Origin of the sequence: Brevibacillus sp. LEMMJ03 (assembly GCF_007197875.1) — a bacterium.
GTDB classification, from domain to species: Bacteria; Bacillota; Bacilli; order Brevibacillales; family Brevibacillaceae; genus Brevibacillus; species Brevibacillus thermoruber.
This window is the reverse complement of record NZ_VKJN01000003.1, coordinates 170,704-227,545: the sequence shown is the minus strand read 5'-3', so window position 1 is coordinate 227,545 and position 56,842 is coordinate 170,704. Positions and strand designations below refer to the sequence as shown.

The window sequence follows — 56,842 nt, the reverse complement described above, 5'->3', positions numbered from 1 at the left end:
AGGTTGATCATGCTTGTATTCCTGAGTATACGAGCGCCTTTTGCATTAGTAAAATGATGCTTTATAATAGGGAACATAAGTTTTTTCTAATGAAACGGAGTGAACGCGATGACGCTTGCGCAGCTGCAGGTCTTTGTCGCCGCTGCCGAGTCCGGCAGTTTTACCCGTGCCGCCGACGCCCTCGGCTACACGCAGTCTGCCGTTTCCCAGATGATCAACAACCTGGAAAAGGAGCTCGGCGTCCAACTGTTTCACCGCAGCCGCAGCGGCATCACACCGACCGGCATCGGGGAGCGGATGCTTTCCCACGCGCGGCACATCCTGCAGATCACGTCCTGCATGCAGCAGGAAGCGGCGTCGGCCCGCGGACTGGAGGTAGGCGTGCTGCGGATCGGCTCCATTCCCAGCGTGGCCGCCAAAGTGCTGCCGGGCTTGATCGGCTCCTTTCGCAGGCGGTTTCCCCAGGTGGACATCGTCCTGTTCGAGGGGGAGCACGAAGAGATCCACAACTGGATCACCAGCTCCGTCGTGGACATCGGCTTTACCACCATGCCCGACAAGGACCTGCAGACCATTCCGCTCTTGTGCGACGAGATGAAAGTGATCCTGCCCGATCAGCATCCGCTCAAGGACGAGCCCTTTCTCACCTTTGCCCAGATCCGCGACCGGTGCTTCATCATGCCGAAGGACACCTGCATCAAACGGCTGCTGAGCGCACACGGCATCACGCCCAACGTCACCTTCGAAGTCAGGGACGCGACCACCATCCTGTCCATGGTGCAGGAGTGGATCGGCGTCACGATCCTGCCGGAGCTGTACCTGCCGGAAGTGATGCCGAAAGTGGTGGCCGTTCCGCTTCAGCCGGCGATCCGGCGGGAGCTGGTGCTGGCCGTCCGCAGCCTGCAGTGCGTCTCCCCCATCACCGCCGAATTTATCGTTCACAGCCAGCGTTTCGCCGCAGCGGCACACCCCTGTTCGACTTCGGCGTAGTCCCGCTTTCGTGCGGCGCGGGTTTGTTCCCCCGAAACACGACGGCTCGCAGCAGCGCTCCCGGGACATACGGCTGTAAGTTATGCATCACACGCAGCAGCGACCAACCCATGGATGAAAAGGATGAAGCACGGTGGCATTTGGAATCACCAGAGAAGAGCTGAACAACTGGAAAGAGGCGGTCGCCAGGGGAGAGATTGCGTTTTTGACGCACTACTGGCTCGATCCGCGTTTTCCGGACGTCAAAACGGTAACCAAGGTGGGATGCCGAAACCTGGAGGTCTTGTCCCAATGGTGCACCGCCCATGGACTTGACCCCCGATATATCCACAACCGTCCGCCGTTCCCCCACTACGACCTGATCGGTCCGAAGCAGAAGGAAATCCTGCAGAAGGAACGCCTGTGGGACCATTTGCGGCGGTTCAAGCTGCTTTGAGAATCGCGGAAGTGCCCGTCGCAGAAACGTGCCCGATGAAGAGAAGGCCAACCGGCTCTGCCCGGCTGGCCTCTTTTCTTCATGCAAAAAGAGGCATGTCACGTGTTTCCACGTGTGCCATGCCTCCAATGTCACCATCTTCTCACGCCATGCTATTCCATCATCTGCACCAGCTTGCGGGAGAGCAGCAGGAGCAAGAGCCCCATCACGATCGCCAGCAAACCGATCAGGCCAAACACTTCCAGATAGCCGAGCGACTGCGTATAGGACGCCAGTTCGCCCGCCAGGATGTTGGCTACGCCCGAGCTGGCCAGCCAGACGCCCATCAGCAGGGAGGCCAGCTTGACGGGAGCGATCTTGCTCACCATCGACAGCCCCACCGGCGAGAGGAACAGTTCCCCCAGCGTGTGCATGAAGTACGTCAGCACGATGAACATGACGTTGGCTTTGTTCAGAATGTGGTTCTCGTCGCTTCCGGTCTGCATGACCGCGAGGAGCAGCACCATGTACCCCAGGCCGAGCATGATCATGCCGAGACCCATTTTGGTCGGGATCTTCAGGTCGCCCCGTCTGCTGGACGCCAGCTTCACCCACAAACCGGACAGGATCGGCGCCAGCAGCACGATGAACAGCGGGTTCAGCGACTGGAACCAGGAAGTCGGCACCTCGTAGCCAAACACCTGCTTGTCCACAAACTTGTCGGTGTACAGCGTCAGCGAGCTGCCCGCCTGTTCAAATCCGGCCCAGAAGAAGACCACAAAGCAGGTGATGATGATAATGACTGCGGTCCGCTGTTTGTCCTTTTTGGTCAGCGGAGCGTTGGCCGCGGCGGCCTTGGCCTTATCCTCCGATTTGCCCACGGGCTTCTTGCCGATGTCGCCGAGATAGCGATTGCCAAACACGTTGAAAATGAGCTGGCCGATAATCATGCCGATCGAGGCGGCCAGGAAGCCGTATTTGAAGCCGTATTGAACCACGCCGTTCACCGTGGTCTTGAAGAGGTCTTCCGCCAGATATCCGCAGACGAGCGGCGCGAAAAAGGCCCCGATATTGATCCCCATGTAGAAAATGGTGAACGCAGAGTCACGTCTGTTGTCGTTTTCCGGATACAGTTCGCCGACCAGCGTGGAAATGTTCGGCTTGAAGAAACCGTTCCCAATAATCAACAGACCCAGACCGAGATACAAGCCCAACAGGCTGTGTTCCGCAAACAGCACGAAGTTGCCGACCGCCATCGTGATCCCGCCGATGGTGATGGCCAGCCTTCTGCCCAGGTAGCGGTCGGAGAGGTATCCGCCGATCAGCGGCGTGAAGTAAACCGCTCCGGTAAAAAATCCGTAGATGCTCATGGCGACGCTTTTTTCAAACCCGAGCCCCCCGCTGATCAGCGCGGTGGTGAGATACAGGGTCAACAGCGCTCGCATGCCGTAGTAGCTGAACCGCTCCCACAGCTCCGTGAAAAACAGCAAGTACAAGCCAGGAGGATGTTTTGGTTTGCCTTGCTGCGTGTTCAAAGCTGCCTCCATATAAGTCCCTCCTAGATGTCTGACAACTAACGTTTTGTATCATATCACAGTTTTTGTGAATCTCCCCATATTAAAAATATTTTTTATTTAATTAGTATTGATAAACTTATACAGTTCCAGCATAAAAAATCCGCGTCACATCAGCATTTTTATGTGCAAACAAACATATTCTTGCTATACTATCTGTAAAAAAGTGGAGGTTTATGCACGTGGAGAAAAGGCTGCTCAAGACGGCCGTCTACAGCTTTCTGATCGGATTTGCCTTGACGGTCATATTCGTGCCCATCGGCCAGGAGCGGATCGGCTGGCTGGGCGATGTCAGCACGGCTGTGAGTTACCCTGACTATTTTTACATGGTCTTCCGTTACGCGTTGATGTTTACCGCCGTTTGCGTCCTCGTCGCGTTTCTGCGGGTGGCCAACAGGCAGACGGACGGGAAAATTCCGCTGGCGCGCTTTGTCGTCGAGTGGATCATCGAACCGCTCAAGTCCCTCTTCATCGGCTTTGCCTCCGTGACCATGATCGGGATTGTCCTGGTGCTGGCCGTCGCCGCCTTTCTGATACTGTTTTAGCCCCCTGAAAAAAAGACGCGGGCCCCCTCAGGGTACCCGCGTTTTCTGTTCTTCATGCCCCGCCGCCTTCAGCTCATCCGCCAATACCAGGTACATCGCGTGCGACCACAGAAGCGGCACCGCCGGCATCCCGGCCTGCTCCACCCACGGCTGGTAGCGGTCAGGCGCGAGCAGATGCTCCTGCACCTGCTCCGGCAGGCCGTCCGTCGTCCGGGTCGATTCGATCCAGCGGCAAATTGCCGCGGCCTCGCCGTGTCGGCCGTTTCGCGCGTAATACCAGCCCAGCCAGGCGGACAAAAGCGGCCACTGCCCGCCGCCGTAATAGGTGTCGCCCCGGTAGCGGTGAACGCCGAAGCCGGCCAGAAGCTCCCGCTCGATCCGCGTCACGGTCCGGACCATCAACGGGTCGTCTGCGTCCACCAGCCCGAACGGCAGGGACAGCCACAGCAGGCTGGCGTCTGCCGACGGATCGCCCAGCGACTTCACAAACGCGCCGTTCTCCGTTCCCCGCTCCAGCACGAAGCGGCGGACGGCATCGGCCAAGCCGTTCAGCTCCTCCGCCCGTTCCGGCAGACAGTCCGCCATCGCCCGCACGCCGCCGTATACGGCCGCCAGTGTCGCCGGGTGGATGCGGTCGCCGTGCTCCTCCCAGCAGTCAAAGTTGGGCATCTGCCAGCACGCCCCGAGGTAGTCCAGCGTCAGGTCGACGGAGGCGCGAAACCGCTCGATCAGGCTCCGCTCCCCGCTGCGGCGGACATGCTCCGCCAGCCCCCAGAGCCACGTCCCGTACCCGTCCAACTGAAAGCTGCCCCATTCTCCCGCCACTTCGTCTCCGTCGACGGTGAAGCGGGCGTGCAGGAAGCGCCTGTTGGCCTCCGCCGCGCTGCCTGCCCACCCCGCGCGAACGGCGGCGATCGCCGCTTTGGCCTTGCCGGCGTGTTTGTTCACCACGGAATCACACCAGGCGTAAAAGCGGCGGGAGCTCTCATGGCGGCCGAAGCGGTCCAGCGCATAGGCGACAAACGCCCCGTCCCGCAGCCAGGCGTACCGGTAATGGACGAACGCGGGCGATGCCAGATAGGCGCCCGTCTCCGCCTGGTGGCGCAGGATGATGTCGATGCTGTGGTCGATCAAGGACCTCGTCGTCACGGCACTCCCCTCCCGTCGCTTCACCCTTTTGTCCCGCCGGAGGACAAGCCGGTAATCAGATAGCGCTGCGCCAGCAAAAAGACGATCAGCACGGGCAGCGTGACGATGATCGCCCCGGCCGCCATGTAATGCCAGTCGGAATTGAACTGGTTGACAAACTGCTGCAAGCCGATCGGCAGCGTGTACATTCGCTGTTCGGACATAAAGGTGAGGGCGATCAAAAACTCATTCCACGCCGTGATGAAGGCGAAGAAGCCGGTCACGGCGATACCCGGCAGCGACAGCGGCAGCACGATCCGGCAAAACGCGCCGAAGTGGGACAAGCCGTCCACCCGCGCCGCTTCCTCCAGCTCGTAGGGAATCGTGTCAAAGTAGTTTTTCAGCATCATCACGCAAAACGGCACCGCTACCGTAGCATATGCGAGCACCAGGCCGAGGTAGCTGTTCAACAGCCCCAGCGCGTTGACAATCCGGTACAGCGGCACGATCAACAGCGCCCCCGGGAACATCTGGGTGAAAAAAATGCTGAAGGAGATCGCCCGTTTGCCGGCAAAGCGGAAGCGGGACATGGCGTAGGCCGCCGTGGTGGACAATGACAGCGCCACAAGCGCGGTCAAGAGCGCGACGAGGAAGCTGTTGGCCATCCACTGCAAAAAGACGCCGTCGGCACGGGTCAGCACGTGAACGTAATTGTCCCAGGTAAACGTCTGCGGAACGATGGACAGCTCGGTCGAAAACACTTCCGCCCGCGGTTTGAAGCTGGTGGCGAGAATCCACAGCACGGGAAAGACGGCAATCGCGGATGCAGCGATCAAGAGAAGGTGCACCCACCAGTTGGACGTGCGCATCTCAGTAGTACACCCCCTCGCCGCTGTTGGCTTTGATCAGCCGCCGGTACAGCACCGTAAAGGCGAGCAGAAAGCTGAAAATCACCACGCCGTAGGTGGCGGCCATGCCGAAGTTCCAGTTCATGAACGCCTCCCGGTAGGCGTAGGTGACGAGAATTTCCGTGGAGCGGACCGGCCCGCCGCGCGTCACCAGGAAAATGATGGTGAACATGTTGAACGTCCAGATCACGCCGAGCACAGTCGCCGTCGCCGCCACCGGCCTCAGGAGCGGCAGCGTGATGTTCCAGAACTGGCTCCACGGCGAAGCCCCGTCCACGCGGGCCGCCTCGTAGAGGGATGGCGGGATGCTTTGCAGGCCGCCCAACAGCGTGATCATCATGAACGGCACGCCCACCCAGACGTTGACCATGATCACCGAGACCATCGCCCAAAAGCTGTCGCTCAGCCAGGGAATCGGCGCGAAGCCCAGCTTTTGCAGGACGATGTTGAACAAGCCGTACGTCTGGTTGTACATCCACGTCCAGGAAAAGGCGGAGACAAACGACGGCACCGCCCACGGAACCATCAGCAGCATCCGGTAGATGCCGCGCCCGCTGATGTTGCGGTTCAGCAGAAGCGCCAGCCCCAGCCCGATGACGAAATGGAAAAAGACATTGACAAACGTCCAGACCAGCGTCTGCGCAATCACGTCGCGAAACACCGAATCGGGCTTGGCCATCGACGCAAACAGCCCGGCGTAGTTGTTCAGGCCGACAAACTTCCAACTGGGCGGGGCAAATTTGCTGCCCATGTTGTACTGGTTCATGTCGGTAAAGCTGTAGACGAATCCCTGCACCAGCGGATAAAACACCAGCAGCGCCATCACCACAAGCACAGGCGTGAGAAACAGCCAGGCGATCCACTTGTTGCTGCGTATTGTCACGCATCACGCCCCCTTTTTCCAGCAGCGTCCTTCGACAGCGCGAAGGGAAGAAAAGCCATCGGCCTTCCTCCCTCTCCCGCGCCTTTGCATCGGCCATTCGTTTTCATCCGCACTATTGTCCCAACAGCGCCTTCCACGCGCCCGCGACCGCGTCCAGTCCTTCCTGCGGCTTTTTCTCGCCCTTGTAGATCGCCTGGATCTCCGGATCGAACGACGCGAAAATCTGTCCCCCTTCCGGAATCACCGGCCGGTTCTTGGCGCTTTCCATCACCGCCTTGAAGTCGGAGATCAGCCGGTTCTCCTTGATCTCCGGCATGTCGTACGCCGACCTGCGCGTCGGCAGCGTGCCGTTTTTGCTCGCCAGTTTGGCCTGGCTCTCCCTGCTGGTCAGAAAGGCGATCAGCTTGTAGGCGGCCTCTTTTGACTTGGAGCCGGCGTAGATGGCCAGGCTGTGCCCGCCCACGGGAGAACCGGTCTGCCCGTCCGGTCCGGCCGGAATGGGGGCGATCCCCAGGTTGTTCGGATCGCGGAACTGTTCCCCGGCGAGGATGTCGGAGGTGGCCCAGGGGCCGTTGAAGATCATCGCCGCGTTCCCCTTTTTAAAGGCTTCGTTCATGTTCTGGTAGCTGTTGGCCGCATCCAGATCCTTCGGGTACGCGTGATCCTGATCGCGCAGTTTCAGGGCGAACTCGATGCCCTTCACCGCCCCCGGCGTGTTGATCAACACCTGCAGGTTGTCGTCGATCAGCCCCCCGCCAAACGACCAGACGAACGGCAGCGAGAAGTAGGCTTCCGTCTGGCGGTGGTAAAAGCCCCACCTGTCTTTGCCGTTGGAAAGCGCCTTGGCGGCTGCGGCAAATTCGTCCATCGTCCGGGGCGGCTCGTTGAACCCGGCCTCTTTCAGCATCCGTTTGTTGTACAGCAGGGCCAGTGCGTCGGTCACCTCCGGTACGCTCCAGACGTGTCCGTTCCACTTGCTGTAGGAGAGCGGCGCCTCCAGGAAGTCGTCCTGGTCTTTGAAGTAGCTGTCCAGCGGCTCCAACAGCCCCATTTTGGCAAACTCCGGCGTCCAGGCCACTTCGGAGCGGATCACGTCCGGTCCGTTGCCGGCCTGCGCCGCAGTACGAAACTTGTTCTGCGCCTCGCCGAACGGGATCAGCTCCAGGTTTACCTTGATCTCTTTGTTTTCCTGTTCAAACTGGCTGATCAGTTCCTTGAGCGCCACCGTCTCCGTTTCTCGCATCGTCGTCCAGAATGTCAGCGTGACCGGCCCGCCCGTCTGCTGCGCCTGCCCTCCCTGCTGGCCGCCGTTTTGCAAGCCGCCCGCCTCGCTGGAGCCGCCGCAGCCGGCCAACAGCGAACCAACCAACGCCATCGCGGTAAAGATGCTGAAAAAGCGTTTCATCCACGTACCCCTCTCTCTTCCTGACATACAGGTTAATCTGCCGGACGTGTCGCCGCGGCCCCATTCCGGCGAAGCCCCCGTCGAGAGGGCGGCGCTTGGGGCACGGCCTGCGAACTGCCGCTGCTTTGACCAGCGTTGTGGGTCTGCGTACAAGCTGATGCAAACGATTGCACCAGACCGTGACAGAGACTGCCCCGAATGGAACACGCGGCAGAACCGCCTTGCGTGTACTACCATCCTACACGAAACAATCCGGCCGAGAAAACGCTTGCAAACAGCCAAATTTGGTCGTTTTCCCTTTTTATGTAAGAAAATCACCGCGATTCTGCCGATCTTTTTCGCATGCGCCGTTTTTCTGTCAATTCGATACATTCCCTATTTTCTCTCTTCGGTGGTTTACAAGCGGCTGCTTTTCCGGTACGATGATGAAAAACAAACGTTTGCACAAAAACCGGGAGGATTGTATGTCCGTTACGATCAAGGATGTGGCCCGCGCGGCGGGAGTCTCCCCTTCCACCGTGTCCCGGGTCCTGTCCCAGCATCCGAAAATCAGTCCGGCGACGGCGCGGAAAGTCCGGGAGGCGATGGAGGCGCTCGGCTACCACCCCAACATCATGGCCAAAAGCCTCGTTTCCAAAAGCACGCAAACGATCGGGCTCGTCCTGCCCCGTTCCGTCGAGGAGTTTGTCAATCCTTTTTTTTCCGAAGTGCTGCGCGGCATGCTGGCCTGCGCCCATTCAGCCCGTTACGACGTGCTGATGTCGTCGGCCAACAGCCGCCCGGAAGAGCTGGAGTCGGTCAACCGGATGATCCTCGGCCGCCGCGTGGACGGCATCATCCTGATGGCCCCCCGCAAGGCGGACCCGCTGGTGGATCTCTTGCTGGAGCACGACTTTCCCTTCGTCCTGCTGGGCCGCTCTCTGGAGCGGAGCGACCTCTTGTGCGTCAACAACAACAACGTGCAGGCCGCGTTTGACGCCACCCGCCACCTGATCGCCCAGGGGCACGAGCGGATCGGTTTTGTCAGCGGGCCGCCGGACATGGTCGTCTCGGAGGATCGGCTGGAGGGCTACAAGCGGGCGCTCGCGGAATCGAGGCTCCCGTTTCGCCAGGAGTGGGTGATGACGGCGGAAATGCTTCAGGCCGGCGGCTTTCACGCCACGTCCCTGATGATGAGCCAGCCGGAGCGGCCGACCGCTTTCGTCGTCATCGACGACGTGATCGCGTTCGGGTTTATCCGCCAACTGTACGAAGCGGGGCTGCGTGTCCCCGACGACGTCTCGGTGGTCAGCTTCAACAACATCATGCTGTCCGAACTGAGCAATCCGCCGATCAGCACCGTGGACATCGGCATCTATCACCTCGGCTACACGACGGTCCAACTGCTGATTCGCAAGCTGGCCGGCGAGACGATCGCCCAGCCGCAGATCGTGCTGCCCCACCGGCTGATCGTCCGCGGCTCATCGGCCAAACAGCCGGACGCGTAATCGGGGCAGACACCTCACGGGAAGGAGAACCGCACGATGAATCCTGTCACGGGAAAACCGTATGTCAACGACGCCGTCATCGGCAACGCGTCGATGCTGGCCGCTCTGGGGCGCAGCGGGGAGCTGTACCGCCTCTGGTGGCCGCATGTCGACTTCCCGCAGCACGTGGAGCGGATGCGCGCCGGCGTCTTTGTGGAGGAAGAAAGCGAGGAGACCGTCTGGACGGACGACCCGGCGGAGTGGCGGTGGGAGCAGGCGTACCTGCCGCGGACCAACGTGCTGCGCACGGAGGGGACGGCCCGCAGTCTGCCTCTGCGCTGGGAAACCGTCGATTTCGCCGTGCCCGGCGAGCCGCTGCTGGTTCGCTTGTACAAGTGGACCAACACGGGGCGCAAACCGATCCGGCTCCGCTTTTTCTGCGCCGCTTCGCTCACCATCGGGGAAAACCGCCTGTACAACTGCGTCACCTATGACCCCCACATCGACGGACTGGTGTACTTTCGTCATCAATACGCGTTTGCGCTGGCCAGTCCGCTGGGGTGCGCCCAGTACACCTGCGCCGACGCCTGGAAGCATGCGTCCCGGGGGTATTTGCCGGGCACCAGGGTGGCGATGGCGCCGGACGGGGCGCTCGGCTGGACGTTCCCGCTGGAACCGGGGGAGACGGCCGCCATTCCTGTCTATCTCACGGCGGGAAGTCGGGTGGACGAGGCGGTGAACGCCATGCGCCGGGCGTTTGTCGTTCCGGCCGAGGACCATCTGGAGCGGACCGTGCGCTACTGGCACGACTACCTGGACGTACAGCCCGCCCTCCCTGCCGGCTGCGACGAGCGGACTCGCCGCGTCTACGAGCGCTCCCTGCTCGTCTTCCGGCTGATGGCGGACAAACAGACAGGCTGCGTGATCGCCGCGCCGGAGTTTGACGAGGCCTTCACCCGCTGCGGCGGTTACGGCTACTGCTGGGGACGGGACGCGGCGTACATCACGACCGCCTTTGACCGGGCCGGTCTGAGCGGCATGTCCCGGATGTTCTACCGCTGGACGCTGACGGCCCAGGATCCGGACGGCTCGTTTCAGCAGCGCCACTATCACGACGGACGGCTGGCCCCTTCCTGGGGGCTGCAGATTGACGAGGGCGGTTCGATCCTCTGGGGGATGCACCAGCACTATGTGGCGACGCGGGACCGGGCATTTCTCGAAGAGGTGTGGCCGGCCGTGGAAAAAGGGACGGCCTTCCTGCTCTCCTACCTGGACCGCGACACCGGGCTGCCGCTGCCCAGCCGCGACCTCTGGGAGGAGCGCAGCGCGGAGCACACGTATTCCGCCGCCGCCGTACACGCCGGCGTAACCGCCGCGGCGGCAATGGCTCGGGAGCTGGGGAAAACCGGCCTGGCCCACCGCTGGGAGGAAGCCGCGAAGGCTTTGAAAGAGGCCATTTTGACGCGGGCCTACGACGAACGGCGGGGAACGTTTTACCGCGCGCTCAAGCTGCAGGTGGACCGCTCCGCCTACCAGCGCGCCGTTGAGTCCGGCCTCCCCGCTTTTGCGGAGACGGACGAGAAGGGATACGTCTCCTATTACGTCCAGCACGATCCGGTCTACGACATCAGTCTGCTCGGTCTCAGCGTGCCGTTTGGCCTGCTGGATGCGTCCGATCCGCGCATGGCCCGAACCGCCGACGCGATCGAACGCGCCTGCGCTGTCCCCGGCGTCGGCGGCATCCGCCGCTACGAAGACGACCGCTACATCGGCGGCAATCCGTGGATTCTCACCACCCTGTGGCTCGCCCAGTTCCGGATCGCCCAGGGCCGGTTTGACGAGGCCAAACGTCATCTGGCGTGGGCCGTCGCCCACGCCAGCCCGCTCGATCTGCTGCCGGAGCAGGTCGACAGGCAGACCGGCGAGCCCGCCTGGGTGGTGCCGCTCACCTGGTCCCATGCGATGTTTGTGCTGACGGTGCACATGCTGCTGGAGAAAGGACAGTTGTAGGAAACGTCACGATACGCTGTCCGGAAAAACCGAAAAACCACTGGACCGGTTTCCAGTGGTTTTTTGTCATGTCGCGCCATTGTCCGCCATATCGTTTTCCGTGAGGTTGAGGTAATGCTGCAGTTCTTCGTAAAACGCGGGATTGCAGGCCATCACGCTGCTTTTCCGGTCAAACGGCAGCGGGCTGCCGGTCATCGTCGTCACGCGTCCGCCCGCTTCTTCCACAATGATCCTGCCGGCGCCAAAATCCCAGGCGTTCAGCGACAGGCTGACGTATCCGTCCAGCCTTCCCGCGGCCACGTAGGCCATTTCCAGTGCCGCGCTGCCCAAGAGGCGCATCCCCCGCACCTTGCCGGCCAGTTTTTTCACGATCAGGTCAATGCCGATCTGCTCCGCCCGCTTGTTCCAGAAGACGCTCGTACACAGCAGCGCTTCTTCCAGCTTCACCTGCCGCTCCAGGCGCAGCGGCTGGTCGTTGAGGTACGCGCCTTCTCCTTTTGCCGCGTAAAACATCTCGTCGCGGGAAGGATCGTACACCACGCCGACCAGTCCCTCCCCCTTGTGGTAGACGGCGATGGAGACGGAAAAGTTGATCTGCTGGTGGACAAAGTTGGTGGTGCCGTCGATCGGATCGATCACCCACAGCGTGTCAAACTGGCGGGGATCGCCGGCAAACGTGCTCTCCTCCCCGAGAATGCCGTGGTCGGGAAAATGGCGCAAAATCGTCTCGACCACGTGTTTTTCCACTTCTTTGTCCACGGCGGTGACCAGGTCGGAGGCGGACGTCTTGTATTCGACGGTAAACGGCTGCTTCATTCGCGCGAGGCTCAGCTCACCCGCGCTTCGGGCGCAGTGAAGGGCCAGCTCTTTCAACGCCGTCAGAGTTGATGCTTGCACACGAATCGCCACCCACATCTTGACTTTGCCTATAGTGTACCATACTTTGCCTGCGGATACACCGTTCCGTCTGTCCCGGTTGTCGACGCGCCTGTCTGCCGCCGGACAGCCGGAAAGCGGCGGGAGGCCCGTCAGCCGGACCTCCCGTTTCCTCTTGTGTGCCAGCGGCCGCGCGCGTCTAACAGCAGCGCGTCACCCCGCCTTTTTCATACCGCTCCCGCAGCGCGTACATGTAGTACTCCCGCTCCGTCATCGGAAACATGCCCGGTTTGGCGTGGGTCGCGTACCAATGCTGCAGATAGCGGTCGTAGTCCGGCATGCCGAAGATGGTCTTGATGGTCGAACGTACCTTGCGCAGCGACTGGCGAATCGCTCTCCACCTGCGTCTCATGCCACGTGATGCCCTTTCCCGTCGTAGTAATTGTCCCCTTTGGACTGGACGTACGGAGACTCGTACAGCGGATACTGCCTGCCGCGCAGGATGTTGATCCACAGGCGAAGGCCGTCCAGAATGATGCCGATGGTGATCGCCATGAAGATGGCGCAGACAACGGCGTCAATCTGGTCGTTGAAAATCATCTTTTGCGCGGCTTCCACCGACTTGACGCCTTTGGGCAGGGTGCCGGCGTCAAGCGCCTTCTGGAACGCTTCGGCATGGGAGAGGAAGCCGATTTTCGGGTCGCTGTGGAACAGCTTTTGCCAGCCGGCCGTCAGCGTTGCGGCGGTCAGCCAGGCCATCGGCAACAGCGTGACCCAGGAGTACCGGGCCTTGCCCATCTTGAAGATGAGCGTCGTCCCGACGACAAAGGCGATCGCGGCCAGCATCTGGTTGGCGATGCCGAACAGCGGCCACAGCGTATAGATGCCGCCCAGGGGGTCCATCACGCCCTGCAGCAGGAAGTACCCCCATCCGGCCGAAATCAGGGCGGACCCGATCAGGTTGCCGGGCATCCAATCCACCCGCTTCATTTTCGGAAACACGTTGCCCAGGAGATCCTGCACCATGAAGCGGCCGACGCGGGTGCCGGCGTCAATCGTGGTCAGAATGAAAACGGCTTCAAACAGGATCGCAAAGTGGTACCAGAAGGCCATCAACGCCTTGCCGCCGAGGATGCCGGAGAAGATGGTCGCCATCCCGATCGCCAGCGACGGCGCTCCGCCGGTCCGGGAGAGGATCGTGTTCTCCTTGATGTCGTTCGCCATCGCGGTAATCTGGTCCGGTGTAATGGTAAAGCCCCAACTGTTGATCGTCTGCGCCGCGGCGGCGGCGTCGACGCCGATCACGGCAGCCGGCGAGTTGATCGCAAAGTACATGCCCGGTGTCAGCACGCAGGCGGCGATCATCGCCATGATGGCGACGGCCGACTCCATCAGCATCCCGCCGTAGCCGATCAGCGGCGCGTGCGATTCCTTGGCGATCATCTTCGGCGTCGTCCCTGACGACACCAGCGCGTGGAAGCCGGAGACCGCGCCGCAGGCGATGGTGATGAACAGGAACGGGAACAGATTGCCCGCAAACACGGGGCCCGTGCCGTCGATAAACTTGGTCAGCGCCGGCATCTGCAGCGGCGGCAGCGTCAGCAGGATGCCGACCGCCAGCACGGCAATCGTGCCGACTTTCAAAAACGAGCTCAGGTAGTCACGCGGCGCCAGCAGCAGCCAGACCGGCAGGACGGACGCGATGAACCCGTAGATGATGATCATCCAGGCGAGCTGCACCTTGCTGAACGTAAAGGCCGGTCCCCAGGTGGGCGAAGCGGCCACCGCCTGCCCCCACCAGAGCGACAGGAACAAGAGCGCCAGACCGATCAGCGAGCCTTCCAGCACCCGTCCCGGACGGATGTAGCGCATGTACAGGCCCATCAGCAGGGCAATCGGCAGCGTCATGAAAATGGTGAACGTCGCCCACGGCGATTCCGCGAGAGCGTTTACAACAACCATCGCCAAAACGGCAATCAGGATCACCATGATCGCCAGGATGCCCACCAGCGCCAGCGCGCCGCCGAAGGGCCCGATCTCTTCCTTGGCGATCTGGCCGAGCGTCTTGCCGTTGCGGCGCATCGACCCGAACAGGATGACGAAGTCCTGGACGGCGCCGCCCAGCACCACCCCGACGATAATCCAGATGGTCCCCGGCAGGTAGCCCATCTGCGCGGCCAGCGTCGGACCGACGAGCGGGCCGGCCCCGGCGATCGCCGCAAAGTGGTGGCCGAACAGCACCCATTTGTTCGTAGGCACAAAGTCCTTGCCGTCGTTGTTCACTTCCGCCGGCGTGGCCCGGTTGTCGTCCAGGCCCATGATTTTTTTCGCGATGAAGCGGCTGTAGAACCGGTACGCGACGGCATACGTACAGATCGCGGCCGTCAGAAGCCAGAACGAGTTGACGTGTTCGCCCCGGGAGAGCGCCAAAAAGCCGAATCCGATCGCGCCCAAGGCGGCAATCCCGCCCCAGATCAGGGCTGAGAGCAGCCATTTTTTCATTGGTCCTTCCCCCTTGCCTATGAATAAAGACATAAAACCTAACCATACCGTATCACGGAAGGGGGAGCGCGAAGAATGGAAATTGTCTGAACAGTACAAATGAAGACATGAACGGCGATAACGGCGCATGAACGAGCGGTACTTCCATTAGAACCCCAGCCGCTTTTTCAGTTCCTTCACCACGTTTCGGCTGACCGGCACTTCCGTCCGGCGCGCGTCCTGCATCACCAGGTGGACCGCTCCCTTGAACCATGGCACCAGTTCCGCCGTCTTCGACAGATTGACGATGTAGGCCCGGTGGGTGCGGAAAAACTGGTGCGGGGACAGCCTGCTCTCCAGCTCCTGCAGGGTAAACGAGGTGGCGTACTGGTCCGCTTCGGTGTAAATGGTGGCGTACCGGCCGTCCAGCGTGGCGAAGACGATGTCGTTCGGATCAATCAGCATGATCTTGCCGCTTTTCTCCACGGGGATGCGGCGCGGCTGCTGGTGGGCCAGGACGGACTGGAGCAGGGTGTTCAGCCGCTCCTCCAGATGGGGGGCGTGGGCCTGTGCCGCTTCGCTTTGCCGGCGCAGCCGGCGGACCCGGTTGATCGTCTTTTCCAGGCGGTGTTCGCTGAACGGCTTGACGATGTAGTCCACCGCGTCCGTCTCGAAGGCGCGCACGGCGTGAATCTCGTACGCGCTGGCAAAGATGATGACGGGCGGCTTCCCCATCGACTCGTACAGTTCCTGGCCGACATCCACGCCGTCACGGTCGTGCAGGTGGATGTCCAGAAAGACGGCGTCCGGTTCCGCCCCGGGGATGGATTCGATCGCTTCCTCGCCGCTCGCCGCCTCCCCGATCACCGTCACGTCCGGAAATTGTTCCAGCAGATAGCGAAGCTCGGCGCGGGCGGGCGCTTCGTCATCCACGATGAACGCTTTCAGCATGCGCTTTCACTCCTATCGGCAGTTGTATGACGCAGGTCGTTCCCTTCCCCTTTTCACTCTCGATCGCGATTCCGTACGGCTCGCCGTAGATCGACTGCAGCCGGCTGCGGACGTTGGACAGCCCGATCCCGGAGAGGCGGCGCTTGCCGTCCGGATGCGGCGGCGGCACGAACGGATCGCCGTCGATCCCGACGCCATTGTCCGCCACCGACAGCTCCAGCGTCTGCCGGTCCCGGCGGCGGGCGGCGATCCGCACGACGCCCCCTTCCCGCTTGGGCAGCAGGCCGTGCTTGACGGCGTTTTCCACCAGCGGCTGCAGCACCAGACCGGGCACCAGATAGCGGTCCACCCCCGGTTCGATGTCGTACTCCACCCGCAGTTTTTCCCCGAAGCGGGCCCGCTCGATCGCCAGGTAGGCCTCGATGTGCTCCAGCTCTTCCGCCAGCGTCACAAAGCCGCCGGAGTCGTGCAGGTTGCGGCGGAAGTATTCGCCCAGATGGATCAGCAGCTCCCGCGCCTGCTCCGGGCGAAAGCGGATAAACGACACGATCGTGTTGAGCGCGTTGAACAAAAAGTGCGGGTTGATCTGCGCGTGCAGGGCCTTGATCTCCGCATCGGCCAGAAGGCGCGCCTGCCGCTCCAGATCGGCCAGTTCCAGTTGGGTGGAGATCAGGTTGCCCAGTCCCCGCACCAGTTCCAGGTCGACCGCCGACAGCTTGCGGGAGCGGTCCTGGTAGAGCTTCAGCACGCCGGCCATCTCCCCCCGCTTCCGCATCAGCGGCACGAGAATGGCGCAGCGCAGCGAACAGTTGGGCTCCCGGCAGCCGATTTCCTCCTTGGTGCGGGCGATCTTCACCTCTTTGGTGGCCAGCACCTCGCGGGTCGCCTTGGTCGAAATCGCCTGGCCGACGACGTGATGGGACGAGCCCGCACCGACGTGGGCCAGCACCGTTTTCGTGTCGGTGATCGCCACCGCCGCCACCCGGGTCGTGCGCAAAATCTCTTCCGCCACCTTTTTCGCCGACTCGTAGGTCAGGCCCTGCCGCAGGTAGGAGAGCGTCTTGTCCGCCACCTGCAGCGTCCGCTGGGCCTGCAGGGCGCCGATCCGGTCTTCTTCCGTCTTGACGAGGTCGATGATGATGATCAGGATCGCGATGCCCAGCGCGTTGACCACCGACATCGGCACGCTGATCGCCTTGATCAGCGCCAGCGCGTCCGCGTACGGTCTGGCCACCAGCAGGATGATGCCCATCTGCATCCATTCGGCGATGAACCCCACGGCCAGCGCCGTCGTCCAGCGAATCTCCCGGGAGCGGCGGAACTGGTAGACGAGACCGGCCAGCAGCCCTTCGCTGATCGTGGAGATCGCGCAGGCGAGGTCGGTAAAGCCGCCGAGCGTGTACCGGTGGATGCCGGCCACCAGCCCGGTCAGCAGCCCCACCCACGGCCCGGCCAAAAGGCCCGCCACCACCGTGCCGATCACGCGCGAGTTGGCAATCGCGTCCAGGTACCAGATGCCGTTGTAGGTTCCGAGAATGGAGATGGCGGAAAAGATCAGCACCATCACCGCTTTATCCTTGAAAGTCGCCCGTTGGTTCAGCAAACTGCGGAACGCCTTGACGCGGGTAAACAGCAGCGCGGCCACCACCAGCACGGCGGTCCGCTCCGCCAGCGGCACCATCAGGGACAAATTCATCGGCGCCCCTCCTTTTTTCGGTCAAACTGATGCTTTCATTATCGCCAGCGGGCAGCCGCCCGGTCAATAGAATCGTCGCGCAAGACTGAAAATACCAAAAGCCCCCGGGAAGGTCCGGGGGCATGGCGTCAGGTCCATGCGGCTTACAGGTTGCCGCGCCGTTCCTGCTCGCGCTCCAGCGCCTCAAACAGCGCCTTGAAGTTGCCGTTGCCGAAGCCGCGCGCCCCTTTGCGCTGAATGATTTCCACAAACAGCGTCGGGCGGTCGACGATCGGCTTGCTGAAGAGCTGCAGCAGGTAGCCTTCGTCGTCGCGGTCCACCAGGATGCGAAGCTGGCGCAGCGTATCGACGTCCTCCTCGATTTCCCCGACCCGGTCTTTCAGCTCGTCGTAATACGTGTCGGGCACGTGGAGGAAGTCGACGCCGTTGGCCCGCAGCCTGGAAACCGTGTCGACGATGTCGTTGGTCAAGAGGGCGATGTGCTGCACGCCCGGTCCCCTGTAGAAGTCCAGGAATTCCTGAATCTGCGACTTGCGGCGCCCTTCCGCCGGTTCGTTGATGGGAAACTTGATCCGTCCGGTGCCGCTCTGCATCACTTTGGACATCAGCGCGGAGTACTCGGTGGAGATGTCTTCGTCACTGAAGTTTTGAACGGCGGTGAAGCCCATCACTTTCTGGTAGTACTGCACCCACTCGTCCATCACTTCCACGTTGCCGACGATGTGGTCGATGCCGATCAGGCCGGTGCCTTCCGCCTCCACCGGGGATTCGTAGGCGACGTAGCCGGGGAAGAACGGCCCGCTGTACTGTTTTCGCTCGATGAAGGAGTGGACGTTGTCCCCGTAAGTGGCGATGACCGCCTTTTTGATCGTGCCGTGCTCATCGCTGAACACCGTCGGCTCCATCACCGGCACGGCGCCGCGGGAGACGGCTTCACGAAACGCCTGCTCGCAGTCCTCGACGCGCAGCGCCACGTCCTTCACCCCGTCGCCGTGCAATTTCACAAACTCGCTGATCGGTCCGTCGGGAGTGAGGGCCCCCGTCACGACAAAGGTGAGGTGGTTTTGCTTCAGCACGTAGGACACCTTGTCGCGCAAACCCGTCTCCAGTCCGGCATACGCGCAGGCCCGAAAACCGAACGCCTTGGTCAAGTAGTGCATGGCCTGCTTGGCGTTGCCCACGTAAAACTCCACGTAGTCCCAGTCTTGAATCGGAAAGAAATCGGTGCTGCTCATCGCTTCCGCCCTCCTGTTTTTTCAAAATGTTACATCAATTGAGATGATTTTGTCGTTATCATGAGCGTACATGGAAAGCGTTTTCTCCCGCAAGAACACCGGATAACGCGCAGACGCGCGAACGCTTTCATTCAATAAAGTACGCGGCTGCAGCCGCTCCTGGTACAATGAAGAAGAAAGTTTGCCCGAAGTGAAGTTTTTCCGAAAAGCGATGGGAGACACGTCGATTGCGAAAGGGGTTGGAGATTGTCATGAGTCAATGGAGCGTCGAGGCGGCAAAACAGTGGAATCAATTTGCCGCCGACTGGCATGCGCGCAGCGGAGCCATGTGGGAAACGGGCAGCCGCCGCACCGTTTTGCCGATGTTTATGCGGCATGTCCGGCCGGAAGCGGGACCGATACTGGATGCCGGCTGCGGGGACGGCTACGCCAGCTTCAAACTGGCCGCAAACGGCTATCGGGTGGAAGGCGTGGACATTGCCGAGGAAATGATCCGGTTGGCAAACGAACGGGTACGCGGAAAGGATTGGCCCGTCCGGTTTCAGACCGGCGACGTCTCGTCGCTGCCGTTTGCCGACGCCAGCTTTGGCGGCATTCTCTGCATCAACGTGACCGAGTTCACGCCATCGCCGCTGGCCGCCCTGCGCGAGCTGCACCGTCTGCTCACCCCCGGCGGCGTGCTGCTCCTGGGCATACTCGGCCCCACGGCCGGCCCGCGGGCCCACAGCTACCGGCGCCTGTACGGCGAAGAGACGATCCAGAACACGATGATGCCGTGGGAAGCCAGGCAGTTGGCCGCCGAAAACGGCTTTCGGCTTCTGGAAGAGGTGCCGGTCTACAAGGACGGCGTGCCCGCCGAGCTGGCCGGCCGTCTTTCGGCGGAACTGCGGGAAGCCCTCAGTTTCATGACCCTGTTTGCGCTGGAGAAAACCCCTTGCTGAAAGAAAAACAAACAGAGGTGCCCGCGCGGCACCTCGCTGTCGCTCGCCTACTCCGGAAACGGATTGACCACCCCGTTGGCGTCCATCCACGCCCGCTTGCTGCGTATCAGCCGGTCGAGCTCCGGCTCTTCCCGGCCGTACACGGTCCAATACAGCCTCTGCGTCTCCCGCAGGTCATTGTAGGTCAGATAGGGATAGTCGGTACGGCCGAACGATCCGTCGGGGAATCGCGCATAGTAGAGGTCTCCGTTCGGCGCCACCCACTTGGGGCCCAGATTGACGACGCCGTTCAGCATGATCGCCGCCAGTTCCCTGTCGGTCGGATTGCCAAACTGCACGTACATGTTCAGCAGGAAGTTGATCTCCGCCAACTGGTGATTGAGCGAAACGTGGGTCTTTCGGTTCCCGCCGGGGTGGGCGTAATCGGCCACCAGCCACCCGACATTCACGCCGTCGACGACGAAGTGGTGGCGGGCCGCATAATCGCGGAAAAAGGCCGCGTACTTTTGCGCCGCCTGACAAAAGCGGGTGTCCCTGTACTGCCTGCAGCCCTCCAGCATCAGTTCGGCCGCGCCCGTGTTGAACCGGGTGTCAAAAAACCCGTCCGGGATGCCGTACTCCTGCCACAGCCATTCCGACAGCGGAAGCGTCTTCCAGTACCCCTCCGCTTCCTGATTCTGCACCGATGTATCCAGCATGACGTACGCCACGTCCTCGGCCGCCCGGCTTTGACCGGTGAACAGCAGGGAGCGCAGCACGTAGTTTTCGGGAATGCGCCAGTACGCGTCCGGGGAAGAGGGAACATAGGTGCTCGGCGATTGGTAGTAGTACCCGTCGTACAGCCACTTTGCCTTGCGCTGCAGATCGAGCGCCAGCCAGATGGAGGCGAACTGCTCCCTTTCCCAGGGAACCAGCGGATGGCTGGATTCCAGCGCCCACATCTCGCTGACCAATCCGGCTTGGACCGGCATCCGGATCTCCAGCGCAAAACCACCCGCCTGTTTGTGCACGGCTATCGGCAAAAAATGATCCCGCTTCTCTTCGATCGTCCCCCTGCCCAACGGCCGGTAGACGATCGGCGCACCAATCCAGACGTGACGGTCGGCCGTTTCGAGAAAGCCGGGCGCGTTGGGCAGTTGGGCCGTCTCCTCCAGGTTGACGACGCTCCAGACGGGCTTTTGCGGGTCGCCGTCCGCGTACCGGATGTACCGGAACGTCCCCGTCCGGCCCGGCAGGAACAGGGAAAACGTGTACGGCTGGTCGTGTGTGCCCGCTTCCAACCGTTTGACCCAGTAGCGGTCGCCGTTGGGAAACGCGTAGGTTTTTTCGTGCAGCGTCCCCCATGCCCGGGCCAGATTCGCCTCCGTCACCACCGGGATCCCCGGCTGGGGAGCGGAGGCCGCACGGGGAAGCAATGAGGTGATCAGCATGGTCGCCAACAACATCGCGAACAAAGAAAAGGACCTGATCATCGAATCCTCCTCGCGTCAGAAGTGGGGTAACCTGCCTTCATACTGCCGTCGGATGGCAGCAGCCGATGTACAAGCGAGACTGTTTCACCGTTTCCGCCGCCCTGGCGCTGGAGCCGGGGGCGGCGGAGAGCGGCGTGACGCTTCCGTACCCCCGGCCGAAGCGGGGGGTGAGGCGCCCGGCCCCCGGTACATGCCGGAACAGCCGCTCTCCACGGGATCACGCATCCTTCTGTTTGACGCAAAACGTCCCTTCCCCGTTTCGGCTTCCCGGGAAAGGGACGTTTCATCTGGGCAGGCGGCGAGGCTGCTCAGCCGTTTTCGTTTGCTTCCACTTCCAGGGCTCCTCCCGCCGGGAAGAAGCCGTTTTGCAGGCAACAGCCCATGCGAAAAAACGCTCTCCCGGTTCGGGAGAGCGTGTACTCGTTTGCTCTCTATGCTGGTTTCTCATCAGTTTCTCCGCCGCCGACCGCTACAGCGGATGAGCGTCGTCGCGGTGCGCAAACACGCGGGACTCCATCACACCGGGATGCTGTTTGGCCAGGACGAGCAGGTTTTCCAGGTAGTAGTAGTGGCTTTCCAACAGCTCCACGTCCTTGCGGGTAATCGTCTTGGCCTGCAGGTACTGCTGCATCTCCAGAACGCAGCGCTCCATCTTGTCGGCGAAGTCGTTCGCCCTCAGCATCTGCTCCACCTCGGGGTAGGCGGACTTCAGGCGGTTGATCTCCCCGTGCACCTTGGTCCCCTCCAGAATGATCTGGTACGCCGCCCGTTCGTGGGAGGCCGCGGTGGCCAGTTCTTCCTCCCGACGAGCCGCGCGCAAAGCGGACAAGTACGTGATAAAATGGTACACAGTTAAAAATAATGGCCCCAAAAATAAAATGATCCCCGCTTTGTAGACGTGTTGGTTGGACATGTTGCTGATCAGCAGGAACAGGTGAAACAAAATCGCTCCCAGCCACGCGTAAATGATGACCTGATGATTCACCTTGCCCGCTTCCTGCTGGCGGGAAAAGACGAACGTCAGGCCCAGCAGGTAAAAGGCGAGCAGCGTAAAACTGGCGCTAAACAGCGCCATCTCCATATCCTGCAGCCAGGCTGCATCGGCGGGAATGTCGATCAGAAACTCAAAGGCGAGCACCAGCAGTGAGAAGAGCAGGCCCATGATCCAGAACCGGCTCACTTCCGAGTCGTTGCGCCGGCGCGAGCGGTGCCGTTCCGCGCGGGATTCTCTCAATTGTTCTCACCTCACATCCTGAAATGATTCGCCACGATTCTCCCTTTTCCTCTCGGGGCCCGTCGAAATCTGACATCGGAGGCTGACCATGAGATCACTGCCCACCGCTTTTGTCGAGCGGATGAAAACGCTGTTGAAAGACGAGTACGACGCTTTTGCCGCCGGCTTTGACCGGCCGCCCAGCCAAGGGCTGCGGATCAATCCGCTGAAAATCGACAGGGAGCGCTTTTTGCAGCTCTCCCCGTTTGCCCTCGAACCGGTTCCCTGGTGTCCGGAGGGCTTTCGCTATGCCGAAGGGGAACGCCCCGGCAAACACCCGTACCACGCTGCAGGCCTGTACTACCTGCAGGAGCCCAGCGCCATGTCGCCGGCCGAAGCGCTGCAGGTGAAGCCGGGCGAGACCGTGCTCGACCTGTGCGCCGCACCAGGCGGAAAAACGACCCAACTCGCCGCCGCGCTGCGCGGTCAGGGGCTGTTGGTCGCCAATGAAATTCATCCCGTCCGGGCCAAGGCGCTCTCGGAAAACGTGGAGCGGCTCGGCATCGCCAACGCCATTGTCACCAACGAGACGCCGGAACGGTTGGCCGAGCGGTTTCCCCGCTTCTTTGACCGCATCCTGGTAGACGCTCCCTGCTCCGGCGAAGGAATGTTTCGCAAGCTGCCGGAAGCGATTGACGACTGGTCGCCGGAAAAGGTGGCGGAGTGTCACCGCATCCAGCAGGAGATTCTGGACGCCGCGGCGGCCATGCTGAAACCGGGCGGGACGCTGGTCTATTCCACCTGCACGTTCGCACCGCTGGAAAACGAACAGTCGATCGCGTCCTTTCTCGCCCGCAACCCGGGGTTTGCCCTGACCTCTCTGCCCCACCCCGAGTGGTTCGCGCCCGGTGTACCCGAGTGGGCGGAGCCGCCGCTGCCGGAACTTGCCCGCTCGGCGCGGCTCTGGCCGCACCGCCTCGACGGGGAAGGCCACTACCTGGCCAAACTATGCAAAGAGACGGACGACGAGGGGGACGCCCCCTCCAGGCGGCGCAGGGAAAAGCGCGGGAAAACGGCGGCAGCCGGACGGAAGGAAGCGATTGCCGCGTGGCGCACGTTCGCGGCCCAGTCCCTGCCCGGCGTGGCGGAACGATTTGCCGACGACGCCGCCTTCCTGCTGTTTGGCGACCAGTTGTATGTCACCCCGGCGCCTGACCTTGATCTGGACGGTTTGAAAGTGGTGCGGGCTGGTCTTCACCTCGGCACCGTGAAAAAGAACCGGCTGGAACCGGCCCACGCGCTGGCGCTGGCCGTCCCCCAAGTGGCCGCCGTACGTACGGCTGCGTTTGCGGCGGATGACCCCGAGCTGCTGCGCTACTTGAAGGGAGAGGCGTTGGCCCGCGACGGCGAAAACGGCTGGACGCTGGTCACCGTGGACGGGTTTCCGCTCGGCTGGGGCAAGCAGGCGGACGGACAGTTGAAAAACCATTATCCCAAAGGGCTGCGCTGGCTGTGATCCCACAGATGCCCGTCGGGAGGACGAAGACGGCCCGCAAACGGAAAACGGCCCACCGCTGGCGAGCAGGCACTCGCGCGGTGGGCTGCCGCTTTTTTTGCCGCTTACCGGCCCGGCCGGCGGCGGTCGTTGTCCACCATCGTCAGCGAGCCGCTTTTGATGTAGCGCAAAATGTTGGAGATGGAGATGCCGGTCGCGTTGGCAATCTGCATGGCGTTGGAGTTGGGGTGGCTGCGCAGGTAGTTCCGTACGATCCGGTATTCGTCGAGCTCGCACTGCATGCAGGTTGGACCGGACGATTCGTGAAGCGGTATCGGATGGCCGCATTGGCTGCAAATTTGACTCATCGTGTTTCTCCTCACACCTTGTGTTGACCCGTCTTGGGCTGGCAGGCCCGGGCCACATCCCTCCCGTTTATTGTACCTGTTTCAAGCCGTCAGGAAAAGCTTGGGCGAAAAGGCTGCCTCCTCCTGCGGACATTTGGCCGGCCCACGCAAAAAAGCAGTCCATCCCAAATGGACTGCTTTCCTCGCGGTGGTTTCCCGCCTGCGGTTATCCCCTGCCGCGCGTTTTTTTGCCGGCCGCCTTCCCCGCCTTGCGGGCTGCCTTTGCCTCTTGGCGACGGCGGTTTTTCTCGTACAGGGTCTTCAGCTCTTCCAGTTCCCGCGCCAGCTTTTTCTTGTAGCCCGGCTTCACCTTGAGCTTCTTTTTCAGGGCCTCGCGGACGGGGGCAAGCTGCTTTTCCTTTTCCTTCAACTGCTCTTTGGCTTTTTGCTCGCGCAGTTGGGCAAAGTACGCTTCCCGCTCCTCGGCCCGCTTGCGGCGGCCGGCGTCCAGATGGCGGCCCGCCACCAGCAGTTTTTCTTCGATCGGCGCCTTGGTCGCCTTGGCGAAGCGGGTCATGATGCCCTTTTGGCGGGGGGAGACGAGGGAGATGGCCGTTCCCTTCTGCCCCGCCCGTCCGGTGCGGCCGACGCGGTGGATGTAGCTCTCCACGTCATTGGGGACGTCGTAGTTGACGACGTGCGTCACCCCTTCCACGTCCAGACCGCGGGCGGCGATGTCGGTTGCCACCAGATACTGAAACTTGATTTCGCGGAACTGCTTCATCAGTTGTTCCCGCTTGTTCTGCGACAGGTCGCCGTACAGCGCTTCCGCCGCGAAGCCGTTCTCCTGCAGGCGGGCCGTCAACTGCTGGACGCGCGCCTGGGTGTTGGCAAAGACGATGCAGAGATACGGGTTCTCCCGCTCCAACAGGTCCACCAGCGCATCCATCTTGTCGCTCTGATTGACCACGTAGTAGATCTGCTCGATGCTCTCCACCGTCTTCTGCTTCGCCTCGATCCGGATGTGGGGCGGCTGCTTCATGAAGTACTGCGCCAGCTTTTTCACCGAATCCGGCATGGTGGCGGAAAACAGCAGCATTTGCCGCTGCTGCGGCGTCCCCTCGATGATCTCATGGACCTCCTCGAGAAAGCCCATCTCCATCATCTTGTCCGCCTCGTCCAGCACCAGCGTGGAGATGCGGCCGAAGTGAAGGGAGCCCCGCCTCATGTGGTCCAGCACCCGCCCCGGGGTGCCGACGACGATGTGGACGGTCTGCTTGAGCTTGCTCAACTGCCGCTCAATATCCGTCCCGCCGTGCAGCGACAGCACGTTGACGTCCAGGTATTTGCCCAGCTTCTCCACATCTTCGGCAATCTGGATCGACAGCTCGCGGGTCGGCGTGAGAATCAGCGCCTGAATGTCCCGTTTGCCCGGCTGCAGCCGCTCCAGGATCGGCAGCACAAACGCGGCGGTCTTGCCCGTCCCCGTCTGCGCCTGACCGATCACGTCCTTTCCTTCCAGGATGAGGGGGATCGCCTCCGCCTGAATCGGCGTCGGCTCTTTATAAAACAGGTCGTGAATGCCCTGCATCAGCTCCGGTCGAAAGCCAAACATCGCAAACGTTTTCGCCATGGTGATCACTTCCTTTCACATCCTTTAATAGTATGACAGTCTTGCCAAAAAAACAACAAAAGGCGGCCGGCTGCGGAATTTCCGCAACGTGCCGCCTGCGTAATCATTTCGCCAGTTCGTAAATGGCCTGGGCGTAGATCGCCGTCGCCTTGATCAGATCGTCCACCCGAATGTGCTCGTCCCGCTGGTGGGCGCTGTCCGGCCGGCCCGGGAACAGCGGCCCGAACGCCACCCCTACCTCCAGCGAACGGCCGTACGTAGCCCCGCCGATGGCGATGATCTCGGCCTCCTGCCCGGTCTGCTCCGTGTACACCCGCTGCAGCGTGGTGACCAGCGGATGCTGCGGGTCAACCCGATGAGGCTTCAGGTGCTCCACCACCTCCAGCGAAAAAGCCGCTTCCGCCAGCCGCTCCTCCAGAATCGCCCTCCACCGTTCAAACGGCTGGGAATGCGGATAGCGAATATTGACGCCAAACACGGCATCCCCGTCCGCTTCGTAGCGGATCACGCCGGTGTTGAGGGTGAGCGGTCCCATCTCCTCGTCGTCGTGGGCGATGCCGATCGCTTCCCCGTAGTGCTGCCGATGGAGATAGCGATCCGTAAAACGGGCGAACTGCCTGCCCCGTTCGTCCAGTGTCAGGCCGGCCAAAAAGTGAAGCAGTTCCGTGCCCGCGTTTACCCCCTTGCTCGGATCCATGGCGTGAACGGAAACGCCCTCCATGCGCAATAGCACCTGACCGCCGCGCACGTCCGCCTCTCCGCTCAGACCGGTATCCCGCAGGTACGCGCGATAGCGCTCCGCCAGTTCCTCGCCCGTCATGGCGAGCGGCTCCAGCGTCGCCTCCGCCTTGTCCGGCACCATGTTCATGCGAAGGCCGGCCGACAGCGCCAGCAGTTTGGCGTCCGGCCGGGCAGCGGGCGGACGCTGCTGCGCCGCATACGCGTCCGCAGTCTGCGTCAGCGTCAGGTCGGTCAGCCCTTTTTCCGCGTAGATCAGCGGAAAGTCGGCGTCCGGCGTAAAGCCCATCGTCGGCATTTCTTCCGTTTGGAAATAGGTTTTTACGCACTGCCAGTTGGACTCCTCATCCGTGCCGAAGATGAGCCGCACCCGTTTGGACAGCGGCAGCCCCAGTTCCTTGACGATTTTGGCGGCAAAGATGGCGGCCATGGCCGGCCCCTTGTCGTCGATCGCGCCGCGGGCCACGATCTTGCCGTCCACGATTTCGGCCGCATAGGGCGGCGAGCTCCAGCCGTCCCCTTCCGGCACCACGTCGACGTGACTGAGGATGCCGATCAGTTCCTCGCCCTCGCCAAACTCGGCATGGGCGGCGTATCCCCCGACATCCTTGACCGTCATGCCGGCGTCGGCGCACACCTTGAGCGCGTAGTCAAGCGCCCGGCGGATGCCTTCGCCGAACGGCGCGCCGTCCCGGGCGGTCGCCGGATCGAGCACGCTTTTGATTTGCAGAAATTCCCGCACGGCGGCAAGCAGTTCGTCTTTCCGCTTTTCCGTCTCTTCCAGCCAATTAACGCTCGTCATCCTTCGTTTTCGTCCCTTCTGTCGTCGTACTGTCGTCTTCTGCCGCCTGTGCCGCGTCCAGATCCAAATCCAGCTCCACCAGCGAAATGAGCGACTCCATCGGCACCTCCTGCGCGGTGAACTCCACCTGCGCCTCCTTGATCTCTTCGCGGATGTTGTTCATTTCGCTGTCCAGCTTGTAGGACGCTTTGGCCGCCTCGATCAGGCGCTGCCGGATGGCGGACGGGATGAGCCCCTCGTATTTGTAGTTGAGAGAGTGCTCGATGGTCGCCCAAAAGTTCATGCCCAGCGTACGGATCTGGATTTCCACCGGAATGGTGACCTGTCCGCGCGCCGTCATCAACGGATATTCCACAGCCAGGTGATACCCTCTGTACCCGCTTTCCTTCGGTTTGGAGACGTAATCTTTCTCCAGGTAGATGCGCATGTCGCTTCGCTGTCGTATCATTTCCACGACGGCCGGAATGTCATCGATAAACTGGCAGATGATCCGGATCCCCGCAATGTCCCTGAGCTCCCAGCAGATGTTCTCGTCGATGGGAAACTGCAGGCGGTTCGCCTTGTTGTAAATGCTCGGGATGGACTTGACCCGTCCCGTGACGAACTCGATGGGGGAGTGTTCCTTGCGTTTGCGCAGCTCGTTGCGGATGTTTTTCAGCTTGACCTTGATTTCTTCCACGGCTTGTTCGAACGGTAGCAGATATAGTTCCCAATCTAGTTTGTGCACGCTAGTTCCCTCCGGCCCGAAACTCCATCGTCCTTATGATTCAACATTTTGGGGGAGATATCCTCCCATAAAGAGAAAAGAGACCGCATCTCGGGTCTCTCAATCCAGGCACGGCGCGATTTTTGGGAAAGCGGCGAAGGAACCGGGGCCGTCCCTTCGCCAACCCGTTGCGGCCGTTCCCGCTATTCTTTTATGTCGTCCAGACGGAACGCCGTCAGCGAGCTGCTCAGCCGCTCCGCCAGCACGGCCAGTTGATCCGCGGAGGCCACGATCAACTCCATCGCCGCGTTCTGCTCCTCGACGGCGGCGGAGATGCCCTGCACCCCGGCGGCCGCCTCCCGGGAAGCGGCCGACACTTCCTGGGCGACCGCCACCACCTGCTGCGCGTCCGGAGCCATCCGGGCAAACGCCTGGCTGACGCCTTCCATTTCCGCGGAGACACGGCGGATATTTTGTTCGATCCGGCGAAACATCTCGTCCGACTGTCCGGCGGTCCGCCTGCCTTCCGCCACCGTGCGGGTGCCGTCGTCCATCTGCTCCACGATGGCGGCCGTACTTCTCTGGATCTCGTTGATCATCGCCACGATCTGCTGCGCCGCCGCGTTCGTCCCTTCGGCCAGCTTGCGCACTTCCCCCGCGACTACCGCAAACCCCTTGCCGTGTTCGCCGGCGCGTGCCGCCTCGATGCCCGCGTTGAGCGCGAGCAGGTTGGTCTGCCGGGCGATCTCCGTGATCACGGCGATAATCTGCGAGATGTCACGCGATCGCTGCTCCAGCCGGTGTACCGTCTGCGTGGTGGCCGTCACCGCCCGGTCGATCTCCTCCATGCTGGCGATGACCGCTTCCACCGCCTGCCGCCCCGCTTCGGCGTCGCCCTTCATCTCGCGCGACGAAAGCGTGACCTGCTCCACGTGGCTGGTCACGCTGTTGACGCTCGCGGTCAGCGCCTCCGCCAAATGCAGCGTATGCCCCATTTTGTCCACCTGCCTGTCAGCCGACGTCGACACGTCCTCCACGACCCGGGTGATCTGCTCGCTGGAGGAGGCGATTTCCGCGGTATTGCCGTGAATCTCGCGGACAGATTCCGTCACCGAAGCAGCCGCCTGCCGCACCTGCCGCAAAATGTCATGAAGCTGTTCCCGCATGGCGAGCAGGGAACGGGCCAGCTCCCCCAGTTCGTCCGAGCGCTTCAGGAGCTTCGCGGGAAAGGGAGCGGTAAAATCCCCCCGGCCGATCTGCCCGGCGATGGACAGCATGCCGGCGAACGAGCGGCGCAGACCGGCAGCAGCCCCCCAGGCGATGGCCGCCACCAGCACAAGCACAATGCCGTTAAACGCCACAATGGCGTTCCGAATCTGATTGGGCCCGGCCATGATCTCCGTCATGTCCATCTCCGCCAGGATGGCCCAGTTGAGCTTGCCCACCTGCACCCGGTCGTAGGCGACCAGCACCTCCTCCCCGCGATAGTCGACGGCTTGGGCCGTGCCCGCGGTACTGCCGGAAGACAGCGCCTGTTCGGCAATCGGCGTCTCCACTTTCTGGCGCAGCATCGTCTCCTGCCCGTTCCCCAATTCGGTTCGCATCAGCTTGTCCGCCCCGATCAGGTAGATTTTGCCCGTGTCACCCAACCCCTCGCGCCGGTTCAACTGGCGGGAGACATACTCCAGGGAGACCTCCGCCGCGAGCTGTCCGATCACCGTCCCGTGATCAAAGATCGGCGCGGCCATGAAGACGGCGGGCACGCCGCCGGACGGTTCGTAACGGCTGACGTCCGACAGTTCCAGACTGAGTCCCTTGGCCGCTTGTTTTACGGTCTGGCCCAGAGGGGTGCCGCTGTACGGGCCGCTGTACAGGTTGGTGCCGAAGTCGGCCTGCGGCTTCGTCTGGTACACCACGTCGCCGTTCTCGTTGAGCAGGTACGCGTTGGCAAATCCGTAGCGGGACACCTCCATCTTCAGTTCCTTGCCCCACGTCTGCTCCGCCTCCTGGTAGGCGGGAGCCTCCCTTCCCAGCTTCCACACGCCATCGAAGGCCGCCAGCGACTGCGCCACCGAACCGGACGCCGCCAGCGTCTCCAGGTTTTTGGATCGTTCGCGGAAGTAGTTTTCCACCTGCTCCTTGTTGCTGTTGCGGAGTGCCTCCAGCGTCGCCGCGCTGCCCTCCAGCAGTTCCCGCTTGGTCTCCGTGTAGGCAAACACCCCCGCCGCCGTCAGCGGCACAATGCCGGTCAGCAGCAGAGCGATCAATACCCGCGCCCCCAGTTTCATAACATGAGCCCCCTTGCAACGACCTGTTTCTTTTTTCAAAATTCTATGAATGGTACAAATATATTACCATAGACCTAGCAAAAAATATCCATTTTTGTCCGCTCGCGTCAGAAAAAAGGGCAAAAAAAAGACGCGCCCGCACGACGGCCGATACAGCCTGCCGCACACACGCGTCTTTTCTTGCCGGTCGGGGGGCGGTGCCCGCCTACGCCGTCGCCGTCTCCACGATCATCGCGATCTCGTCGCACATCGGCAGCTTGGAGCAGTTGATGCAGTCCTTCCATACCTTTTGCGGCAGCGTCTCCTTGGCCACCACGCGGAATCCGCACTTTTCAAAGAACGCCTTTTGGTAGGTGAGCGCCAGCACCCGATTGATTCCCAGCAGGCGGCACTGCTCCACGAGATGCAGCACCAACTGCTTGCCGACGCCCATGCCTTTGGCTTTCTCGGCGATGGCGAGCGAACGGATTTCCGCCAAATCTTCCCAGAGAATATGCAGGCCGGCCACTCCGATGACGCTTTCCCCGTCGTGGGCGACGATGAACGACTGCAGGTGTTCGCAGACGGAGAGTTTGGTCCGCGGCAGCATCAGCCCCTGCTGTGCATATTGATTAATAATGTCAAGCATCTGGTCGACGTCCCTCATGGTTGCCTGGCGCACGGTCAACGTCTTTGTGACACTCATTCTACACTCCCCCACTCCATCTCCTCAAAGCCTCGGTCCGAATAATAATTATTCATGATAATATATAAATATACATCCAGTCGAAAGAGAAGTCTATCCTTTTTTCCGTCATCCGGCTTGGACGGACAAACGCATTTCTTTTGAATGGAACAATTGTGCTATAATCACTGTAACAGAACGGAGGTGTTTCCCTTTGACGACACGCAGGGAGCGAAAAAAGCGGGAAACGCGCGACAAGATTTTCAACGCCGCGATCAAGCTGTTCAAGCAGTACGGCTTTGAAAACACGACGATTGACATGATTTCCGAAGAAGCGGACGTCGCCCGCGGCACCATCTTTCTTCACTTCACGTCAAAGGAAGCGATTCTCGCCAACTGGGGATACGAGCGGCTGCAGGAAATCGAGGAACGGCGGGAAGAGTGGGACTACGGAGACAGTTGCAAGCAGAAGGTCTTGCGGATCTATAAAATCATGAACGAGGTCAACATCCAGAATTACGATTTCATCAAGGTGCTGATCGAGTCCTCGATGAAGCACCGCAAGATCCTGGAAAACGAAAAGAACGTCTACTACGAGCTGCGGCAGCTGTTTGCGGACCTGATCGAAGAAGCGCAGGAAAAAGGGCGGCTGAAGGCGAAGTTCAATCCGCTCGTCGCTGCCAACATGCTGGAAAACATCTACTACAACGCCCTGTACGACTGGGTGCGCAGCGAAGGAGCCTGGGCCTTGGAGGAAATCATGGAGGAAAAGGTCTCCATCGTGTTTGAAGGGCTGGACGCATGAGCTCATCATGTGACCGGCCCTTCTGGCGTTTTGGATGCACTGATCGCTGGAAGATTTGCCTGCCCGCCTGCGGCCGATGTTTTCCTTGCGGAGACGGTGACATTTCCCTATGATGATGGAGAAGAGCTGTTCAACACGTTGGAGGTATTCACATACACATGCGAAACGGTATCAAGCGTGAAGATATTGAGCTTCTGGCTCCCGCCGGCAACTGGGAGTGTCTGCGCGCGGCCGTCGCCAACGGGGCAAACGCCGTCTACTTCGGCGTGGAAAAATTCAACGCCCGGGCCCGCGCCGAAAACTTCCAGATGTCCGAACTGCCGGACATCATGTCATTTTTGCACATGTACGGAGTCAAAGGGTTTCTTACCTTTAATATCCTCGTCTTTGAAAATGAATTGAAGGAAGCGCAGGAGCTGATCGAAGCCTGTATCGACGCCGGGGTGGATGCGGTCATCGTGCAGGACCTCGGCCTCGTCAAGCTGATCCGCGAAATTTCCCCCGACTTTCCCATTCACGGATCGACCCAGATGACGATCACCTCGCCGGAAGCGGTGGAGTTTACCAAGCCGTTTGCCCTGGAGCGGGTGGTGCTGGGGCGTGAAAACTCGCTGAAGGAAATCAAGGTAATCGGCGAAAAGGCCAAGCTGCCGATGGAGGTGTTCGTGCACGGCGCACTGTGCGTCTCCTACTCCGGCCAGTGCCTCACTTCGGAAATGTGGGGCGGCCGCTCGGCCAACCGCGGCGAATGCGCCCAGGCCTGCCGCCTCCCCTACGACCTGATCGTGGACGGGGTGCAGAAGGAGATGGGCAACGTCGCCTACCTGCTGTCGCCCAAAGACCTGGCGGCGATCGACCTGGTGCCGGAACTGATCGAGGCGGGCGTCACCTCCTTCAAGATCGAAGGCCGCCTGAAGTCGCCGGAGTACGTGGCCAACGTGGTCAGCAAATACCGCGCGGCGATCGACCGCTACTTCGCCGGCCAGGACGCGGCGCCGAGCGAGCAGGACATCCGCGAGCTGCAGCAGAGCTTTTCCCGCGGCTTTACGCACGGGTTCTTGAAAGGCACCAACAACAAGACGCTTCTGGACGGTACCTTCCCGAAAAGCCGCGGCGTCTTTCTCGGCACCGTGAAAAAGGTGCTGAAGCACGCGGTGCTGGTGGAGCTGAACGCTCCCCTGAAACGGGGCGACGGCATCGTCTTTGACGCCGGCGATCCGACGCAAAAAGAGGAAGGCGGGCGCGTCTACGACATCCTCACCCGCGGCAAAAAGGTGGAGGGCGAAGTCGAGAAGGGACTCTACGAAATCGTCATGGGGCGAAACGACGTCAACCTGCAGCGGGTCAACGTCGGCGACCGCGTCTGGAAGACGAACGACCCCGAGCTGGACAAACGGCTGCGCAAAACGTTTGAGACGGAAAAGCCGTACCGCACCTTCCCGCTCGCGGTGCACGTCGTCGGCCGGCTGGGCGAAAAGCTGTCCGTCACCTGGGTGGACAAAACGGCCGACCACGCGGTGACCGTCAAGTCCGAAATTCCCCTGGAAGCCGCGCTGAAACGGCCGCTGACTCCGGAGCTGCTGTACGAGCAGTTGAGCCGTCTGGGGGGCACCCTGTTTTATCTGAATGCACAGGACCTGACGACGGATCTGGACGGCGACCTGATCCTGCCCGTGAGCGAACTGAACCGGATGCGGCGGGAAGCGGTGGAGCAGCTTCTCTTCCTGCGGACGAAACCGCCGGTGTACCAGAAGCGGCGCGTGGACGTCTACGCCGATGTGCCTGCCAAGCAGCCGGTGGACAAACCGCTTTTGACAGCGCTCTGCCGCTCGCTGGAGCAGGTGGAGGCGGCCGCCCAGACGGACGTCGACTTTCTGTACGCCGATTTCGAGTTTGTCAAACAGTATCCGGATGCGGTCAAGCTGGCCCACCGGTACGGCAAACCCATCGGCATCGCCACGATGCGCATCCACATGCCGGATGAAAACGGCGTGCTGGCGCTGATCGCCAGAAGCAGGCCGGACGCCATCCTCGTCCGCAACACGGGCGCGCTGTACTACTACATGTCCCGCCGCGGCGAGCTGAACATTCCGCTGATCGGCGATTTCTCGCTCAACGCGGCCAACCACAAGGCCGTCGAGCTTTTCCTGGACTGCGGCCTGCAGCGGGTGACCGCCTCGTACGATCTGAACATCCAGCAAATGGTGGACCTGCTCGGCAGGACGGACGCGTCCAAAATCGAAGTGGTGATTCACCAGCACCTGCCGATGTTCCATACGGAGCACTGCGTCTACTGCACGTTTCTCAGCCCCGGAACGGACCATACCAACTGCGGCCAGCCGTGCGAAACGCACCGCGTCTCGCTGCGCGACCGCGTCGGATTCTCCCATCCGGTCCGCGTCGATACCGGCTGCCGCAACACGGTGTACAACGCCATCGACCAGTCGGGAGCGGAGTACCTGGCCGAATTTATCCAGTTGGGCGTGGGCAGCTACCGCGTCGAGTTTTTGGAGGAAGAGCCGGAGCGTGTCAAAGAGGTGATCGACCTCTACCGCCGGGCGCTGCGCGGCGAAGTGAGCGGCACCCATGTCTGGCGGACGCTGAAAGCGACCAACCAGTTGGGCGTCACCCGCGGCCAGCTCACCAAGTAGCCTGCCGCCGGACGACACAGTCCCGGCCTTACCCATACCCTGTGAGGAGGAGATTGAACATGGCGGACCTTTCCCAGCCCACGCCGGAAAACCTGGCGACGATTATCGAAGGCATCAAGTCCAAGCTGAACATGGCCAACACCGCCGTCATGCGGCCGGAGGATTTTGACCTGGTCCATTACGAAGACCTGCTGTACCTGTACAACATGGTGCAGAAAAAAGCGACCTTCAGCATCAACGAAATGACCGCCATCGTCGAAGAACTGGGCGGCATGCGGAAGCAGTCCTGACCTGGGAAAACCGCCCCGGCTGTCACTGACGCCGCGCCGGGCGGGCCCCAACGCTCTCACGCCGCTTCCTTGATTGAAAACACGCCGTACCCGCAGAGCGGTACGGCGTGTTCGTTTTGTATCCACAGGCACTCTTCACTCTGCCTTCTCATCTGTCGCCTCGCGGTGCCCCTTGTGCTTGTCCCCCCACTCCTTCATCATGCGAATGATCGGAACAAGCGTCATGCCCAATTCCGTCAACGAATACTCCACCTTGGGCGGCACCTGCTGATAAACCTTTCGGTGAATGATGCCGTCCCGCTCCAGTTCACGCAACTGCAGCGTCAGCATTCGATGGGTAATGTTGGGACACAATTTGCGAAACTCGTTGAAACGCTTCGTGCCCTCGATCAGATGATAGAGGAGCACGCCTTTCCACTTGCCGCCAATGACGTCCAGCGCATATTCGACAGGACACGCCTGGTCATCGGGACGAAGCCGTAGCAAAAACAAAGGAGGGAACCAACCTGTGACGAACGAACAACGGAAAGAACGCATTTTGGAGGCCTACCGCTTCAGACACGCATGCAAGGAGTTTGACGCGACCAAGTCCATTTCGAAGGAAGACTTCGACTTCATCCTGGAAACCGGCCGCCTGTCTCTGAGCTCGTTCGGCTTCGAGCCGTGGAAGTTCCTCGTCGTGCAAAACATGGACCTGCGCACCAAGCTGCTGCCCGTCACATGGGGGGCGCAGAAGCAGCTTCCAACCGCCAGCCATTTCGTCATCATTCTGGCTCGAACAAAGCCGAGCATGGTCGCCGATTCCGCATATATTCAGTACATGATGAAAGACGTCAGAAGCTCCCCACGGAGGTCGTGCAGAAAAAAGGAGAGGTGTACCACCGCTTCCTGGAATCCGATTTTGGCCTGCTGCACGACGAACGGGTGATGTTTGAATGGGCGTGCAGGCAAACGTACATCGCGCTCGGAAACATGATGACGGCCGCGGCGCAAATCGGCATTGATTCGTGTACGATCGAGGGATTCGACAAAGAAAAGGTGGAGGGGATCCTGAGAGATCCCCCAACACGTTCTCAGACCGTGCGGCACGGACCGGGTCCCCGGTTACCGACCGGATCGGGCCGCGCGTTTTTTCTCGCCGAGCAGGATCTGGTACTGCACGATGTACGTGTCCAGCTCCTGGCTTAACGCAAGAACGGAAGGGTGTGACAAGCCGTTCTCTTTGACCCGCTCGTGCAGCTTCCCGGTCAGCTCATCGATGATGCCTGCCAGCACGGCAATTGTGGAGGATGCGGCCGTCCTCCTGGTGCATGGCAGCATCGGCTTTCCCTTGGCAGCCGCCGCGAGAACCGTCTTGCACGGGGACTGCTGCCGCGAGAGGACCGGACCGGGGATCGCGTTCATCTTGGTGCCCCCCTTCTCACAGCGATATGTCTCTTTACTTTATCGGCTGTTTCCCTTTTTTTGAAACATGGAAATTTTGGGAAACAGCGCGTCCCTCCCGCTGAATTTGGGCGAACATCCCGATCCTTCGTGACATACGCATATCTTGTAGTCAAATTCCAATGGAAACGGGATGGAATGCACCATGACTTTGTATATGGATTACACGTCTCCTTCTGCTCAGTTCTTTGATGACGTCAACAATAACCTGCTCGTCCAAAAGGATCCCCGAAACTACATCAACGTCCTCTCCACCCAACAGTTGAATACGCTGGACAACGTGTCCCTGCTGGACATCTTCCTCAGTGCTGGCAACATCGTGGAGCCTCATTACCATCAAAATGCTGCGGAGCTGGTGTACTGCATTTCCGGAGCGGCGAATGTTTCCTTCATCAATCCATTTACGAATTGCGTTTTTCATTATCAGATTACGCCAGGCCAAGTCGTCAACGTCCCTCAGGCCTGGTGGCACTGGGAAATCGCAACCGCCGACAACACGCATCTGCTCGCCATCTTCAATGCCCCCATCCCCGAAGTCATCCTGGGATCCGATATCCTGAGATTGACGCCCAGTGAAATATGGGCGTACACATACTGCCTGAATGAGTCCAACGTCAGAAATACGCTGGCCCCCATACAGCGTTCGACCTTCATCGGCCCTCCCTTAGGCTGTCATCAAGGTCAGGGGCAGGGCTATCAACCGTATGCCCAGCCTCCCCATCCCTATCAGCAGCATTATTGGTAACTCGTCAGCGCTGTACCGGTCATGCGCATCGCTCGATCACGGGCGATTTTTTTGCATTCATGGCTATCCCCCGTTACCGCGTACTGTCAATGGATGGAATTTTTTCTTGACAAATGCACGAGATGCGCTATTTTACATACAGCGGATGATTTACTGCGAGAGCCGGCAAGAAAGATGATCTCATCCGTCTTCGTTTGATAAATTCAGACAGGAAGTGAGTGTGTCTTGAAGGGCCTGCCGCTCTCCCGCTTCACCGGAATGCTCGCGACCAACTCCTCATTGCGCAGCCTCTGGCTTGCCCGTGCCGTTTCCGCACTGGGCGATTATGGATACAGCGTCGCATTGATGTGGTTCGTCTACGAGCAGACACATTCCGCTCTGCAAACGGGTCTGCTGTTTATTCTCAAGTTTTTGCCCGAGCCTTTCGTGGGGCTCTATTTCGGCGTGTTGGCGGATCGCCTGAACCGAAAACGTCTCATGCAGATCGCCGACCTCATCCAGACGCTTGCCATGCTGCTGTTGGGCGTGCTGATCGCAAGCGGCTCGTTTCACATGTGGCATCTGTACGTCGTCACGATCTGCGCGTCGATGGCCGGAACGCTCTTTCGCATCGCGCAAACATCCCTGATTCCCGACCTGGTCGGCAGACATGAGCTGGTGAGCGCCAACGCCCTCCTGTCCGCAACCATGCAGGTGATGCGGATGGTCGGGGCGACGCTGGGCGGTATCCTGGTCGCGTTCGTCGGCGTGGCCGGGACCATCGAAATCAATGCGGCCTCCTTTCTGGTGTCGCTGGTTTTTGTTCAGCGGATTCGCAGCGCCCCGGCCCGGCCTGCGGCTTCTCCCACGTCCGGAACGAGCGTGATCAGCGAGATCAAGGAGGGGCTGGACTGGCTGGCGACCAACAAGATCGTGCTGCTTCTCCTGCTGTTGGGAACGCTCGCCAATGTTGCCCTCGCTCCTACCAATGTCCTGCCTTCCATGCTGATTCAACGCGATTTTCACGGAGACGCCCGGATGTTGGGCTGGTTTGAAACGTCCATTGCATTGGGGCTCTTGCTGGGCGGCGTGCTGGTCGGGACGCTCTCCCCCAAAAAAGTGGGGCGGTGGTTTATCGCCGGTTTGGGACTGGAAGCTGTCGGCATGCTGATCGTCGCCGTCACCCCGTTCGCATGGATGGCGTATGGGGGCAATTTTCTTCTGGGGATCGGGGTCATGGTCTGCAACATTCCGTTGAGCACGCTGATGCAGACGCTGATTCCCGACAGGATGCGGGGGCGGGTGAACAGCATGACGTCGATCTCGTTCAACATCTCGATCCCGATCACCTACGGCGGCATCGGCGCCCTGGCCGACGTGATCGGCGCGAAACCCAGCTATGGCTTGGGAGCGCTGCTGCTGTGCCTGTGTTCGGCAATGGGAGGAATGAATGCGGCGCTGCGATCGATCGACCTCGGTCAGGGGCAGGGAGCCGCTGAGGAAAAAGAGGACGCGGGACAGGCGGTTTGACGCAGGCACATGTGCAGCGCACGGGTCTATCCCTGCAAGCCGGTGTCCATGACCGAACCGCGCTTCGCGGCACGCTCCCCCGAGCAAACGGCATCGTCACCGATCATCTGTATCTTCATCAACGGATAATTGTCCTGCAGAGCCAGGCGCATGTCGTCCAGCAGGGAGCACAACACCGCTTCCTGAATCCGCTGGTCAAAGGTAACACGAATGTCGATGCTGTACGGCTGGTCGTTCGGCTGCTGTTTGGCGTCGGCGCTTCGCAAAGGCGTTCCCTCCCGCATGGTTTTTCTTAGCATACCATCCCTCTCTGTCCTTCATTCCGGCGGGATGTCCCCGCACCTGAATCCACTTCATGAGCACCATCCCGGTATCATGGCGGCAACTTCCCGTCACCGGCACTGAAAAAGCGCCGTCCACACGAACAAACGGGCCCTCCTGTTGGCATTGCCGCAAGGAGGACCCGTTTTTCAATCGCTTCCATCAGTGATTGACGATGCCCACACGCGCTTCCGTCTGCTCCGGCCGTTCCGCCTCCACGCAGCCTTCCTTCCAGAGCAGGTAGCGGATGCTGTCCACCAGCGCTTCCCAGCTCGCTTCGATCACATTGGTGGAGACTCCGACGGTGCTCCACTTTTCTCCGTCGCGGGCGGATTCGATCAGGACGCGCACTTTGGCCGCCGTCGCCCCGCTCTCGTCCAGCACCCGCACCTTGTAGTCGGTCAGGTGCATCTCCGCCAGACAGGGGAAGTGGTTCTCCAGCGCCTTGCGCAGCGCGTTGTCCAGCGCGTTGACGGGACCGTTGCCGTCCGCGGCGGTGTGGACGACTTGGCCGTTGACATTCAGCTTGACCATCGCTTCCGAGGAGATCGACTGGTCCGCTGTCTTTTCCATCAAAATCTTGAACGAGTCGAGCGTAAACAGTTGGCGCAGCTTGCCCGCCGCCTCCAGCAGCATGAGCGAGAGCGACGCCTCCGCTCCTTCGTATTGGTAGCCCTGGAATTCGCGCTCCTTGATCCGTTTGACGATCTCCCGCGCTTCCTGTCTGTCCAGCGCCACGTCGATCTCCAGCTCCTCCGCCTTGGCCAGCAGGTTGCTTTGGCCGGCCAGCTCGGAGACCAGCACGCGCCGTTTGTTGCCGATCAGCTCCGGCTCGATGTGTTCGTAGGTCTTGGGGTCTTTCAGCACGGCGCTGACGTGGATGCCGCCTTTGTGGGCAAACGCGCTGTTGCCGACAAACGGCTGGTTGTTGGGCATCGCCATGTTGGCGATCTCCGCCACGAAACGCGACAGTTTGGTCAACTGCTGCAGCTGCTCCGGCGCGACACAGGCGTATCCCAGTTTCAACTGCAGATTGGGAATGACCGAGACCAGGTTGACGTTGCCGCACCGTTCGCCGATCCCGTTGATCGTCCCCTGCACCTGCTGCGCGCCCGCCTGTACCGCCGCCAGCGCATTGGCCACGGCCAGTTCGCCGTCGTTGTGGGGATGGATGCCCAGCGGTGTCTGCACACTCGCCTTTACCGTGCGGACGGTCTCGAAAATCTCGTGCGGCAGGCTGCCGCCGTTGGTGTCGCAGAGAACGATCCAGTCGGCGCCGGCCTCCTCCGCCGCTTCCAGCACGCGCAGCGCGTAGACCGGATTGTGCTTGTAGCCGTCGAAAAAGTGTTCGGCCAAGAACAGGACGGTCAGCCCCCGCGATTTGAGAAAAGCGACGGAGTCGGCCACCATCCGCAGATTTTCGTCCAAGGTGGTTTTGAGCGCGTCGGTGACGTGCAGATCCCACGACTTGCCGAAAATGGCCGCCGCCTTGACGCCGCTCTCCAGCAGCGCCCGCAGGTTGTCGTCCTCCTCCGCTGCCACGTTGGGCCGACAGGTGCTGCCAAACGCGGTCACCACGGCGTGTTTCAGCGGAATCTCCCGCATCCGCTCAAAGAAGGCCATGTCCTTGGGATTGCTGCCGGGCCAGCCGCCTTCGATAAAGTCGATGCCAAACTGATCCAGCTTCAAGGCGATCTTCACCTTGTCCTCCACCGACAGGCTGACGCCCTCTCCCTGCGTGCCGTCCCGCAGCGTCGTATCGTACAGATACACCTTTTCTTTCATCTTCTCTCCACCCCATGTGCCTCTGTTATTTTCTGAATACTTTGTATTATTAATCTTATGACGCTATTCAGTATACCACAGCCCATGGGGAAAGAAAACGCGCGATTTCGCCGCTTTTGCTCATGTGCACCGGGCGTGGACAAAGGCGGCTGTCCGTTCGATCGCCTCTTCCAGTTGAGGGGAAGTGCCGGCGAACGGATGGCGGGTGTTGAAGGTGTGGTCGCCCGCTTCGATCCAGTGCAGTTCGCTCTCCCGCGCCGCCTCGTGCAGGCGCTCCGCTCCCTTCACCAGCCGGACGTAGTCCTCCCGCCCCTGGATGATGCAGAGCGGCTGCGGCATGCTCGCCACTTTTGCCAGGAGGTCGTACTTGTCCCGGTTCCGGTCCACGTCGTCGATGACCGCCTGGGTGATCGGCATCTGCTGTCCGGTCCGGGCATTGGCGATGTAGCCGACGCCCTGCTCCGCGATTTGACGGCGCAGCTTCTCGTCAAACAGATTGACGTCGGCCACCCCGTTCCAGGTGATGATCCCCTTGACGAGCGGGTTGCCCGCCCCGAACAGGATCGCGTCCGCCCCGCCTTTGCTGTGGCCCAGCACAAACAGCTTTTCCTTGTCAAACCGGGCGGAGAACACTCCGCCATCTTCCAGCAGCCACCTCGTCAGGATGGTCAAATCGTCCACTTCGCGCGCGTATGTATTGCGCCCGAACTTTTCCAGCTCGTCAAATTCCGTCAGGCTTTCCCCGACCCCGTTGCAGGAAAAATTGAAGCGGACGACGGCGATACCCCGCTCGGCCAACTGCTCGGCGACGTAGGGAAAGCTGCCCCAGTCCTTAAACCCTTTGAACCCGTGGCAGAAGATCACGAGCGGCTGGTCCGGCGACGCGCTCTTCGCGTGAAAATCGCCGCGGATCGTCAAATCCTCGCCGGCGGCAATGCGAAACGACTCCATCATGTCTCTTCACCTCTTTGGGGGTTTCTTCTTATCTTATTATGAAGGCAGCGGAGCCCAAAGGAAACCCGTCGGATCGGAGCCGGTGTTCACCGCTTCCTCGAGTGCGGACCCCGTACGGCAAAAGACCTCCCGCCGGCAGGAGGCCTCATCCGGTCCGGGAGGCGATGCGGTCGTTCGCCGCCAGATACAGGGCGTACTCCAGCGGTCTTCGCACGGCGAGGCGGTAGCGGTCCCACTGGCCCAGCTTGCGGAAAATGTCACGTCCCGGCTTGGGATTGATTTCGATGATCCACACCCGGCCGTTCGCATCGATGCCCAAATCAAAACCAAACTCCATCATCGATCCGAAATGTTTCTCGATCTTTTCCACCGTTTTCAGCGCCAGCTCCCGGCACTCGCGGAGGATCCGCTCCGCCTCCTGCACGCCGAAGCGGAAGGCCAGAAAACGGCCGGCCGGCACCGCGGTGCCGCCGCCGTGCAGATTGGACGTGGACGATCGCTTGGGACCGATCCGCATCCCCACGCCGGTCAGCCTCCACTTGCCGCTTCCATCCTTCTGGATCAACAGGCGCGCGTCCACCGTCCGCCCCGGCAGCAGGGCCAAATCCAGCCCCTGCTGCAGGAAGAACTGCTCCTCCCCGTATTTTTCCCGATTCGTCCAGCGCTCGATTTCGGTGGTGAGCGCCGACAGCGTCGGCAGGACGGCGTTCTTCCTCCCTTGATTCTTGGTCCGTCCGCGCAGCAGGTAGACCTTCCCTCTCCGCTCCACCCGCAGGATGCTGCGTCCGCCCGATCCATTGGTCGGCTTGACGTAGACGACGCCGTGCCGCTTCAGCATGTCTGCCAGCTCCTCCCGCCTGTAGAGCCGGGTCTCCGGCAGCCAGCGCTGCAGTTCTTCTTCCTGCATCAGCACCTGATGGACGCGAAACTTGTTGGCAAAGCGGCTGTTGGCGTAGCGGAACCAGTTCTTTTTGCGGAACGGCAGGTAGCTCTTGTGCTTTTCTATCGGATAGTAGCGGTACCGGTCGATCACGATGTCCGGCCAGGCGTACCAGCCGCTTTTCCAGCCGTCCGCTCCCGGCGTAAACCCCTTGATCCGGCGGGAGGCGGCGTTCACATCCTGCGGCGAAAAGACAAACACTTCCGCGCCCATTTCCTTTCCCTCCCGCACAAGCCGGCGCAAAAATCCTTGTTCGTTAAAACCCTTTTCCCCCCGATAGGTCAGAATGCCGATCCGTTTTTTCACGTGTCGTCCTCCCTCTCTGTGGATGACTTCTCCCCATCAGCTTATGGCCGAACGTGAAAAAAAGCGCCAGGGCCCACAAGGGTTAGGCGCTTCGTGGACGCTTTAGCGTCCGTGTTTGTCCAGATAGTCGAGAGCGGCGCGGCCAAGCACCTCGGCGGCGATCAGCATGGCGCTCTCGTCAATGTCAAAGCGCGGATGGTGGTGCGGATACCCGGCCCCTTTTTGCGGGTTGCCGGCGCCGACAAAGAGGAACGAGCCCGGCACTTTTTCCAGATAGTAGGCGAAGTCCTCCGCTCCCATCGTCGGCTCCATCCGTTCCACGTTGTCCCAGCCGACCGCCGCCGCGGCCGCCTGGCGGGCGATCTCCGTCTCTGCCTCGCTGTTGATGACGGCCGGATAGCCGCGCATGTAGGTCACCTCCGCGCTGCCTCCCATCAGCTCCGCCGTCCCCTTCGCGATCTCGATCAGCCGCTGTTCCGCCTTGTCCCGCACGTGCGGCAGGAACGAGCGGACCGTGCCCGTCAGGCGGCAGCGGTCGGCGATCACGTTGTAGTTGTCCCCGGCGTGAAAGGTTCCCACCGTGACGACCACGCTCTCCAGCGGACTGATGTTGCGGCTGGCGATCGTCTGCAGCGCCCCCACGATCTGGGAGCCGATCACGATGGCGTCGACGGTCTCCTGCGGGACGGCGCCGTGCCCCCCTTTTCCCTTGATCTCGATGATGAAGTCGTCGCAATTGGCCATCACCGGACCGGCGCTCACCCAGACCGTGCCGACCGGACACATCGACCAGAGGTGCGCGCCGAAAATGGCATCGACCCCCTGCAGCGCGCCGTCTTCCACCATCTGAATCGCGCCGCCCGGATTTTCCTCCTCGGCATGCTGGAACAGGAACGTGATCGTGCCCGGGATCTCGTCGCGGTGGCGGGCCAGCACCGTCGCCAGCCCCAGCAGCCCGGACGTATGGGCATCGTGGCCGCAGGCGTGCATCACGCCCGGCACTTTGGACTTGTACGCCACCTCTTTTTCGTCCTGGATCGGCAGGGCGTCAAAATCGGCGCGCAGGGCGACGGTGGCCCCAGGCTTTCCGCCATGCAGCACGCCGACGACGCCGCGTCCGCCCACGCCGGTCCGCACCTCGTCAAACTGCAGCTCGCGCAGGATGTCCGCAATCATGGCGGGCGTCTTCTCCTCCTGGAACGACAGCTCCGGATACTGGTGCAGATGGCGGCGCCACGCGACCATCTGCGGTTCCATCTCTTTCAGCAGCTCTTTCAGCTTCTCCTGCAACATGTCCATCCTCCCGCTTTTACTTCTGCTCTTTTTTCTCCATCATAGCAAAAGTGATACTTTATTCATAGATTTGCATAAATATCAAAACAGATCGACCTGCTCCCGCCGCCTCCGGTCAAACACGGCGATCGTGCGAAACCCGGCCCGCTTCAACAGTTCCCGCGCCTCGTCGAGGTGATGGCCGACCTGATCGGGAAAATGGGCGTCGGACGAGGTGGTGACGGCAACGCCGTGCTGGGCCAGTATCTCCAAAAAGCGCAGGCTGGGACACATCTCCCTGACCGGATAGCGGTACAGAAGACCCGTGTTGATCTCCGTGGCCGTGCCGGTCTCCTTCAGCGCCCGGGCAATCCGCTGGTAGTACGAGAGCAGCGCCGCCTCGTCCGGCCGGTAGCCGAACGCTTTCAGGCTGTCCGGGTGGGCGACGACGTCAAATAGGCGGCTGGATACGGCCTGCTCCACAAGCGAAAAAAAGCGGCCGTACAGCATGTACAGATCGGTCTGCTGAAAGCGCTCCCGCGTGTCGGGATTGTCAAACCCCCATCCCTGCAGGAAGTGAACGGAGCCGATGCAGTAGTCCCAGGGGTACGCGCCGGTCACGTCGGCCAGCACCGCCTCTCCGCCGGGAAAATAGTCCAGTTCGATGCCTACTTTCAGCTCGATCCCGTCCTCTGCCCAGCGCTGCTTCTGCCCCTCGACGAACGTCACGAAATCGTCCAGCGACGTCACGCACACCTGTTCCAGCCAGCGGCGCTGCAGTCCTCCCAACTGGTCGCCGGCGAGGTGCAGATGCGCCTCGTAATAGGCCTTGTACTCGCGGAACCGGTACAGGTGATCGACGACCCCGACTGCCGCAAGGCCCACCTGCTTGGCCCGCAGCCGGTACAAATCAAGCCACTCCGCCGAAAACGCCCCGTTCCGCAAGCGCTCCGCCAACTGCGAAAAAAAGGCGTCCAGCCACTCGCGGCTGTGCGTCTGTTTGGCCGTGCAAAAAAACGGACGCAGCGCTTCCGCCGTCCGGTTCAGCCAGCCAAGCGAATACGGCCCTTCCTCCAGATGTACGTGATAGTCCACTTTCACACCGATCGCCTCCCGCAGCCAGTGGGCTGCCAACCTGTCACTTTCGGCACGTGATCCGGGAAAACGGGCATGTTGGCCCCCGACCGCTGTGCTCCCCCGCGTCCGTCTGCCTGCTGCCTCAACGACTGCGCTCCAGCTGCGGCAGGTCCACACCCGCCGCTGGAAGGGCGGCGATCATTTTCCGGGAAATGATCGTGGATACGGCTCCCGTTTCCCGAATGTTCGCAATTGTCATCCTGTGCCTCTACTTTCTTTCTGTATGTAGGATTGTCTGAGGATATGTCCGTGCCATGACCAGGAACCCCACCCGTTTTCTGTCTGGCTTGCCGGTTCCTCCGCATACGGAAACAGCCGGACGGCCGCGATCCGCGCGGTGCCGCGCGTCGGGCGTCCGGCTTTGCCGTGTGGGCAGGGGGCAGGCTCATGCGCCGCTCCTGTTTTTTCGTTCATACAGATAAAACGTATGCGGGACCGGGTTTCGTTCGTCGACCGTTCCCTCCCGCTTCCACACCAGGGTAAACGCGTCCCGGTCCCACTCGGGGAAAAACGTGTCTCCCTCCGCCTCCATGTCGATTTCCGTAATGTACAGCCGATCGGCCACATCCATGAACTGGCGGTACAGTTCGGCGCCGCCGAAGATGATCACGTCGCCCAGCGCCAGCACCTCTTCCACGCTGTGCACGACGTCGACGCCCGGCGGGGCAAAGTCGCGGCGGCGGGTCAGCACCACGTTGCGCCGGTTGGGCAGCGGCCGACCCAGCGACTCAAACGTCTTGCGCCCCATGACGATCGTCTGGCCGGTGGTCACTTCCTTGACGTACTTCAAGTCGTTGGGCAGATGCCACGGCATCGCGCCGTCCCTGCCGATCACGCGGTTGCGGGCGTACGCCGCGATCATGCTGATCATACCGACACCTCCCCCTTGATGTGGGGATGGGCCTCGTAGCCCACGATCTCGATGTCGTCAAAGGTAAAGTCAAAGATGGACGTGACGGCCGGGTTCAGCCTGAGCTGCGGCAGCGGCAGCGGCTCCCGGGTCAACTGCAGTTTCACCTGCTCCACGTGGTTGAGGTAGAGGTGGGCGTCGCCGAGCGTATGCACGAATTCGCCCGGCTCAAGTCCGGTCACGTGGGCCACCATGTGCGTCAGAAGCGCGTAGCTGGCGATGTTGAACGGCACGCCGAGAAACGTGTCGCCGCTGCGCTGGTACAACTGGCAGGAGAGCCTGCCGTCCGCGACGTAAAACTGGAACAGCACGTGGCACGGCGGCAGCGCCATCTTGTCCAGCTCGGCCGGGTTCCAGGCGCTCACCACCAGCCGGCGCGAATCGGGGTTGCGCTTGATCTCGTCCACCACCCACTGGATTTGGTCCACCGTCTTCCCGTCCGGACCGGCAAACGAACGCCACTGCTTGCCGTACACCGGCCCCAGCTCGCCGTTTTCGTCCGCCCACTCGTTCCAGATCCGCACGCCGTTCTCCTGCAGATAGCGGACGTTGGTATCGCCTTTCAAAAACCACAGCAGTTCGTGGATGATCGATTTGGTATGCAGCTTTTTCGTCGTCAGCAGGGGAAAGCCTTCGCGCAGGTCAAACCGCATCTGGTGGCCAAAGACGCTGATCGTGCCCGTTCCCGTCCGGTCCTGTTTGACGGTCCCCTCCGCCAGAATCCGGCGGCACAGGTCCAGGTATTGTTTCATCATTCATCGCTCCCTTGCGTGCAGCAGTTGTCCCATCCTTTAATAGTAACCCAAACGGGACGGAAATGGGACAAGGCTTTTGACCGTTTTTCCGCTCACGCACTCACCCACTCGCTTTTGACCAGTTCCCGCTGAATCCGTTCAAAATCGGACGCACCGCCGCCGTACGTCCAGCGCCGGATGTGCCGCAAGCGGTCCACGAACAGGACGGAGCAGTCGGTGACGTCCCTGACCCCCGCCACTTCCGGGAGGAGAATCCCGAGCGACCGGCTTACTTCCCGGTTGGCGTCGCTGTGCAGGTGATACGGCAGGTGCAGCTTTTCCCGCAGCGCCTTCAGCGTAAACACGTTTTCCACGCTGAGCCCGACGACGCGGTAGTTCTTTTCCGCAAACTGGCTGTAGTGATCGCGGAACCAGGCCAGTGCCTGTTCGCTGGTCTCGGTGAAGGCAAACGGAAACGAGACGAGCACAAGGCCGTTCGCGTCCCGCAGCAGTTCGCCGCAGGAGACGCGGACGCCGTCGGTGGATGGCAGCGCGTACTTGTACAAGGCTTGAATGACCCGCATACTATCCCTCCTCACACGGAAGATCAGGGTGGATCAGAGGCCGGCTCAGCGCCGCCGGCCCGGATTCGCTCAGGGGGTTACTCGCCCGACGGCTGCGGGATATACCCGCTGATGTCGATGCCCAACCCCTCCGCTACGCGCATGCCGTACTCGGCGTCGGCGCGGAAGAAGTTGCAGATGGCCCGCAGTTGGATCTCCCGGTCGACCGATTTCAGGTCGTTCACCAGGTTTTTGATCAGGTTGTCCCGCTCCGTCTGGCTGAAAGAGCGGTAGCGTTCACCCGCCTGGGTAAAGTCATCGGTTTTTGCGATGCGCTGGCGGGTCGTGACCCCGTGCAGCGGCGCTTGGCTCTCCGCGTACTCAGGGGCCTGTTTCGGCGTTTCCGTGTAGCTGTTCGGCTCGTAGTTGATCCGCGATGCGTCCTGCTTGATGCGCATCGCCCCGTCCCGCTGGTAGTTGCGCACCGGCGCGTACGGGCAGTTGATCGGGATCTGCAGGTAGTTGGGCCCGAGACGGTGACGTTGGGTGTCCGGATAGGAAAACAGACGGCCCTGGAGCAGTTTGTCTTCGGACGGCTCAATGCCCGGCACCAGTGCGCTGGGGGCGAAGGCGGACTGCTCCACTTCGGCAAAGTAATTCTCCGGGTTGCGGTTGAGCGTCATGGTGCCCACCTTGACGAGCGGCAGCACGTCCTCCGGCCATACCTTCGTGGGATCGAGCGGGTCAAAGGAAAACGCGTCCATGTCTTTCGGATCGAGAATTTGCACGTACAGATCCCACTGCGGAAAGTTGCCGGCTTCGATCGCCTCGTACAAATCCCGGGTCGCGTGGTTGAAGTCGCGGCCGCCGATTTCCCGCGCCTCTTCCGCCGTCAGGTTTTTGACGCCCTGCAGCGGCTTCCAGTGGTATTTCACGTATACGACCTGGCCGTCCTTGTTCCCCCATTTGAAGGCGTGAACCCCGAACCCTTCCATCTGGCGGTAGTTGGCCGGCGTCCCGTAATCGGAGAACAGCCAGGTGAGCATGTGCGTGGGTTCAGGACTCAGCGTCATGAAATCCCAGTAGTGGTTGGGCGTCTGAATGTTGTTGTGCGGCGCCGGCTTCAGCGAGTGCACCATGTCGGGAAACTTGATCGCGTCGCGGATAAAGAAGACGGGCAGGTGGTTGCCCACCAGGTCGTAGTTGCCTTCGGCGGTGTAGAACTTGACGGCAAAACCGCGCGGATCGCGCAGCGTCTCCGGCGATGTGCCGCCGTGAATCACCGTGGAGAAGCGGACGAACACCGGCGTTTCCGTACCCGCTTCCTGCAAAAAGGCGGCCCGGGTGTATTCCGCCATGCTGGCCGTCGTCACAAACACGCCGTGCGCTCCCGCCCCCCGGGCGTGAACGACGCGCTCCGGAATCCGTTCGCGGTCGAAGTGCGCCAGCTTCTCAATCAGGTGGTAGTCTTCCAGCAGTGTCGGTCCGCGCTGACCGGCCGTTTTCGAGTTTTGGTTGTCCGCCACCGGCGCTCCCTGATTGGTCGTCAAAACATTACGGTTCTCCATGATCATGCCTCCCATGTAATTAGAATAACTATTATTTGAAAACCATTATCATTGTCACGCATTAACCATAACACAAGAACGATTATCTTTCAATAATTATTATTAAAAAGAAATATATATTATCATCTGAATCATGCGCGGAGCGGCAGCGATCCGTATTTTCGCGGTCACCGGACGGGCTGTGCTATAATAACGGCGACATGAAAGTATTGTGAGAAAGCCGGGGATGCTAAGGTGGATTGGAAACCGATCCGTCAGGGACATACACCTGTCTACAAACAAATTGCCGAATGGATGGAACAGCGGATCGCCAGCGGAGAGTTTCCGCCCGGGAGCCGTCTGCCGTCCGAACGTCTGCTCGCCAAGGAACTCCAGGTCAACCGTTCGACCGTCGTGACCGCCTTCGAGGAATTGCGGGCGGCCGGCTTGGTGGAGCGGAGACACGGCAGCGGAACCATTGTGAGCCGGGACATCTGGGGCTTGGCCCGGAATCGTACGCCCGACTGGAAGCGGATGGCAGAGGCGGGGTTGTTCCGTCCCAACCTGCCGCTGATCCGCCAGATACGCCGCGACACGCAGGACAGCGACATGCTTGACCTGGCGAGCGGCGAATTGTCTCCCGAACTGGTCCCGCACGAGCAGTTTCGGCGGCTGCTGGCTGCGGACGACTTCCCCTGTCACTTTGGCTACGAGCATCCGCAAGGAAACCCGGAACTGAGAGACACGCTGGTTGCCCACATGAAGACGTGGAAGGGCATCGATGCCGCTCCCTCGTCCATCCTGGTGACGGCGGGCGCCCAACAGGCCCTGCATCTCGTGGTCCAGTGCCTGCTCCAGCCGGGCGACGCCGTGGCGATCGAAGACCCGTCGTACTGCTACTCGCTGCCGCTGTTCCGGTCGGCGGGCGTGCGGCTTTTTCCGCTCCCTGTGGACAGCGAAGGCATCGATCCGGACGAACTGCTGGCGCTGCACGGCAAGCATCGGATCAAAATGGTCTTTCTCAACCCCAACTTTCAGAATCCGACGGGAACGTTCCTCTCCCTGCCCCGGCGGAAACGGCTGTTGGAGATTTCGGCTGAACACGGAATTCCCATCGTGGAGGACGACCCGTACAGCCTGACCGCCTTTTCGGGCGAACATGTTCCTACGTTGAAGTCCCTGGATCGACACGGCACCGTGCTGTACATCAGCTCGCTGACCAAGATTGTCGCCTCCGGGTTGAGGATCGGATGGGTTGTCGGGCCCCGAACGGTCATTGAGCGGCTGGCCGACGCCAAGCAGCAGATCGATTTTGGGCACAGCATTTTTCCCCAGTGGTTGGCGAACCGCTTTTTGTCCTCGGAGTGGTTTCCCGCCCATCTGGACATGCTGCGCAGGGAGCTGGCCGGCCGCAGCGAGCGGCTTGTTTGTTCGCTGCGCGAGTCGTTTGGCGGCAGCGCAGAGTTTGTGACGCCCGCAGGAGGAATCCATTTATGGTGCCGGTTGACGGGCGAGTGGAGCGAGAACCGGATGCTGGCCGAATCGGTCAAGCGCGGCGTCATCTTTGTCCCGGGCATGGTCTTCGGATCAAAAAAAGGGTTCGTCCGCTTCACCTTCGGACGCCCCCCAAAAGAGCGGATTCAGGACGCGATCAGCCGGCTGGCGGAGGCGTATCGCGCCGTTTGTCGCCAATGACCGCCCGCCGCTTTCTTCCTCCAGGGTCACGGCACCCGGGGAACGACGGTCGTTCAAGTGGATGGGCAAAAAAGTGGGCAAGTGGATGGTCCATTTCGGCGAACAACGGGATATGATCGTGTGGGACAAGCATGTGGCCCCATGTGTTCAGCTCCTCGCTGACGCATGGCAAAGACCGAAAGGAGTGTACCGATGTGAGCGTTTATCCCTTTATCATAGCCGTCTTCGTTCTATCCCTTGTCGGACTTGTCTGCACCATCCTGATCGGCCGCAACCCGGAAGAAAAGACGAACAGAAGTTTTGCGAAGCGGTCGAAAAACCTGCTCTCGATCTATCTGTTCCTCACGATTGTTTTGTTGATCGCCTTTTTCGTATTTTTGTCCCGTCAGTAAGACATGCGCAAAAAGACGCCGGCTGCTCCCGCGGGAGCAACGGCGTCTTGAACGTCTGCAGGACTGTTTGTCGAGGGGCATCCGGCTGGCGTCTGCTGCTCCGCCGGGCTGCCGGGCTGCCGGCCGGGTAAGCTGTCAGCCGTCGCTGTTCTTGCGGACCACGTTTGCCGCCTGCAGGCCGCGCTGGCCGTTGACGATGTCAAACGTGACCGGTTCTCCTTCCTCCAGATTGCGGTACCCCGTTCCGGTGATGGCCGAATAGTGGACAAACACGTCGGGGCCGCCCTCCCGTTCAATAAAGCCGTACCCTTTTTCCTTGCTGAACCATTTCACTTTCCCTTGAATCATTGCCCTTCCTCCCTGTCGTCAGTGCAGCTCGCTGGCTTATCACATCATATGCGGCTGCGGAGAAAGTGGAAACGCATCACAAAAGAATGTCGTACGCCGGCAGCGCGGCCGCGAACGCGTTTTGTCCGCTGCTGACGCAGTCGCCGTCCCCGCTCGTATGGTACAATACAGGGAGGCGTATTTCTCCATGCAGACAGAAGGGATAACCTGCGCCGAGAACCGTAACCGGGAGAAAGGAGAGAATCGATCATGCGCCAGGTACTTGTGATCGGCTGCGCGCTGCTCCTGGCTGCCTGCTCCGACGTGTCGGAAGGCGTGCAGACGGCGCAGCAGGCCGTGGAAGCGGGCAAGCAGGCGATCGAAACCGGTAAACAAGTGGTGGAAACGGGCAAACAGATTGCCGAATCGGAAATCGCCCAGCAGTTGAAAACCTACCTGCAGCAAAAATACGAGTCTTCGGAGCCGCTGCGCAAGGCGATGTTCAGCGGTGACGGCCAGTTGTTGACGGCGGAACTGCAGAAGACCGAGCTGGCCAACTTCAGCTTCTACAAATCCGACCTGTTGGGCGTCGAATTTACCGGCCAACTGACCGGGGACGGCACGTTCCGCGTGATGCGGCACAATCTGAACAACCCCGGGGAAGAGCCGACCGTCGTCAAGGAATTCAAGGTAACCCTCGACAGCAGCGGACAGATCCAGGTGCAGTAGGAGGCGCGGATGAACATCCCGATCGCGCCCTCCGCCCTGCAGCGGCATGTCCGTGCCAGCGTTTTTCCGGCCCTGTGGATCAACCGGAAAAAGTACCGCACGCAAGCCTGCACAGCCCGTGCAGGCTTTTTCGCTTGTTGTGCCGGACGTCTTTCCGGCATGCAACCCCTTACATGTTTTATTGTTCTGATTTTACCAGTAGATTTTAAAGCGCTTTCATGGTAGACTAGTTATCGTCACAATATGTTCAATATTGATAAAATTGTAAAGGAGAATAAAACGCTCATGGATATGCAACTGGCTGCTTCCATCACCGCCTATATGGTCGGCATGCTGCTGATCGGGTACTACGCGTACAAGCGCACTTCCAATCTCTCTGACTACATGCTGGGCGGGCGGACGCTCGGGCCGGCCGTGACGGCGCTCAGCGCAGGTGCCTCCGACATGAGCGGCTGGCTCATGATGGGACTGCCCGGCGCGATGTTTGCCCAAGGGCTCAGCGCCTCGTGGATTGCCATCGGCCTGACGCTCGGGGCGTACGCCAACTGGTTGTACGTGGCGCCGCGTTTGCGCACCTATACGGAAGTAGCCGACAACTCCATCACCATTCCCGCGTTTCTGGAAAACCGCTTCGGCGACACCAGCCGCTTGCTGCGCCTGGTTTCCGGCCTTGTCATCATGATCTTCTTTACGTTCTACGTCTCCTCCGGGATGGTGTCCGGCGGCGTGCTGTTCGAAAACACGTTTGGCCTCGACTACCACACCGGGCTGTGGATCGTGGCCGGAGTCACCATCGCTTACACGCTGTTCGGCGGTTTTCTCGCCGTGAGCTGGACCGACTTTGTGCAGGGGCTGATCATGTTTATCGCGCTGGTAATGGTGCCGCTGGTCACCATCCTGACCGTCGGCGGAATCGGGCCGACCTTCACGGAAATCCGGGCCGTCGATCCCACCCTGCTTGACATTTTCAAAGGCACCAGCCTGTTGGGCATCATCTCGCTGTTTGCCTGGGGGCTCGGCTACTTCGGCCAGCCGCACATCATCGTCCGCTTCATGGCCATCTCCTCCGTCAAGGAGATGAAAAAGGCACGCCGCATCGGCATGGGCTGGATGATCTTCTCCGTCGCCGGCGCAATGCTGACCGGCCTGATCGGCATCGCCTTGTACTCCAAACAGGGCTGGTCGATTGCCGATCCGGAGACGATCTTTATCGAACTGGGCAAAATTCTGTTCCACCCGCTGATCACCGGCTTCCTCCTGGCAGCCATTATGGCGGCGATCATGAGCACGATTTCCTCCCAACTGCTCGTCACCTCCAGCTCGCTGACCGAAGACGTCTACAAGACGTTCTTCCGCCGCTCGGCCACGGACAAGGAGCTGGTCCTGATCGGCCGGCTGTCCGTCCTGCTGGTGTCGCTGATCGCCGTGGTGCTCGCCTACAGCAAGAACGACACGATCCTGAGTCTGGTTGGCTACGCCTGGGCCGGGTTTGGCGCATCGTTTGGCCCCGTGGTGCTGCTGAGCCTCTACTGGAAACGGATGAACAAATGGGGCGCCCTCGCCGGGATGGTCGCCGGCGCCGCCACCGTCATCATCTGGACCCAGTTCGACGTGCTCAAGAATTTCCTCTACGAAATGGTGCCGGGCTTTGCCGCCAGCCTGCTGGCCATCGTGATCGTCAGCCTGCTGACGCAAAAGCCGTCGCAGCAGCTGCAGGAGCAATTTGACCGATACGAGCGATTGAGCAAGCAGTAAGCATTTGTGCCGCTCTTCCTGCTCCACGCATACACCCTGGCGCCCAATCGCCAGCCTGCTTCCGCAGTCACAGGGCAGACCGCCAATGCATAGGCGTTGGCGGTCTGCCCTTTTCACGCATGAGGGATGCCCGAACCCCCGCAAAAATCACGCACGGTTCCGTTCTCGCGGGGCCCTCCTCACGACGCGTTCTGCTCTCATCAATCGACAAAACGCCCCCTATCACCGGCAATCAGATGTCCGGCCGTCGTTACCAGCGCCCCCCGCCAAGAGATTCGACGAGGGATTTTGTGCGCCAGCACGTCCCCTTTCAAGCGGGTGACCTTCGTCCCTCTGCACGACAGATCCAGACAGAAACGCTCAGCATCGCCCAAACCACGCGTCGGCCAGCAGGCGGATGCCCTCCGGAATGTCTTCTTCCCTCACGCCGCCAAAGCCAACGATGATGCGCGGCCGCTCCTGTCCGCTGCGCGGCTCCAGCCAGTTGCGGCCGACCGGGTAGACGCGCACCCCCGCCTCTGCGGCCGTACGGATCAGCTCTTCTTCGCTGCGGTCGGTATTCACTTCCAACAGGATGTGCAGTCCCACGGAATGGCCCAGCACGGTCACGCACGGCGGCATGTGGTCGGCGATCGCCTGCAGCAGGATCGCATGCTTTTTCTGGTAGATCGTCCGCATCTTGCGGACGTGCTTTTCCCAGTACCCTTTTTGCATAAAGAGCTGCATCGCCCGCTGCTCAAGGCGCGGAACGGGCGACGGATACGCCTGGAAGCCCTCCAGATAGCGGCGCAATAGGACCGGCGGCAGCACCGTGTAATCCATCCGCAGCGCGGGGGAAAAGGCCTTGGAGAAATTGCCGATGTACACTACCGTTCCCGCCTGGTCCATGCCCTGCAGGGAGGGCGTCGGTTTGACGTTGTAGCGGAACTCGCCGTCGTAGTCGTTTTCGATGATGATCCCCCCGCACGCCTTGGCCCACTGCAGCAGGCGGAGCCGTTTGGCCACCGGCATGACCATGCCGTGCGGGTACTGGTGGGCGGGCGTCACGTAGACGACGGTGGCGCCGCTCTGCTCCAGCGCGTCCACGGACAGGCCGTCCTCCTCCAGCGGCACCGGCACGACGCGAAAGCCGTGATGTTCAAACACGACGCGGGCATCGGCGTAGCCCGGTTCCTCCATCGCCACGACCCGGTGATCGTCCCGCAGCATCAGGCAGAGAAAACTGAGCGCCTGCTGCAGCCCCGTGCCGATGACGATCTGCTCCGGCTCGCACACCAGCGTCCGCGCCCGTCTGAGGTAGCGGGCCAGCTCCACCCGCAGCTCCCACTCCCCCTGGTCGTCCCCGTAAAAGGCAAAATCGGCGGCGTACCGGTCCATCGCCTCCGTCAGACAGGCACGCCACAGCGCATACGGGAAGTGACGGGTGTCCACCACCGAGCCGTGAAAGTTGTACCGGTAGGAGAGATGCTCTCCTTTCCGCTTTTTCCATTCGGTGGGCAGCGGAGGCCGCTCGTCCGTGCGGCTGTCCGCCCAGGCCTCGATGTCGGCGGCAAAATACCCGCTGCGCTCCCGGCTGACGATGTAGCCTTCCGCCAGAAGCTGCTGATAGGCCGCTTCCACCGTGATCTTGCCCACCCCGGCGGACCGGGCGAGCTGGCGGATCGACGGAAGCCGGCTTCCCGCCGGTATGCGTCCGGCGGCAATCTCCCGGCTGATGGCGTGATACAGCTGAACGTACAGCGGTTCATCGCTGTCGGCGTGCAAGATCGGCGTCAGGTCCATTGGTCTCCCCTCTCTGTCCTTGTCAAATCTTTGCAAACTGTCACTGTCTACAGGTGCAGATGACATGTAGACTAAGTGTAACAGAAAAGCTCGAACCGCGATACGTGCGTACAAAGCCGGCCGGCCGCCAGCGGGAGCTTTTCCTGTCACCTGCCATGATCACAACATTACGACGCATAACCGGGAGGAACACGCATGAACATCTGTCTCAAAGGGGAAAAAGTGGTACTGCGCGACATCCGTCCGGAGGATCTGGACACGCTCTACTATTGGCATTACGAGGCGGAGGACCGGGAGCATCTCAACTGGAACGGCCCCTACAAGCCGTTGGAGCCGATGACGCTGGAAGAGTACCGGCAGCTTCCCAAACACCGGGAGGCGCTGGCTCTCGCAGGCACGGACAAGCCCCGCACGGAGCTGATCATCGAAATCGACGGAGAGCTGAAAGGAAGTGTGGGGCGCTACTGGGTGTCGGAGGTGACCAACTGGTTTGAGATCGGCATCGTCATCTACGATTCGCGCTACTGGTCCAACGGTTACGGCAGCGAAGCGTTTCAGATGTGGATCGACTATCTGTTTACCCACATGGACACGGTCCGGCTGGGAATCGGCACCTGGTCCGGCAACGAGCGGATGATCCGGCTGGCCGCCCGCTGCGGCATGATCGAAGAAGCGCGGGTGCGCAAGGCGCGCATCGTGCGCGGCGAATACTACGACGCGATCAAGATGGGAATTCTGCGCGAAGAGTGGGAGGCGCGCCGGGCCGTCAAACAAGGGGGATGAGTCCCCCTTGCGTTCCTTGCGGCCAGTGGCGCCGGCAAACGCAGAAAAGCGGCCCCGTGACGGGGCCGCTTTGTTCGTTTTGCTGCGCCGGTTCTCGTCTCGCCCGGTGTCGCTCAAGCCAGTTCGGCAGCCACGCGCTGCAGCTTGCCGGCCAGTTCGTCCAGATCCAGATTCATGTCCAGCGCGGCAAACACGCCAGTAAAGTACGATTCCACCTGCTCCGCCGCACGGTTCCGCTCGTCCGCCGCCACGGCCGCAAACAGGGCGGAAAACTGCTCGCCCAACTGCTCGCTGCCGGCCGCGACGTAAGCGGCGACAGGTTCCTGCAGCAGCTTTTCCAGTTGGTCGCGCAGTTTTGCCTTGCCGTCCTGTTCAAAAAAGTCCTTCGTGTTTTTGAACAGGGAAAGCGCCGGCTGCAGGGCTGACGCTTCCACCGGAAGCTCTTCGGCAAACGGAAGCGTCTCCGTCTGGCGCGGCTGGTACGGAGCCAGCGTCAGCCCGGCGGCGTGCCGCTGCACGTCCCGCTGCCACTGCTCCACCAGGGAGGCCCCCAGTTTGTTGACGAACTTTTCCAGCCGCAGCGTCGTGGCCCTCATCTCCTGCGC

The 56,842-nt window shown here is 61.1% G+C and carries 52 protein-coding genes and 1 pseudogene (1 of these 53 cut by a window edge); 19 read left to right on the top strand and 34 right to left on the bottom strand.

The features are described from left to right. The first annotated feature begins 108 nt into the window (after nucleotides 1-108). Together FOI68_RS05765 and FOI68_RS05760 are read left to right on the top strand one after the other, a co-directional pair. Complete coding sequence (locus FOI68_RS05765; RefSeq protein WP_143862592.1) at nucleotides 109-990, top strand: LysR family transcriptional regulator; 882 nt, start codon at nucleotides 109-111, stop codon at nucleotides 988-990. A 133-nt stretch (nucleotides 991-1,123) separates the two neighbouring features. After that, nucleotides 1,124-1,426 carry a hypothetical protein gene (locus tag FOI68_RS05760; protein WP_029098612.1) on the top strand — a complete coding sequence of 101 codons (303 nt, stop codon included), beginning with the start codon at nucleotides 1,124-1,126 and terminating at the stop codon, nucleotides 1,424-1,426. Between the two features lie 152 nt (nucleotides 1,427-1,578). Here FOI68_RS05760 and FOI68_RS05755 read toward each other — a convergent pair whose 3' ends face one another. Beyond that, nucleotides 1,579-2,952, bottom strand: coding sequence for a peptide MFS transporter (locus tag FOI68_RS05755; protein ID WP_029098611.1), 1,374 nt, complete (start codon nucleotides 2,950-2,952; stop codon nucleotides 1,579-1,581). A 209-nt stretch (nucleotides 2,953-3,161) separates the two neighbouring features. Here FOI68_RS05755 and FOI68_RS05750 point away from each other — a divergent pair, with 209 nt between their 5' ends. After that, on the top strand, nucleotides 3,162-3,524 hold the full coding sequence (locus FOI68_RS05750; protein ID WP_143862591.1) for a hypothetical protein: 363 nt from the start codon (nucleotides 3,162-3,164) through the stop codon (nucleotides 3,522-3,524). A 27-nt stretch (nucleotides 3,525-3,551) separates the two neighbouring features. Here the strand turns inward: FOI68_RS05750 and FOI68_RS05745 are convergent, their stop codons facing one another. From FOI68_RS05745 to FOI68_RS05730, 4 genes are all read right to left on the bottom strand, one after another. Beyond that, complete coding sequence (locus FOI68_RS05745; RefSeq protein WP_143862590.1) at nucleotides 3,552-4,673, bottom strand: glycoside hydrolase family 15 protein; 1,122 nt, start codon at nucleotides 4,671-4,673, stop codon at nucleotides 3,552-3,554. Between the two features lie 20 nt (nucleotides 4,674-4,693). Next, entirely contained in the window at nucleotides 4,694-5,521 is an 828-nt protein-coding gene (locus FOI68_RS05740; RefSeq protein ID WP_143862589.1) for a carbohydrate ABC transporter permease, read from the bottom strand. A 1-nt stretch (nucleotide 5,522) separates the two neighbouring features. After that, the gene (locus FOI68_RS05735) at nucleotides 5,523-6,443 is read right to left on the bottom strand and encodes a carbohydrate ABC transporter permease (protein WP_044897241.1); all 921 of its coding nucleotides are present in this window, start codon (nucleotides 6,441-6,443) and stop codon (nucleotides 5,523-5,525) included. Nucleotides 6,444-6,555: 112 nt separating this feature from the next. Next, nucleotides 6,556-7,848, bottom strand: coding sequence for an extracellular solute-binding protein (locus FOI68_RS05730; protein ID WP_185973879.1), 1,293 nt, complete (start codon nucleotides 7,846-7,848; stop codon nucleotides 6,556-6,558). Between the two features lie 464 nt (nucleotides 7,849-8,312). On the opposite strand from FOI68_RS05730, the gene FOI68_RS05725 reads away from it, so the two are divergent. Then, complete coding sequence (locus tag FOI68_RS05725; RefSeq protein WP_143862587.1) at nucleotides 8,313-9,335, top strand: LacI family DNA-binding transcriptional regulator; 1,023 nt, start codon at nucleotides 8,313-8,315, stop codon at nucleotides 9,333-9,335. Nucleotides 9,336-9,371: 36 nt separating this feature from the next. Beyond that, nucleotides 9,372-11,324 carry a glycoside hydrolase family 15 protein gene (locus FOI68_RS05720; protein WP_143862586.1) on the top strand — a complete coding sequence of 651 codons (1,953 nt, stop codon included), beginning with the start codon at nucleotides 9,372-9,374 and terminating at the stop codon, nucleotides 11,322-11,324. Between the two features lie 66 nt (nucleotides 11,325-11,390). On the opposite strand, the gene FOI68_RS05715 is transcribed toward FOI68_RS05720, so the two are convergent. From FOI68_RS05715 to hppD, 6 genes are all read right to left on the bottom strand, one after another. Then, on the bottom strand, nucleotides 11,391-12,221 hold the full coding sequence (locus tag FOI68_RS05715; RefSeq protein WP_044897244.1) for an inositol monophosphatase family protein: 831 nt from the start codon (nucleotides 12,219-12,221) through the stop codon (nucleotides 11,391-11,393). A 178-nt stretch (nucleotides 12,222-12,399) separates the two neighbouring features. After that, nucleotides 12,400-12,612, bottom strand: a complete 213-nt coding sequence (locus FOI68_RS05710; RefSeq protein ID WP_029098603.1) for a CstA-like transporter-associated (seleno)protein — start codon at nucleotides 12,610-12,612, stop codon at nucleotides 12,400-12,402. After that, nucleotides 12,609-14,702, bottom strand: coding sequence for a carbon starvation CstA family protein (locus FOI68_RS05705; protein ID WP_143862585.1), 2,094 nt, complete (start codon nucleotides 14,700-14,702; stop codon nucleotides 12,609-12,611). The genes FOI68_RS05710 and FOI68_RS05705 overlap by 4 nt, the downstream gene beginning before the upstream one ends. 147 nt (nucleotides 14,703-14,849) lie before the next feature. Further along, nucleotides 14,850-15,632, bottom strand: coding sequence for a LytR/AlgR family response regulator transcription factor (locus FOI68_RS05700; RefSeq protein ID WP_029098601.1), 783 nt, complete (start codon nucleotides 15,630-15,632; stop codon nucleotides 14,850-14,852). Further along, complete coding sequence (locus tag FOI68_RS05695) at nucleotides 15,607-17,328, bottom strand: sensor histidine kinase (RefSeq protein ID WP_143862584.1); 1,722 nt, start codon at nucleotides 17,326-17,328, stop codon at nucleotides 15,607-15,609. Before FOI68_RS05695 ends, FOI68_RS05700 begins: the two co-directional genes overlap by 26 nt. Nucleotides 17,329-17,471: 143 nt before the next feature. Continuing rightward, nucleotides 17,472-18,563, bottom strand: a complete 1,092-nt coding sequence (gene hppD / locus FOI68_RS05690) for a 4-hydroxyphenylpyruvate dioxygenase (RefSeq protein WP_029098599.1) — start codon at nucleotides 18,561-18,563, stop codon at nucleotides 17,472-17,474. Between the two features lie 251 nt (nucleotides 18,564-18,814). Here hppD and FOI68_RS05685 point away from each other — a divergent pair, with 251 nt between their 5' ends. After that, on the top strand, nucleotides 18,815-19,504 hold the full coding sequence (locus FOI68_RS05685) for a class I SAM-dependent methyltransferase (protein ID WP_029098598.1): 690 nt from the start codon (nucleotides 18,815-18,817) through the stop codon (nucleotides 19,502-19,504). A 47-nt stretch (nucleotides 19,505-19,551) separates the two neighbouring features. Here FOI68_RS05685 and FOI68_RS05680 read toward each other — a convergent pair whose 3' ends face one another. Both FOI68_RS05680 and FOI68_RS05675 read right to left on the bottom strand, forming a co-directional pair. Then, nucleotides 19,552-20,976 (bottom strand): hypothetical protein, encoded by a 1,425-nt coding sequence (locus FOI68_RS05680; protein ID WP_143862583.1) that lies wholly within the window; start codon nucleotides 20,974-20,976, stop codon nucleotides 19,552-19,554. A 469-nt stretch (nucleotides 20,977-21,445) separates the two neighbouring features. Further along, entirely contained in the window at nucleotides 21,446-22,210 is a 765-nt protein-coding gene (locus FOI68_RS05675) for a hypothetical protein (RefSeq protein ID WP_029098596.1), read from the bottom strand. Nucleotides 22,211-22,298: 88 nt separating this feature from the next. On the opposite strand from FOI68_RS05675, the gene FOI68_RS05670 reads away from it, so the two are divergent. Beyond that, nucleotides 22,299-23,705 carry an RsmB/NOP family class I SAM-dependent RNA methyltransferase gene (locus tag FOI68_RS05670; RefSeq protein ID WP_143862582.1) on the top strand — a complete coding sequence of 469 codons (1,407 nt, stop codon included), beginning with the start codon at nucleotides 22,299-22,301 and terminating at the stop codon, nucleotides 23,703-23,705. 104 nt (nucleotides 23,706-23,809) lie between these two features. Here FOI68_RS05670 and FOI68_RS05665 read toward each other — a convergent pair whose 3' ends face one another. From FOI68_RS05665 to FOI68_RS05640, 6 genes are all read right to left on the bottom strand, one after another. Next, on the bottom strand, nucleotides 23,810-24,052 hold the full coding sequence (locus FOI68_RS05665) for a hypothetical protein (protein ID WP_029098594.1): 243 nt from the start codon (nucleotides 24,050-24,052) through the stop codon (nucleotides 23,810-23,812). A 205-nt stretch (nucleotides 24,053-24,257) separates the two neighbouring features. Further along, entirely contained in the window at nucleotides 24,258-25,664 is a 1,407-nt protein-coding gene (locus FOI68_RS05660) for a DEAD/DEAH box helicase (RefSeq protein WP_044897250.1), read from the bottom strand. Nucleotides 25,665-25,767: 103 nt separating this feature from the next. Then, nucleotides 25,768-27,204, bottom strand: a complete 1,437-nt coding sequence (gene pepV, locus FOI68_RS05655) for a dipeptidase PepV (RefSeq protein WP_029098593.1) — start codon at nucleotides 27,202-27,204, stop codon at nucleotides 25,768-25,770. Further along, nucleotides 27,191-27,931 (bottom strand): GTP pyrophosphokinase, encoded by a 741-nt coding sequence (locus FOI68_RS05650; RefSeq protein WP_029098592.1) that lies wholly within the window; start codon nucleotides 27,929-27,931, stop codon nucleotides 27,191-27,193. The genes pepV and FOI68_RS05650 overlap by 14 nt, the downstream gene beginning before the upstream one ends. A gap of 182 nt (nucleotides 27,932-28,113) precedes the next feature. Continuing rightward, nucleotides 28,114-30,198, bottom strand: a complete 2,085-nt coding sequence (locus FOI68_RS05645; RefSeq protein ID WP_143862581.1) for a methyl-accepting chemotaxis protein — start codon at nucleotides 30,196-30,198, stop codon at nucleotides 28,114-28,116. Between the two features lie 205 nt (nucleotides 30,199-30,403). Continuing rightward, complete coding sequence (locus FOI68_RS05640) at nucleotides 30,404-30,883, bottom strand: N-acetyltransferase (protein ID WP_143862580.1); 480 nt, start codon at nucleotides 30,881-30,883, stop codon at nucleotides 30,404-30,406. Between the two features lie 193 nt (nucleotides 30,884-31,076). Between FOI68_RS05640 and FOI68_RS05635 the strand changes: the two genes are divergently transcribed. The 3 genes from FOI68_RS05635 (at nucleotide 31,077) to FOI68_RS05625 (ending at nucleotide 34,608) form a co-directional block, all read left to right on the top strand. Next, nucleotides 31,077-31,667 carry a TetR/AcrR family transcriptional regulator gene (locus FOI68_RS05635; RefSeq protein ID WP_029098589.1) on the top strand — a complete coding sequence of 197 codons (591 nt, stop codon included), beginning with the start codon at nucleotides 31,077-31,079 and terminating at the stop codon, nucleotides 31,665-31,667. A gap of 158 nt (nucleotides 31,668-31,825) precedes the next feature. Beyond that, nucleotides 31,826-34,318, top strand: coding sequence for a U32 family peptidase (locus FOI68_RS05630; protein WP_143862579.1), 2,493 nt, complete (start codon nucleotides 31,826-31,828; stop codon nucleotides 34,316-34,318). A gap of 59 nt (nucleotides 34,319-34,377) precedes the next feature. Further along, nucleotides 34,378-34,608, top strand: a complete 231-nt coding sequence (locus FOI68_RS05625; RefSeq protein ID WP_029098587.1) for a DUF1128 domain-containing protein — start codon at nucleotides 34,378-34,380, stop codon at nucleotides 34,606-34,608. 135 nt (nucleotides 34,609-34,743) lie between these two features. Here FOI68_RS05625 and FOI68_RS05620 read toward each other — a convergent pair whose 3' ends face one another. Beyond that, nucleotides 34,744-35,100, bottom strand: a complete 357-nt coding sequence (locus FOI68_RS05620; protein ID WP_304488786.1) for a winged helix-turn-helix transcriptional regulator — start codon at nucleotides 35,098-35,100, stop codon at nucleotides 34,744-34,746. 16 nt (nucleotides 35,101-35,116) lie between these two features. Between FOI68_RS05620 and FOI68_RS05615 the strand changes: the two are divergent. Continuing rightward, nucleotides 35,117-35,667 (top strand): annotated as a pseudogene (locus FOI68_RS05615) (NAD(P)H-dependent oxidoreductase); the annotation flags it as partial. A 45-nt stretch (nucleotides 35,668-35,712) separates the two neighbouring features. Here the strand turns inward: FOI68_RS05615 and FOI68_RS05610 are convergent. Beyond that, the gene (locus FOI68_RS05610; RefSeq protein WP_082059451.1) at nucleotides 35,713-36,012 is read right to left on the bottom strand and encodes an aspartyl-phosphate phosphatase Spo0E family protein; all 300 of its coding nucleotides are present in this window, start codon (nucleotides 36,010-36,012) and stop codon (nucleotides 35,713-35,715) included. A gap of 184 nt (nucleotides 36,013-36,196) precedes the next feature. On the opposite strand from FOI68_RS05610, the gene FOI68_RS05605 reads away from it, so the two are divergent. Then, a complete protein-coding gene (locus FOI68_RS05605) occupies nucleotides 36,197-36,796 on the top strand; it encodes a cupin domain-containing protein (protein ID WP_035299756.1) in 600 nt (199 codons plus the stop codon). A 225-nt stretch (nucleotides 36,797-37,021) separates the two neighbouring features. After that, entirely contained in the window at nucleotides 37,022-38,305 is a 1,284-nt protein-coding gene (locus FOI68_RS05600; RefSeq protein ID WP_044897253.1) for an MFS transporter, read from the top strand. Between the two features lie 26 nt (nucleotides 38,306-38,331). Here FOI68_RS05600 and FOI68_RS05595 read toward each other — a convergent pair whose 3' ends face one another. The 10 genes from FOI68_RS05595 to FOI68_RS05550 form a co-directional block, all read right to left on the bottom strand. After that, nucleotides 38,332-38,604 carry a hypothetical protein gene (locus tag FOI68_RS05595; RefSeq protein ID WP_143862577.1) on the bottom strand — a complete coding sequence of 91 codons (273 nt, stop codon included), beginning with the start codon at nucleotides 38,602-38,604 and terminating at the stop codon, nucleotides 38,332-38,334. 184 nt (nucleotides 38,605-38,788) lie between these two features. Then, nucleotides 38,789-40,411: a citramalate synthase gene (gene cimA / locus FOI68_RS05590; RefSeq protein ID WP_035299749.1), complete on the bottom strand. Its 1,623-nt coding sequence runs from the start codon at nucleotides 40,409-40,411 to the stop codon at nucleotides 38,789-38,791. Nucleotides 40,412-40,531: 120 nt separating this feature from the next. After that, a complete protein-coding gene (locus tag FOI68_RS05585; RefSeq protein WP_051968042.1) occupies nucleotides 40,532-41,365 on the bottom strand; it encodes an alpha/beta hydrolase family protein in 834 nt (277 codons plus the stop codon). A 145-nt stretch (nucleotides 41,366-41,510) separates the two neighbouring features. Continuing rightward, on the bottom strand, nucleotides 41,511-42,611 hold the full coding sequence (locus FOI68_RS05580; protein WP_143862576.1) for a YheC/YheD family endospore coat-associated protein: 1,101 nt from the start codon (nucleotides 42,609-42,611) through the stop codon (nucleotides 41,511-41,513). 102 nt (nucleotides 42,612-42,713) lie between these two features. Beyond that, the gene (locus tag FOI68_RS05575) at nucleotides 42,714-43,904 is read right to left on the bottom strand and encodes an amidohydrolase (protein WP_044897258.1); all 1,191 of its coding nucleotides are present in this window, start codon (nucleotides 43,902-43,904) and stop codon (nucleotides 42,714-42,716) included. Nucleotides 43,905-43,985: 81 nt separating this feature from the next. Beyond that, complete coding sequence (locus tag FOI68_RS05570; RefSeq protein ID WP_143862575.1) at nucleotides 43,986-44,984, bottom strand: histidinol phosphate phosphatase domain-containing protein; 999 nt, start codon at nucleotides 44,982-44,984, stop codon at nucleotides 43,986-43,988. A gap of 421 nt (nucleotides 44,985-45,405) precedes the next feature. Beyond that, nucleotides 45,406-45,891: a dihydrofolate reductase gene (locus FOI68_RS05565; RefSeq protein ID WP_143862574.1), complete on the bottom strand. Its 486-nt coding sequence runs from the start codon at nucleotides 45,889-45,891 to the stop codon at nucleotides 45,406-45,408. Then, nucleotides 45,888-46,682, bottom strand: a complete 795-nt coding sequence (locus tag FOI68_RS05560; RefSeq protein WP_035300000.1) for a thymidylate synthase — start codon at nucleotides 46,680-46,682, stop codon at nucleotides 45,888-45,890. The genes FOI68_RS05565 and FOI68_RS05560 overlap by 4 nt, the downstream gene beginning before the upstream one ends. 95 nt (nucleotides 46,683-46,777) lie before the next feature. Beyond that, complete coding sequence (locus tag FOI68_RS05555) at nucleotides 46,778-47,248, bottom strand: redoxin domain-containing protein (protein WP_143862573.1); 471 nt, start codon at nucleotides 47,246-47,248, stop codon at nucleotides 46,778-46,780. 77 nt (nucleotides 47,249-47,325) lie between these two features. Beyond that, a complete protein-coding gene (locus tag FOI68_RS05550) occupies nucleotides 47,326-48,795 on the bottom strand; it encodes a catalase (RefSeq protein WP_143862572.1) in 1,470 nt (489 codons plus the stop codon). Nucleotides 48,796-49,029: 234 nt separating this feature from the next. Between FOI68_RS05550 and pdxR (FOI68_RS05545) the strand changes: the two genes are divergently transcribed. Both pdxR (FOI68_RS05545) and FOI68_RS05540 read left to right on the top strand, forming a co-directional pair. Next, the gene (pdxR, locus tag FOI68_RS05545; protein ID WP_143862571.1) at nucleotides 49,030-50,469 is read left to right on the top strand and encodes a MocR-like pyridoxine biosynthesis transcription factor PdxR; all 1,440 of its coding nucleotides are present in this window, start codon (nucleotides 49,030-49,032) and stop codon (nucleotides 50,467-50,469) included. A 194-nt stretch (nucleotides 50,470-50,663) separates the two neighbouring features. Beyond that, entirely contained in the window at nucleotides 50,664-50,861 is a 198-nt protein-coding gene (locus tag FOI68_RS05540; RefSeq protein ID WP_029098573.1) for a hypothetical protein, read from the top strand. Between the two features lie 135 nt (nucleotides 50,862-50,996). Here the strand turns inward: FOI68_RS05540 and FOI68_RS05535 are convergent, their stop codons facing one another. Then, nucleotides 50,997-51,209 (bottom strand): cold-shock protein, encoded by a 213-nt coding sequence (locus FOI68_RS05535; RefSeq protein WP_029098572.1) that lies wholly within the window; start codon nucleotides 51,207-51,209, stop codon nucleotides 50,997-50,999. Nucleotides 51,210-51,458: 249 nt separating this feature from the next. On the opposite strand from FOI68_RS05535, the gene FOI68_RS05530 reads away from it, so the two are divergent. The 3 genes from FOI68_RS05530 to putP are packed head-to-tail and all read left to right on the top strand — an operon-like array spanning nucleotide 51,459 to nucleotide 53,672. Continuing rightward, a complete protein-coding gene (locus FOI68_RS05530) occupies nucleotides 51,459-51,917 on the top strand; it encodes a hypothetical protein (RefSeq protein WP_029098571.1) in 459 nt (152 codons plus the stop codon). Between the two features lie 9 nt (nucleotides 51,918-51,926). Continuing rightward, on the top strand, nucleotides 51,927-52,142 hold the full coding sequence (locus FOI68_RS05525; protein WP_143862570.1) for a hypothetical protein: 216 nt from the start codon (nucleotides 51,927-51,929) through the stop codon (nucleotides 52,140-52,142). A 60-nt stretch (nucleotides 52,143-52,202) separates the two neighbouring features. Beyond that, complete coding sequence (gene putP, locus FOI68_RS05520; RefSeq protein WP_143862569.1) at nucleotides 52,203-53,672, top strand: sodium/proline symporter PutP; 1,470 nt, start codon at nucleotides 52,203-52,205, stop codon at nucleotides 53,670-53,672. A gap of 360 nt (nucleotides 53,673-54,032) precedes the next feature. Here putP and pdxR (FOI68_RS05515) read toward each other — a convergent pair whose 3' ends face one another. Then, on the bottom strand, nucleotides 54,033-55,454 hold the full coding sequence (gene pdxR, locus FOI68_RS05515; protein WP_143862568.1) for a MocR-like pyridoxine biosynthesis transcription factor PdxR: 1,422 nt from the start codon (nucleotides 55,452-55,454) through the stop codon (nucleotides 54,033-54,035). A 195-nt stretch (nucleotides 55,455-55,649) separates the two neighbouring features. On the opposite strand from pdxR (FOI68_RS05515), the gene FOI68_RS05510 reads away from it, so the two are divergent. Beyond that, nucleotides 55,650-56,237, top strand: coding sequence for a GNAT family N-acetyltransferase (locus tag FOI68_RS05510; protein ID WP_035299736.1), 588 nt, complete (start codon nucleotides 55,650-55,652; stop codon nucleotides 56,235-56,237). Between the two features lie 113 nt (nucleotides 56,238-56,350). Here FOI68_RS05510 and FOI68_RS05505 read toward each other — a convergent pair whose 3' ends face one another. Further along, nucleotides 56,351-56,842: the end of a dynamin family protein gene (locus FOI68_RS05505; RefSeq protein ID WP_143862567.1), read on the bottom strand. 1,476 nt of this gene lie beyond the right edge of the window; 492 of the gene's 1,968 nt are visible here — the last part of the coding sequence; its start codon lies off the right edge, out of view — the gene reads right to left on this strand; it ends in the stop codon at nucleotides 56,351-56,353.

Bases quoted from the DNA above. Each gene is read 5' to 3' on its own strand.
- FOI68_RS05765 (WP_143862592.1), top strand. From the start codon at position 109: ATGACGCTTGCGCAGCTGCAGGTCTTTGTCGCCGCTGCCGAGTCCGGC.
- FOI68_RS05755 (WP_029098611.1), bottom strand. From the start codon at position 2,952: ATGGAGGCAGCTTTGAACACGCAGCAAGGCAAACCAAAACATCCTCCT.
- FOI68_RS05740 (WP_143862589.1), bottom strand. From the start codon at position 5,521: ATGCGCACGTCCAACTGGTGGGTGCACCTTCTCTTGATCGCTGCATCC.
- FOI68_RS05730 (WP_185973879.1), bottom strand. From the start codon at position 7,848: ATGAAACGCTTTTTCAGCATCTTTACCGCGATGGCGTTGGTTGGTTCG.
- FOI68_RS05725 (WP_143862587.1), top strand. From the start codon at position 8,313: ATGTCCGTTACGATCAAGGATGTGGCCCGCGCGGCGGGAGTCTCCCCT.
- FOI68_RS05720 (WP_143862586.1), top strand. From the start codon at position 9,372: ATGAATCCTGTCACGGGAAAACCGTATGTCAACGACGCCGTCATCGGC.
- FOI68_RS05710 (WP_029098603.1), bottom strand. From the start codon at position 12,612: ATGAGACGCAGGTGGAGAGCGATTCGCCAGTCGCTGCGCAAGGTACGT.
- FOI68_RS05705 (WP_143862585.1), bottom strand. From the start codon at position 14,702: ATGAAAAAATGGCTGCTCTCAGCCCTGATCTGGGGCGGGATTGCCGCC.
- FOI68_RS05700 (WP_029098601.1), bottom strand. From the start codon at position 15,632: ATGCTGAAAGCGTTCATCGTGGATGACGAAGCGCCCGCCCGCGCCGAG.
- FOI68_RS05695 (WP_143862584.1), bottom strand. From the start codon at position 17,328: ATGAATTTGTCCCTGATGGTGCCGCTGGCGGAGCGGACCGCCGTGCTG.
- hppD (WP_029098599.1), bottom strand. From the start codon at position 18,563: ATGAGCAGCACCGATTTCTTTCCGATTCAAGACTGGGACTACGTGGAG.
- FOI68_RS05685 (WP_029098598.1), top strand. From the start codon at position 18,815: ATGAGTCAATGGAGCGTCGAGGCGGCAAAACAGTGGAATCAATTTGCC.
- FOI68_RS05680 (WP_143862583.1), bottom strand. From the start codon at position 20,976: ATGATCAGGTCCTTTTCTTTGTTCGCGATGTTGTTGGCGACCATGCTG.
- FOI68_RS05670 (WP_143862582.1), top strand. From the start codon at position 22,299: ATGAGATCACTGCCCACCGCTTTTGTCGAGCGGATGAAAACGCTGTTG.
- FOI68_RS05665 (WP_029098594.1), bottom strand. From the start codon at position 24,052: ATGAGTCAAATTTGCAGCCAATGCGGCCATCCGATACCGCTTCACGAA.
- FOI68_RS05660 (WP_044897250.1), bottom strand. From the start codon at position 25,664: ATGGCGAAAACGTTTGCGATGTTTGGCTTTCGACCGGAGCTGATGCAG.
- pepV (WP_029098593.1), bottom strand. From the start codon at position 27,204: ATGACGAGCGTTAATTGGCTGGAAGAGACGGAAAAGCGGAAAGACGAA.
- FOI68_RS05645 (WP_143862581.1), bottom strand. From the start codon at position 30,198: ATGAAACTGGGGGCGCGGGTATTGATCGCTCTGCTGCTGACCGGCATT.
- FOI68_RS05640 (WP_143862580.1), bottom strand. From the start codon at position 30,883: ATGAGTGTCACAAAGACGTTGACCGTGCGCCAGGCAACCATGAGGGAC.
- FOI68_RS05630 (WP_143862579.1), top strand. From the start codon at position 31,826: ATGCGAAACGGTATCAAGCGTGAAGATATTGAGCTTCTGGCTCCCGCC.
- FOI68_RS05625 (WP_029098587.1), top strand. From the start codon at position 34,378: ATGGCGGACCTTTCCCAGCCCACGCCGGAAAACCTGGCGACGATTATC.
- FOI68_RS05610 (WP_082059451.1), bottom strand. From the start codon at position 36,012: ATGAACGCGATCCCCGGTCCGGTCCTCTCGCGGCAGCAGTCCCCGTGC.
- FOI68_RS05605 (WP_035299756.1), top strand. From the start codon at position 36,197: ATGACTTTGTATATGGATTACACGTCTCCTTCTGCTCAGTTCTTTGAT.
- FOI68_RS05595 (WP_143862577.1), bottom strand. From the start codon at position 38,604: ATGCTAAGAAAAACCATGCGGGAGGGAACGCCTTTGCGAAGCGCCGAC.
- cimA (WP_035299749.1), bottom strand. From the start codon at position 40,411: ATGAAAGAAAAGGTGTATCTGTACGATACGACGCTGCGGGACGGCACG.
- FOI68_RS05585 (WP_051968042.1), bottom strand. From the start codon at position 41,365: ATGATGGAGTCGTTTCGCATTGCCGCCGGCGAGGATTTGACGATCCGC.
- FOI68_RS05575 (WP_044897258.1), bottom strand. From the start codon at position 43,904: ATGTTGCAGGAGAAGCTGAAAGAGCTGCTGAAAGAGATGGAACCGCAG.
- FOI68_RS05565 (WP_143862574.1), bottom strand. From the start codon at position 45,891: ATGATCAGCATGATCGCGGCGTACGCCCGCAACCGCGTGATCGGCAGG.
- FOI68_RS05560 (WP_035300000.1), bottom strand. From the start codon at position 46,682: ATGAAACAATACCTGGACCTGTGCCGCCGGATTCTGGCGGAGGGGACC.
- FOI68_RS05555 (WP_143862573.1), bottom strand. From the start codon at position 47,248: ATGCGGGTCATTCAAGCCTTGTACAAGTACGCGCTGCCATCCACCGAC.
- FOI68_RS05550 (WP_143862572.1), bottom strand. From the start codon at position 48,795: ATGGAGAACCGTAATGTTTTGACGACCAATCAGGGAGCGCCGGTGGCG.
- FOI68_RS05535 (WP_029098572.1), bottom strand. From the start codon at position 51,209: ATGATTCAAGGGAAAGTGAAATGGTTCAGCAAGGAAAAAGGGTACGGC.
- FOI68_RS05530 (WP_029098571.1), top strand. From the start codon at position 51,459: ATGCGCCAGGTACTTGTGATCGGCTGCGCGCTGCTCCTGGCTGCCTGC.
- FOI68_RS05525 (WP_143862570.1), top strand. From the start codon at position 51,927: ATGAACATCCCGATCGCGCCCTCCGCCCTGCAGCGGCATGTCCGTGCC.
- putP (WP_143862569.1), top strand. From the start codon at position 52,203: ATGGATATGCAACTGGCTGCTTCCATCACCGCCTATATGGTCGGCATG.
- pdxR (WP_143862568.1), bottom strand. From the start codon at position 55,454: ATGGACCTGACGCCGATCTTGCACGCCGACAGCGATGAACCGCTGTAC.
- FOI68_RS05510 (WP_035299736.1), top strand. From the start codon at position 55,650: ATGAACATCTGTCTCAAAGGGGAAAAAGTGGTACTGCGCGACATCCGT.